This window comes from Clostridium sp. CM042 (assembly GCF_055080995.1).
The window spans coordinates 2613186-2670856 of sequence record NZ_CM143646.1; the positions used below are offsets into that span (position 1 = coordinate 2613186).

General features: G+C 30.4%; 63 protein-coding genes (2 of these 63 cut by a window edge). 44 read left to right on the top strand and 19 right to left on the bottom strand.

The genetic code is table 11. The features are described from left to right. From ACWJJ7_RS12385 to ACWJJ7_RS12410, 6 genes are all read right to left on the bottom strand, one after another. Nucleotides 1-137, bottom strand: partial view of a ferritin gene (locus ACWJJ7_RS12385; protein ID WP_462962375.1) — the 5' portion only. 373 nt of this gene lie to the left of the window's left edge; the window shows 137 of its 510 coding nt (coding positions 1-137); the start codon lies at nucleotides 135-137; its stop codon lies beyond the left edge, outside the window. 228 nt (nucleotides 138-365) lie between these two features. Further along, nucleotides 366-1559 carry a S8 family serine peptidase gene (locus tag ACWJJ7_RS12390; RefSeq protein ID WP_462962376.1) on the bottom strand — a complete coding sequence of 398 codons (1194 nt, stop codon included), beginning with the start codon at nucleotides 1557-1559 and terminating at the stop codon, nucleotides 366-368. Between the two features lie 76 nt (nucleotides 1560-1635). Then, on the bottom strand, nucleotides 1636-2028 hold the full coding sequence (locus ACWJJ7_RS12395) for a DMT family transporter (RefSeq protein WP_462964988.1): 393 nt from the start codon (nucleotides 2026-2028) through the stop codon (nucleotides 1636-1638). A 142-nt stretch (nucleotides 2029-2170) separates the two neighbouring features. Beyond that, nucleotides 2171-2656 carry a dUTP diphosphatase gene (locus ACWJJ7_RS12400; protein WP_462962377.1) on the bottom strand — a complete coding sequence of 162 codons (486 nt, stop codon included), beginning with the start codon at nucleotides 2654-2656 and terminating at the stop codon, nucleotides 2171-2173. Between the two features lie 79 nt (nucleotides 2657-2735). Further along, the gene (locus ACWJJ7_RS12405; protein ID WP_462962378.1) at nucleotides 2736-3284 is read right to left on the bottom strand and encodes a 2'-5' RNA ligase family protein; all 549 of its coding nucleotides are present in this window, start codon (nucleotides 3282-3284) and stop codon (nucleotides 2736-2738) included. 39 nt (nucleotides 3285-3323) lie between these two features. Then, a complete protein-coding gene (locus ACWJJ7_RS12410; protein ID WP_462962379.1) occupies nucleotides 3324-3872 on the bottom strand; it encodes a hypothetical protein in 549 nt (182 codons plus the stop codon). A 248-nt stretch (nucleotides 3873-4120) separates the two neighbouring features. Here ACWJJ7_RS12410 and ACWJJ7_RS12415 point away from each other — a divergent pair, with 248 nt between their 5' ends. The 14 genes from ACWJJ7_RS12415 to ACWJJ7_RS12480 all read left to right on the top strand — a co-directional run bounded on the left by ACWJJ7_RS12415 (nucleotide 4121) and on the right by ACWJJ7_RS12480 (nucleotide 15777). Then, nucleotides 4121-4279 (top strand): DUF1540 domain-containing protein, encoded by a 159-nt coding sequence (locus tag ACWJJ7_RS12415; RefSeq protein WP_462962380.1) that lies wholly within the window; start codon nucleotides 4121-4123, stop codon nucleotides 4277-4279. Nucleotides 4280-4500: 221 nt separating this feature from the next. Next, nucleotides 4501-5757, top strand: coding sequence for a UDP-N-acetylglucosamine 1-carboxyvinyltransferase (locus ACWJJ7_RS12420; protein ID WP_462962381.1), 1257 nt, complete (start codon nucleotides 4501-4503; stop codon nucleotides 5755-5757). 25 nt (nucleotides 5758-5782) lie between these two features. Then, entirely contained in the window at nucleotides 5783-6568 is a 786-nt protein-coding gene (locus tag ACWJJ7_RS12425; protein ID WP_462964989.1) for an MBL fold metallo-hydrolase, read from the top strand. A 142-nt stretch (nucleotides 6569-6710) separates the two neighbouring features. Further along, nucleotides 6711-7274 (top strand): GerMN domain-containing protein, encoded by a 564-nt coding sequence (locus tag ACWJJ7_RS12430; RefSeq protein ID WP_462962382.1) that lies wholly within the window; start codon nucleotides 6711-6713, stop codon nucleotides 7272-7274. Nucleotides 7275-7399: 125 nt separating this feature from the next. Continuing rightward, the gene (locus ACWJJ7_RS12435; protein ID WP_462962383.1) at nucleotides 7400-7897 is read left to right on the top strand and encodes an SEC-C metal-binding domain-containing protein; all 498 of its coding nucleotides are present in this window, start codon (nucleotides 7400-7402) and stop codon (nucleotides 7895-7897) included. A gap of 232 nt (nucleotides 7898-8129) precedes the next feature. Beyond that, nucleotides 8130-8744 carry a TetR/AcrR family transcriptional regulator gene (locus tag ACWJJ7_RS12440; RefSeq protein ID WP_462962384.1) on the top strand — a complete coding sequence of 205 codons (615 nt, stop codon included), beginning with the start codon at nucleotides 8130-8132 and terminating at the stop codon, nucleotides 8742-8744. A gap of 40 nt (nucleotides 8745-8784) precedes the next feature. Next, a complete protein-coding gene (locus ACWJJ7_RS12445) occupies nucleotides 8785-9669 on the top strand; it encodes an ABC transporter ATP-binding protein (RefSeq protein ID WP_462962385.1) in 885 nt (294 codons plus the stop codon). Between the two features lie 5 nt (nucleotides 9670-9674). Continuing rightward, nucleotides 9675-10472 carry an ABC transporter permease subunit gene (locus ACWJJ7_RS12450; RefSeq protein ID WP_462962386.1) on the top strand — a complete coding sequence of 266 codons (798 nt, stop codon included), beginning with the start codon at nucleotides 9675-9677 and terminating at the stop codon, nucleotides 10470-10472. A gap of 32 nt (nucleotides 10473-10504) precedes the next feature. Further along, on the top strand, nucleotides 10505-11302 hold the full coding sequence (locus ACWJJ7_RS12455; RefSeq protein WP_462962387.1) for an ABC transporter permease subunit: 798 nt from the start codon (nucleotides 10505-10507) through the stop codon (nucleotides 11300-11302). 313 nt (nucleotides 11303-11615) lie between these two features. Beyond that, entirely contained in the window at nucleotides 11616-12095 is a 480-nt protein-coding gene (gene rlmH, locus ACWJJ7_RS12460; protein WP_462962388.1) for a 23S rRNA (pseudouridine(1915)-N(3))-methyltransferase RlmH, read from the top strand. 286 nt (nucleotides 12096-12381) lie between these two features. Next, nucleotides 12382-13047 carry a response regulator transcription factor gene (locus tag ACWJJ7_RS12465; RefSeq protein WP_462962389.1) on the top strand — a complete coding sequence of 222 codons (666 nt, stop codon included), beginning with the start codon at nucleotides 12382-12384 and terminating at the stop codon, nucleotides 13045-13047. 92 nt (nucleotides 13048-13139) lie between these two features. Beyond that, on the top strand, nucleotides 13140-14054 hold the full coding sequence (locus ACWJJ7_RS12470) for an ABC transporter ATP-binding protein (protein WP_462962390.1): 915 nt from the start codon (nucleotides 13140-13142) through the stop codon (nucleotides 14052-14054). Then, nucleotides 14047-14874 carry an ABC transporter permease subunit gene (locus tag ACWJJ7_RS12475; protein ID WP_462962391.1) on the top strand — a complete coding sequence of 276 codons (828 nt, stop codon included), beginning with the start codon at nucleotides 14047-14049 and terminating at the stop codon, nucleotides 14872-14874. The genes ACWJJ7_RS12470 and ACWJJ7_RS12475 overlap by 8 nt, the downstream gene beginning before the upstream one ends. Nucleotides 14875-14883: 9 nt before the next feature. Next, entirely contained in the window at nucleotides 14884-15777 is an 894-nt protein-coding gene (locus ACWJJ7_RS12480) for a sensor histidine kinase (RefSeq protein WP_462962392.1), read from the top strand. Between the two features lie 852 nt (nucleotides 15778-16629). Here the strand turns inward: ACWJJ7_RS12480 and ACWJJ7_RS12485 are convergent. From ACWJJ7_RS12485 to ACWJJ7_RS12495, 3 genes are read right to left on the bottom strand one after another with little or no spacing between them, the layout of a single operon-like run. Continuing rightward, nucleotides 16630-17337 carry a YjjG family noncanonical pyrimidine nucleotidase gene (locus ACWJJ7_RS12485; RefSeq protein WP_462962393.1) on the bottom strand — a complete coding sequence of 236 codons (708 nt, stop codon included), beginning with the start codon at nucleotides 17335-17337 and terminating at the stop codon, nucleotides 16630-16632. A gap of 30 nt (nucleotides 17338-17367) precedes the next feature. Continuing rightward, a complete protein-coding gene (locus tag ACWJJ7_RS12490; RefSeq protein ID WP_462962394.1) occupies nucleotides 17368-17826 on the bottom strand; it encodes a DMT family transporter in 459 nt (152 codons plus the stop codon). Between the two features lie 13 nt (nucleotides 17827-17839). After that, nucleotides 17840-18274: a DMT family transporter gene (locus ACWJJ7_RS12495; protein WP_462962395.1), complete on the bottom strand. Its 435-nt coding sequence runs from the start codon at nucleotides 18272-18274 to the stop codon at nucleotides 17840-17842. 81 nt (nucleotides 18275-18355) lie between these two features. Here ACWJJ7_RS12495 and ACWJJ7_RS12500 point away from each other — a divergent pair, with 81 nt between their 5' ends. The 10 genes from ACWJJ7_RS12500 (at nucleotide 18356) to ACWJJ7_RS12545 (ending at nucleotide 26567) form a co-directional block, all read left to right on the top strand. After that, nucleotides 18356-19045 (top strand): Crp/Fnr family transcriptional regulator, encoded by a 690-nt coding sequence (locus tag ACWJJ7_RS12500; RefSeq protein ID WP_462962396.1) that lies wholly within the window; start codon nucleotides 18356-18358, stop codon nucleotides 19043-19045. A gap of 378 nt (nucleotides 19046-19423) precedes the next feature. Continuing rightward, nucleotides 19424-19687 (top strand): CD3324 family protein, encoded by a 264-nt coding sequence (locus ACWJJ7_RS12505; RefSeq protein ID WP_462962397.1) that lies wholly within the window; start codon nucleotides 19424-19426, stop codon nucleotides 19685-19687. A 10-nt stretch (nucleotides 19688-19697) separates the two neighbouring features. Beyond that, complete coding sequence (locus ACWJJ7_RS12510) at nucleotides 19698-20135, top strand: N-acetyltransferase (RefSeq protein WP_462962398.1); 438 nt, start codon at nucleotides 19698-19700, stop codon at nucleotides 20133-20135. 445 nt (nucleotides 20136-20580) lie between these two features. Then, entirely contained in the window at nucleotides 20581-21480 is a 900-nt protein-coding gene (locus ACWJJ7_RS12515) for a GH25 family lysozyme (protein WP_462962399.1), read from the top strand. A 283-nt stretch (nucleotides 21481-21763) separates the two neighbouring features. Next, complete coding sequence (locus ACWJJ7_RS12520) at nucleotides 21764-22030, top strand: PadR family transcriptional regulator (RefSeq protein ID WP_462964990.1); 267 nt, start codon at nucleotides 21764-21766, stop codon at nucleotides 22028-22030. Nucleotides 22031-22064: 34 nt separating this feature from the next. Then, a complete protein-coding gene (locus ACWJJ7_RS12525; protein WP_462962400.1) occupies nucleotides 22065-23267 on the top strand; it encodes a BaiN/RdsA family NAD(P)/FAD-dependent oxidoreductase in 1203 nt (400 codons plus the stop codon). Nucleotides 23268-23378: 111 nt separating this feature from the next. Beyond that, nucleotides 23379-23867 (top strand): MarR family transcriptional regulator, encoded by a 489-nt coding sequence (locus tag ACWJJ7_RS12530; protein WP_462962401.1) that lies wholly within the window; start codon nucleotides 23379-23381, stop codon nucleotides 23865-23867. An 83-nt stretch (nucleotides 23868-23950) separates the two neighbouring features. Next, entirely contained in the window at nucleotides 23951-25129 is a 1179-nt protein-coding gene (locus ACWJJ7_RS12535) for an ArsA family ATPase (RefSeq protein WP_462962402.1), read from the top strand. Further along, the gene (locus ACWJJ7_RS12540) at nucleotides 25130-25354 is read left to right on the top strand and encodes a hypothetical protein (protein WP_462962403.1); all 225 of its coding nucleotides are present in this window, start codon (nucleotides 25130-25132) and stop codon (nucleotides 25352-25354) included. Between the two features lie 19 nt (nucleotides 25355-25373). After that, nucleotides 25374-26567, top strand: coding sequence for an ArsA family ATPase (locus ACWJJ7_RS12545; protein ID WP_462962404.1), 1194 nt, complete (start codon nucleotides 25374-25376; stop codon nucleotides 26565-26567). A gap of 208 nt (nucleotides 26568-26775) precedes the next feature. On the opposite strand, the gene ACWJJ7_RS12550 is transcribed toward ACWJJ7_RS12545, so the two are convergent. From ACWJJ7_RS12550 to ACWJJ7_RS12570, 5 genes are all read right to left on the bottom strand, one after another. Then, nucleotides 26776-27252, bottom strand: a complete 477-nt coding sequence (locus tag ACWJJ7_RS12550) for a GyrI-like domain-containing protein (RefSeq protein ID WP_462962405.1) — start codon at nucleotides 27250-27252, stop codon at nucleotides 26776-26778. A gap of 72 nt (nucleotides 27253-27324) precedes the next feature. Next, nucleotides 27325-28296 carry a helix-turn-helix transcriptional regulator gene (locus ACWJJ7_RS12555; protein WP_462962406.1) on the bottom strand — a complete coding sequence of 324 codons (972 nt, stop codon included), beginning with the start codon at nucleotides 28294-28296 and terminating at the stop codon, nucleotides 27325-27327. Nucleotides 28297-28329: 33 nt separating this feature from the next. Further along, nucleotides 28330-28746, bottom strand: a complete 417-nt coding sequence (locus ACWJJ7_RS12560; protein ID WP_165411745.1) for a YjdF family protein — start codon at nucleotides 28744-28746, stop codon at nucleotides 28330-28332. A gap of 334 nt (nucleotides 28747-29080) precedes the next feature. Next, nucleotides 29081-29236 carry a hypothetical protein gene (locus tag ACWJJ7_RS12565; RefSeq protein ID WP_318038341.1) on the bottom strand — a complete coding sequence of 52 codons (156 nt, stop codon included), beginning with the start codon at nucleotides 29234-29236 and terminating at the stop codon, nucleotides 29081-29083. Between the two features lie 119 nt (nucleotides 29237-29355). Beyond that, nucleotides 29356-29880: a PadR family transcriptional regulator gene (locus tag ACWJJ7_RS12570; RefSeq protein WP_462962407.1), complete on the bottom strand. Its 525-nt coding sequence runs from the start codon at nucleotides 29878-29880 to the stop codon at nucleotides 29356-29358. A gap of 167 nt (nucleotides 29881-30047) precedes the next feature. Between ACWJJ7_RS12570 and ACWJJ7_RS12575 the strand changes: the two genes are divergently transcribed. Beyond that, on the top strand, nucleotides 30048-30953 hold the full coding sequence (locus tag ACWJJ7_RS12575) for a pentapeptide repeat-containing protein (RefSeq protein ID WP_462962408.1): 906 nt from the start codon (nucleotides 30048-30050) through the stop codon (nucleotides 30951-30953). Between the two features lie 467 nt (nucleotides 30954-31420). Here ACWJJ7_RS12575 and ACWJJ7_RS12580 read toward each other — a convergent pair whose 3' ends face one another. Continuing rightward, the gene (locus ACWJJ7_RS12580) at nucleotides 31421-32230 is read right to left on the bottom strand and encodes a MerR family transcriptional regulator (protein WP_462962409.1); all 810 of its coding nucleotides are present in this window, start codon (nucleotides 32228-32230) and stop codon (nucleotides 31421-31423) included. A gap of 321 nt (nucleotides 32231-32551) precedes the next feature. Here ACWJJ7_RS12580 and ACWJJ7_RS12585 point away from each other — a divergent pair, with 321 nt between their 5' ends. From ACWJJ7_RS12585 to ACWJJ7_RS12620, 8 genes are all read left to right on the top strand, one after another. Next, the gene (locus tag ACWJJ7_RS12585; protein ID WP_462962410.1) at nucleotides 32552-33313 is read left to right on the top strand and encodes an ATP-binding cassette domain-containing protein; all 762 of its coding nucleotides are present in this window, start codon (nucleotides 32552-32554) and stop codon (nucleotides 33311-33313) included. 159 nt (nucleotides 33314-33472) lie between these two features. Continuing rightward, on the top strand, nucleotides 33473-34141 hold the full coding sequence (locus ACWJJ7_RS12590; RefSeq protein WP_462962411.1) for a response regulator transcription factor: 669 nt from the start codon (nucleotides 33473-33475) through the stop codon (nucleotides 34139-34141). Then, a complete protein-coding gene (locus ACWJJ7_RS12595; RefSeq protein WP_462962412.1) occupies nucleotides 34138-35172 on the top strand; it encodes an ATP-binding protein in 1035 nt (344 codons plus the stop codon). Before ACWJJ7_RS12590 ends, ACWJJ7_RS12595 begins: the two co-directional genes overlap by 4 nt. 94 nt (nucleotides 35173-35266) lie before the next feature. Next, entirely contained in the window at nucleotides 35267-36034 is a 768-nt protein-coding gene (locus ACWJJ7_RS12600; RefSeq protein ID WP_165412399.1) for an ABC transporter ATP-binding protein, read from the top strand. After that, nucleotides 36024-38102, top strand: coding sequence for an FtsX-like permease family protein (locus ACWJJ7_RS12605; protein WP_462962413.1), 2079 nt, complete (start codon nucleotides 36024-36026; stop codon nucleotides 38100-38102). The genes ACWJJ7_RS12600 and ACWJJ7_RS12605 overlap by 11 nt, the downstream gene beginning before the upstream one ends. A 369-nt stretch (nucleotides 38103-38471) precedes the next feature. Next, on the top strand, nucleotides 38472-40490 hold the full coding sequence (locus tag ACWJJ7_RS12610) for a hypothetical protein (RefSeq protein WP_462962414.1): 2019 nt from the start codon (nucleotides 38472-38474) through the stop codon (nucleotides 40488-40490). 45 nt (nucleotides 40491-40535) lie between these two features. Beyond that, a complete protein-coding gene (locus ACWJJ7_RS12615; protein ID WP_462962415.1) occupies nucleotides 40536-42638 on the top strand; it encodes a glycosyl hydrolase family 18 protein in 2103 nt (700 codons plus the stop codon). Between the two features lie 204 nt (nucleotides 42639-42842). Further along, nucleotides 42843-44702 carry a glycosyl hydrolase family 18 protein gene (locus ACWJJ7_RS12620; RefSeq protein WP_462962416.1) on the top strand — a complete coding sequence of 620 codons (1860 nt, stop codon included), beginning with the start codon at nucleotides 42843-42845 and terminating at the stop codon, nucleotides 44700-44702. A gap of 171 nt (nucleotides 44703-44873) precedes the next feature. On the opposite strand, the gene ACWJJ7_RS12625 is transcribed toward ACWJJ7_RS12620, so the two are convergent. Next, nucleotides 44874-45116 (bottom strand): response regulator, encoded by a 243-nt coding sequence (locus tag ACWJJ7_RS12625; RefSeq protein WP_462962417.1) that lies wholly within the window; start codon nucleotides 45114-45116, stop codon nucleotides 44874-44876. Nucleotides 45117-45432: 316 nt separating this feature from the next. Between ACWJJ7_RS12625 and ACWJJ7_RS12630 the strand changes: the two genes are divergently transcribed. Further along, nucleotides 45433-46002, top strand: a complete 570-nt coding sequence (locus ACWJJ7_RS12630; RefSeq protein ID WP_462962418.1) for a hypothetical protein — start codon at nucleotides 45433-45435, stop codon at nucleotides 46000-46002. 108 nt (nucleotides 46003-46110) lie between these two features. Next, entirely contained in the window at nucleotides 46111-47067 is a 957-nt protein-coding gene (locus ACWJJ7_RS12635) for a MerR family transcriptional regulator (RefSeq protein ID WP_462962419.1), read from the top strand. A gap of 935 nt (nucleotides 47068-48002) precedes the next feature. Here ACWJJ7_RS12635 and ACWJJ7_RS12640 read toward each other — a convergent pair. Next, the gene (locus ACWJJ7_RS12640) at nucleotides 48003-48131 is read right to left on the bottom strand and encodes a hypothetical protein (protein WP_462962420.1); all 129 of its coding nucleotides are present in this window, start codon (nucleotides 48129-48131) and stop codon (nucleotides 48003-48005) included. Nucleotides 48132-48668: 537 nt separating this feature from the next. Between ACWJJ7_RS12640 and ACWJJ7_RS12645 the strand changes: the two genes are divergently transcribed. From ACWJJ7_RS12645 to ACWJJ7_RS12675, 7 genes are all read left to right on the top strand, one after another. Then, nucleotides 48669-49367, top strand: coding sequence for a response regulator transcription factor (locus ACWJJ7_RS12645; protein ID WP_462962421.1), 699 nt, complete (start codon nucleotides 48669-48671; stop codon nucleotides 49365-49367). Nucleotides 49368-49543: 176 nt separating this feature from the next. Further along, on the top strand, nucleotides 49544-50479 hold the full coding sequence (locus ACWJJ7_RS12650) for a sensor histidine kinase (RefSeq protein WP_462962422.1): 936 nt from the start codon (nucleotides 49544-49546) through the stop codon (nucleotides 50477-50479). Between the two features lie 160 nt (nucleotides 50480-50639). Continuing rightward, nucleotides 50640-51563, top strand: coding sequence for an ABC transporter ATP-binding protein (locus ACWJJ7_RS12655; protein WP_462962423.1), 924 nt, complete (start codon nucleotides 50640-50642; stop codon nucleotides 51561-51563). A gap of 4 nt (nucleotides 51564-51567) precedes the next feature. After that, nucleotides 51568-52251, top strand: coding sequence for an ABC transporter permease (locus ACWJJ7_RS12660; RefSeq protein ID WP_462961671.1), 684 nt, complete (start codon nucleotides 51568-51570; stop codon nucleotides 52249-52251). A gap of 194 nt (nucleotides 52252-52445) precedes the next feature. After that, nucleotides 52446-53147, top strand: coding sequence for an ABC transporter permease (locus ACWJJ7_RS12665; RefSeq protein WP_462962424.1), 702 nt, complete (start codon nucleotides 52446-52448; stop codon nucleotides 53145-53147). A 44-nt stretch (nucleotides 53148-53191) separates the two neighbouring features. Continuing rightward, nucleotides 53192-54457 (top strand): MFS transporter, encoded by a 1266-nt coding sequence (locus ACWJJ7_RS12670; protein ID WP_462962425.1) that lies wholly within the window; start codon nucleotides 53192-53194, stop codon nucleotides 54455-54457. A gap of 47 nt (nucleotides 54458-54504) precedes the next feature. Continuing rightward, nucleotides 54505-55200, top strand: coding sequence for an ABC transporter permease (locus ACWJJ7_RS12675; protein ID WP_165412387.1), 696 nt, complete (start codon nucleotides 54505-54507; stop codon nucleotides 55198-55200). Nucleotides 55201-55369: 169 nt separating this feature from the next. Here ACWJJ7_RS12675 and ACWJJ7_RS12680 read toward each other — a convergent pair whose 3' ends face one another. Then, nucleotides 55370-55825 (bottom strand): YsnF/AvaK domain-containing protein, encoded by a 456-nt coding sequence (locus ACWJJ7_RS12680; RefSeq protein ID WP_224579096.1) that lies wholly within the window; start codon nucleotides 55823-55825, stop codon nucleotides 55370-55372. A gap of 65 nt (nucleotides 55826-55890) precedes the next feature. Then, nucleotides 55891-56340 carry a YsnF/AvaK domain-containing protein gene (locus ACWJJ7_RS12685; RefSeq protein WP_165412386.1) on the bottom strand — a complete coding sequence of 150 codons (450 nt, stop codon included), beginning with the start codon at nucleotides 56338-56340 and terminating at the stop codon, nucleotides 55891-55893. Nucleotides 56341-56704: 364 nt separating this feature from the next. Between ACWJJ7_RS12685 and ACWJJ7_RS12690 the strand changes: the two genes are divergently transcribed. Both ACWJJ7_RS12690 and ACWJJ7_RS12695 read left to right on the top strand, forming a co-directional pair. Then, nucleotides 56705-57412 carry a M15 family metallopeptidase gene (locus ACWJJ7_RS12690; protein WP_462962426.1) on the top strand — a complete coding sequence of 236 codons (708 nt, stop codon included), beginning with the start codon at nucleotides 56705-56707 and terminating at the stop codon, nucleotides 57410-57412. A 224-nt stretch (nucleotides 57413-57636) separates the two neighbouring features. Further along, nucleotides 57637-57671: the 5' portion of a response regulator transcription factor gene (locus ACWJJ7_RS12695; protein ID WP_462962427.1), read on the top strand. It continues 676 nt past the right edge of the window; only the first 35 of its 711 coding nucleotides appear in the window; it begins with the start codon at nucleotides 57637-57639; the stop codon falls past the right edge of the window.

A 57671-nucleotide genomic window follows, 5' to 3' on the forward strand; every position in this document is an offset into this window, starting at 1 on the left:
TGTACTTTAAAGAAATTAGAAAAACCATCAAAATCTTCTGCTGCGCAATAAGCTGCCATAGCTAAATAAAGGTGTGCAGAATAAAATTCAAAGTTCATTTGTTTGTTTAGTTCATAGAATAATCTTTCGCTTATCATAATAATCCTCCTCATATTCCTCTGGTCTAAAACAATGATTATGACCTTGGAGATGTAAATTTACAATAGTATATATTATTGTTTAATGTAATAATTGTTTTTACTTAATTATAAATATTAAACAATGTCTATATTATACACCAAATGTGCTTTTAGTAAACAATAATTATACAGCTAATCAGTAATACTGCAGCACCGCAGGTGATGAACAGCTTCGCAGGGAATGTTTTAAGGTAATAATTTTTCTAAATTTACAATTCCAGAACCTTGCATATATTTTGGAGAATTTATTAGGCTTGAAGATGCCTTTAGTAAAGCCAATATATCTTTAAAACATAAATTTATATTGTTCTCATAGAGAAGTGCACATAACCCACTTATAAAAGCAGCAGAGCAGGAAGTTCCAGTGCAGGTTGTATATAGATTAGTGATACGAGTAGGATATAGCTTCACACCATTTTTTTCAGAGATAAATTGTGCATCCGAAATCAAAGAACAAATATTAACACAGGCAGCTATCAAATTTGGCTTATCAATTTTTTGGAAAGGACCACAAGAAGAATATTCATATATTTTTGGACTTTCTACGCTATCATAGCCACCTACCGTTATACAATTATTAAGAGTAGCGATGCCTCGCACAGAACTTTTAATATTTTTATTGCTACCACTAGGAACAATTATCACTATGCCCTTTGAGATTGCAAGGTCGAAAAGCTTCGAGAATAAAGAAAGGACAAATTCATTAGTTTCAAAAGTTTCAAAAGGAAGGCAAATAATTTTAAGATTGAAGTCATTACTTTCGCTCAGTAGAGTTTCTAATGAAAACAAAACATCAGATATAAAACCCTTTCCTAGTTTATTAAAGGCTTTAATCATATAAATATGGCTATTTATGGCAACGCCTTTATACATACCCTTAGATCCATAGCCACTACCACAAATTAATCCGCTCATAAAGGTGCCGTGACCATTATCATCATAAGGATAGCTTAAATTATTAACAACATCTACAAACTTTTTAATTTTATTGCTAGGATTTAATAAGTCAGGATGGGGATACACACCGCTATCAATTATTCCAACGCCAATGTCCTTTCCAGTAAGGCTATAGTCATTTTGAAAGGATACACCATTAGATGCGAGTATACTATTACCACATAAATGTGCATAAGAATCAAAAGTTATATATGCTACTTGGGGATATTCTAGCAATCTATATATAGCACTGGAAGTTAAAATAGCACAAATACAATTTATTGAGGGAATATGGCGTAGAATATCACATTTTAAAGATTTAATTTTATTAACGGTCTTAGTCTCAAGGGATTTGCAATGTATTATTACCCTATAGTTTTCATATAGGTTACTAAGTAAAGCGCACCTTAAATCAGGGTCTAACTTATTTTTGAAGGAAAACATGTATGCCTCCTAAATGTATTGTTACATTATTATAGTATATGCAAATTTTAAAAAAATGTTAATAAAAAAGATCTTATTAACATTTCCATTTAAAGATTATTATACCTACAATCATTATGCCAATGCCTATAAACTTAGATAAGGCAAATTTAATTTGCTGAGCTCCGAACATCCCAAATCTATCAATTACACCGGCGGCTAGTAGTTGAGCAACTAATATAATTGCAATGGAGCAGGTTGGTCCCATTTTTGTTATTCCCTGCATAACAGAAAATATAATTAGAGCGCCTAAGAATCCTCCTAGTAAATATAATTTATTTACTTCTTTTATAGCTTTGAAATTACCATTGCCAACTATAAGGAGTATTATTAAGGTCACAATGAACCCAGTTCCTTGAACGAAAACGTTAGTTTCCCAAAGTCCAATTTTTTCACTTACCCTTGTATTAAAAACACCTTGAAGACTCATACAGATGCCTGCAACTATAGAAAATATTAATCCCAATTACAATCACACTCCTCTAAGGTAGTTTACCCAGAATGTGTTGTAATATTAAAAAAATATAGTTAGCACCTTTCAGAAGAAAAGTTTTTAAGTATTTGAATATGAATTAGTATCCATTATCCTGTCTTTCATGATTAATTTTATTTTTATAGAAATATGCATTTTCAATATCTTCTTCGGAAAAACCTAGATTTTGACCTAAACTCAAAAAATTTTGAAAAATGTTTAAATAGTTATCTAGAGAAGAACAAATTATAAAATCTGCAATATTTGTATATACGGTTAAAAACTGCTGAGATAATTCAGAGGTAATACATTTAGTATTCAAAGTAATATCTTGAAAGTTTTTTTCTATTCCGAGGCTTAAAATAAAGTGTATACAATCAACATATTCTTCAAGAATTATATTGTTACTTGAAGGTTTTTTTGTACTCCAAAATTTAAAACAACGAGTTTCATTTGCGAGTTCGCCTAGTTCCACTTGAAGGGAAAGTATTTTTTTTTGTAATAAGGGTACTCCTTCAAGGTTATGTTGTACTTGAATTCTATGGTCTAAAGTATTTTGCATCTGGAATAATTTTTGTAAATTCATATATGAAACCACCTTTTTTATAAATTATGTATATTCATTTTAATCAATAATTAGTTGTAAGAAAAGAAAAGTGTATATTTTATAGAATATAGCTTTTAACAACCATTTCATCATTATTATTTATAGGTTTCCAAAGCTCGACAGTATCTATTGTGATAGTTCTTGAGAAATTTTCATCCTTGGCTAAAGTACAAGCTGCCAAATATTCACTATTAGACCATTCTCTATCAGCAAAATTTGTGTTAGCTAGTGAAATATGCAAGTTCCAAGTTTTAATATCATCTCTAACTTTAAAGCCATGTAAATTTAAAATTGAATTTATATTTTTGGATAATTGATATATAGTGCCTTTATTACTAATATTTAAATTTACAGACTTATAGGGAGGGTCAAAACATATTACACCATTCAATTCAACTTCAAATTTACTATAATTCTTAAGAATGTTTTTTAAAGCAGTATCCAAATCGTAAAGATTGGGATTAGTTATTATTTCTAGAGTTATATGAAGCATAGGTAAATTAGCATCAGACTTGTACAGGTTATACTTTTCACAGATTGCCTTTTGCATAGATTCGATATATTTATAAGAAACTTTATCAAATAAGCCAACCAAGTAGTAAATCATTGTCATCCCCCTTAAACCTAAAATATAACTTTATGTTTTTTAGTATTCCCTTAGATCATAAGTTTTAACTAGCATTTCCTTTTTAGTACTAACTTGTTTCCACAATTCAAGTTTAGAAACCTTTACAAACTTTAAGAAAGCATCCTTATTTAAAGTGTCATCAATAGAAATTGTACTTCCGTTATATGATTTTTTAATGATGTGATTGGCATTAGCTAATAGAATATTTAAATCAATATTATAATCATCACTTTTAACGTTAAAACTATGTAAATCCAAAGTGTCTGTAATATTTCTTGCTAAACGAAAAATATATCCTTTGTCTTCAACATCAAGATTAACTTGACTTAAATTTTCGTTTAAACTAATACTATTATTTATGCCAACTTTGAACTTTTTATAAGGAGATAGAATTTTAGAAACAACAACATCCAATTTTTCCAAATCAGGATTTATTATTGAAACTATAGGTATAAAAAGATTAGGTGAACTCTTATATAATTTATATTTTCTACAAATATCTCTTTGAATATTTTGAACTATAGAATTAGATAGATCATCAAATAACGCAACTAAAAAATATTTCATATGTTTCCTCCAAGCAAAATTAATAACCAATATTGGTTAACATTATTTTGAGTAAATTATAAGTGTATTATAACATAATTTTTAGGTTTTGTATTTTCTATGTAAATTTATGTATACAGATTTAGTTGTAATTTATTAAGGTGAAAAAATGAAGGTATTATAATTCAAATATTTCTGTATTGTTAGCATAATTATTTTTAATTATGCTAACAATAGTTTTATAATTAATAAAGGGAGGCGCTTTTCTTATGAAGCATAATAACAGTATAGGTTGTACTGTAAATGAATGTGAATATCATTGTAAAGATGATAATTACTGCACTTTAAACAAAATCGAAGTTGTAAAACATGAAAATGTTGCTAAAACACCAGAGTGTACAGACTGCGGAAGTTTTAAAACAATATAATAAAAGTAAACAATGTAAAAATCACCCGTGGAAGCATGGGTGATTTTTACGTTGTTTTTTTAAAAAAGTATAAATATTGTAAGAAATTCTGTGTTTAGTAAAATAATATTGTCTAACCTTTAAAAAAAATGTTAAAATATAATGTAGTTATGGTATAATTCAATTGTATGTATAAAAATGAAAGTAATTAATATATAATGCATAGTGAGGATGATACAAATATGGATAAATTGGTAATTAACGGAGGCCGACGTATTTTTGGTCAGGTAGAAATAAGTGGTGCAAAAAATGCAGCAGTAGCAATTTTACCAGTAGCTATAATAGCAAGTAAGGGTAAATGTATCATTGAAAATATTCCTAATATAGAAGATGTAAATTGTATAGAAAGAATATTGGAAAATTTAGGCTGTGAAATTAAAAGAGAAAAAAATTCAGTTTCTATAGATAGTACAAATATAACTAGCATTGATGCTAATACAGAAGATGTAAGAAGAATGAGAGCTTCCTATTATTTGATTGGTGCGCTTTTAGCTAGGTTTAAAAAGGCTAGGGTAGAGCTTCCAGGGGGATGTCCCATAGGTGTAAGACCTATAGACCAACATATAAAAGGGTTTGAAGCACTTGGAGCAACAGTAGTTATTGAGAATGGTGCTGTAAACATTCAGGCAGATAGACTAATTGGAACTAGTATTTATTTTGATGTTGTTAGTGTAGGTGCAACAATAAATGTAATGGCCGCTGCAACGCTTGCAGAAGGTACAACTATTTTAGAAAATTCTGCAAAAGAACCACATGTTGTTGACGTAGCTAACTTTTTAAACTCTATGGGAGCTAATATTAAAGGGGCAGGTACGGATGTTATAAGAATTATAGGTGTAAAAGAGTTAACCGGATGCAACTATAGTGTAATTCCAGATCAAATTGAGGCAGGTACTTTTATGATAGCAGCTGCTGCCTGTGGTGGGGAAGTAACTATAAATAATGTTATCCCAAAACATCTTGAATCAATTTCTGCAAAGCTTATGGAAATGGGAGCAGAGGTACATGAAGGTGGAGATAGTGTTACTGTTAAATCTGAAGGAAGACTCAAGGCTGTAAATATTAAGACTTTGCCTTATCCAGGATTTCCAACGGATGTCCAACAACCAATGAACACATTATTATCTGTTTCGGAGGGTAGAAGCATAATAAATGAAAGCATTTGGGAAGCTAGATTTAAGCATGTGGATGAACTTAAAAAAATGGGCGCTAATATAAAAGTTGAAGGAAGTGTCGCTACGGTAGATGGCGTAGATAAACTTATAGGGAAAGTAGTTAATGCATCAGATTTAAGAGCGGGAGCAGCTTTGGTTATAGCGGGGCTCATAGCAGAAGGTACTACTGAAATTTTAGGCATAGAACACATCGATAGAGGATATCCAAATATTGAAGAAAAATTTAGAAACATAGGGGCGGATATAAGAAGAGTTACTATGTAACAATTTGAAATTAAAGGAGACAATTATGATATTCTGTCCATTATATAGTGGAAGTAGTGGAAATAGCATATTTGTAGCGTCACAAAATACAAAAATTTTAGTTGACGCTGGTATGCCAGGTAAAAGCATTGAAAGCGCACTTAAACAAATAAATCAAAATCCTAATGATATTGACGGCATTTTTATTACTCATGAACATTCTGACCACATAAAGGGTGCAGGAATTATTTCTAGAAGATATAATATACCAATCTATGCCAATGAAAATACTTGGGAAGCTATGAAAATCAAGATAGGTAAGATAAAGGAAAACAATATAAAAATTATCAATAATAATTCTGTGGATATAAAGGACATGCATATAATAAATTATAATATATCACATGATGCGGCAGCACCTATAGGATATGCTTTATATAGTGGAAGTAAGAAGGCATGCATAGCTACAGATTTAGGATATTTTTCTGATGAAGTAAAGAATATCATAAAAGATGCAGATGTAATTCTACTCGAGAGTAATCATGATGTGGAAATGGTGAAATTTGGTCCCTATCCGTATCCGTTGAAAAGAAGAATATTAAGTAATGTGGGGCATTTATCCAATGATGCATGTGGGAAAGCTATAGTAGAAATAATGAATGATAAGCAAAAACATATTATTTTAGGACATTTGAGTAAAACTAATAATTATCCTGATTTAGCCTATCAAACAGTGGTCAATATACTCAAAGAAAATAATATTGAAATAGGTAGGGATATTTTTTTGAATTTAGCTAGAAGAGATATGCCAAGTGATGTAATCAACTTTTAACAACAGTTCAGAAGGAAAGTCACTTACGTCTATAAGCAGGTGTTACATAATATAACGAATATAAACTTTAGTGAGTGCCATAAAGCTCCTTTTGAAGTCGTTAATTAGGCCACTTTAGTGGATTATTAAAGGGAGGTCAAATATGAAAAAAGCAATCAAAATATTATTATGTTCATTGCTAGTTGGCTCAACAATGTCATTTTATGGGTGCGAAAAAAAAGATGAGAAAAGTGTTACAAATAAAGAAAAGCTTCAAAATCTAAACCTGCCCCTAGAAAAAGATGGATTTATCCAATTGGGTATTTATTTTGATGGCACTAAAGAGGGTTCTGATGTAGAAGTAGTTAAAGATGAGAGACTTATTAATAAAGAAGAGCTTATCGGGGAAACTATTATGCAAGAACTTGTAAAAGGGCCTACTGTAAAAAGTGAGCTAAAACCAATACTTCCTAAAGAAACTAGGATATTAAGTTTTTCTATTAAAGATAATATTGCTTATGTTAATTTAAGTAAAGAAGCTAAAATAGATATGACAGAAACAAAAGAAAAAAGCTGTCTAAAAGGGATATCGGCGTCATTAACTCAATTGTCATCTGTAAAGAAAGTAAAGATAACAGTGGAAAATAGGAATATTGATACTATAGGTGGAAATTTTGATATATCAAAGCCTTTTAGTAAAGAGGACCTAATTCCAATTAAAAAATAATAGGTTAGTTGTAAGAAATTCTGAAAATATATTCAATTTAACAATTTTATGTTGAATGCTAGCGAAATATTTATTATAATAATGCAATATAACAAAATATAGTATGATTCGGAGGAGAATAGAGAATGAGTTTATATAAAGAGTGGACAGATATGGTGGTTGATTATGTTAAACGTAAAGGAGAACCTGCATTTTGGCATGATTATGGGGAAATTGAAAAACATGTCTATACAAAATTATTATCAAACCATAAAGATGAAGTAAAGGGTACAATGGACGAGCTTGCAAAATACTTTGATGTATCTAACATATATTTTATGGGATTTGCTGATGGGATAAACGATAGTCTTTTAGAACCTATACAATTAGAAGAAACTGAAAGTGATACAAAAGTAGATTTTAAAATAGATTTTGAAAAACTTTATTTCAATATGCTAGACGCAAAAGCAGACTATTTATATGAGCTTCCACAATGGGAAGGAATTTTTTCGAAAGAAAAAAGAAAAGAAATTCAAATAGCTTATAGAGATTCCAAAATGGTGGTCAATAATGATAAAATTGGAAGAAATGATACGTGTCCATGCGGAAGTGGAAAAAAATATAAGAAATGCTGTGGTAAATAATATCAGTGTAATTATGTAAAAAACGAATAAATAAAGAAATTATAGTAATAAACTTTGCTTTTGTGGTAAGGTTTATTACTTTTTGAACGTTGAACTTTGATGACAGGGTTTATTTTTTTTGAAATTTTTATAATTAAGTCAATTTGACCTTATTTGGATATCTTTTTAGGGGGTTGTTTTTTTGAGTCATCGGAGTAATATTATGACTATAGTAGTCAGAAAGGAGTTTTTTATGTATAGTATTTTTTATAAATTGGATGAAGAAAAACAAAATCGAATTATTAATGCAGGGACGAATATATTTTCTATAAATGATTATAAACATGCATCAACAGACGATATCGCATTAGAAGCAAAAATTTCCAAAGGATCACTATTTCAATATTTTAAGAACAAAAAGTCGTTATTTATTTTTTTATATGAATATACTATGAAAATTTTCGAAAAAAAAGTGTACGAAAAGTTTAATTTTGATGAGACAGATTATTTTAAAATGCTACGCCAAAGTCTGAATTTTACAATTGATCTTTTAGATAAACATCCTTATATGTACAAATTTGTTATTAAAGCGAGTTACGAGAAAATGCCAGAGATAGTTCAATCAATGAAAGAAATCAATGATAAAATCGAAGAAAAAATGTATACCCAAATGTTTGAGAAAATCGATTTAAGTAAGTTCAAAGACGGTACGGATATTGAAAAGCTAAATAAAATGATTGCATGGTGTTCGGAAGGAATCTGGAACGAAGGTGTTAAAAAGCATTCAAGTGTGAGCGAAATGTATGAACAGGCACTTGATATTTATGGGTTTTATAAAAATGCAGTATACAAGGATGAATTTCTATAATAAGCAATATAATTGTATGAAAATTACAGGGGGGTTAAAAATGAATGTTATTGAAATCAAAAATTTGACTAAAAGTTATGGTAAAGCAAGAGGTATTACAAATGTAAGTTTTAATGTTGAACAAGGGGAAATCTTTGGATTTATTGGACCTAATGGTGCAGGGAAATCAACAACTATAAGAACATTATTATCTCTGATCTATCCTACTAGTGGTAGTGCTACGATTTTCGGGAAGGACTGTGTAAAATTTGGCCCAGAAATAAAGAAGGAAATAGGATATCTACCATCAGAGGTTTTTTATTACGATAATATGAAGGTTATCGATTTACTAAAGTATTCAGCTAGCTTTTACAAGAAAGATTGTAGCAAAAGAATTAGAGAACTAGCTGAGATAATGGATCTTGATCTTAATAAGAAGATTGATGATTTATCCTTTGGGAATAAAAAGAAAGTTGGCATTGTTCAAGGACTGCTACATTCACCTAAACTTATCATACTTGATGAACCCACTAGTGGACTTGACCCACTTATGCAACAAAAATTCTTTGAACTCCTTGAGGAAGAGAACAAAAATGGTGCAACAATTTTACTATCTTCTCATATTTTAAGTGAGGTCCAGAGGTTATGCAATCGTGTTGCAATTATTAAAGAAGGGAAAATAATAAAGGTTGATAAGATTAGTACATTACAAGAAAATAACCATAAAAAATTCAAAATTGAGGTAAAAACAAAAATAGATGATAATTACTTTAAAATAAGCGGGGTCACCAATTTAGATATAAAGGGTAACATAATAAGCTTTTTGTTTAGTGGAAACATTAATTTTATTATGAAAAAGATTTCGGAAATAGAAATAAATAATCTTTGGATTGAAGAGCCAGACCTTGAAGAGATCTTTATGCATTACTACGAAAAGGAGGACTAAAAGCTATGAATATGTATTTGCACGAACTTACGGCTTACAGAAAATCCACTATTATATGGACTTGTTCTTTAATAACAATTGTTATTCTTTTCTTGTCAATGTTTCCTGCTTTTTCAAAGGAAGCTGAGGCGTTTAAAGAAATAATGAAAGGATTCCCAGAGCCAGTAAGAAAAGCAATGGGGCTCTCTGTAGATAGCATGTCTTCTATCTTAGGGTTTTACTCCTATATGTTTTTATATACAACACTCTGTGGAGCAATTCAAGCTATGAATCTAGGGACATCAATTGTATCAAAGGAATCACGGGAAAAAACAGCAGATTTCCTTTTAACAAAACCTGTTACTCGCATGAAGATTATGACATCAAAGCTAATGGCTGCATTAACATGTCTTGTAATTACGAATGCAGCCTACTTAGTAGTGACCAGCATTATGGTGTCCTTTGTTGCAACAAAAGACTATAGTTACAAGATATTTTTTATGATTTCTATTACATTGTTTTTCGTTCAGATTATGTTTCTTGCTTTGGGGATTATAATTTCTGTTGTGATGCCAAGAATTAAATCGGTGCTACCTATTTCCCTTGGCACTGTATTTACATTTTTCATCATTGGCATGTTTGCAGCTACGTCGGGAGATGATGCTATGAGATATATTACTCCCTTTAAGTATTTTGACACAAGTTACATCATGAAAAATTCAAGTTATGAGGTTTCATTTATTATAATAGGGATAGGGTTTATTGTAGCAGCAATTACTGCCAGTTATTTTGTGTATTCTAAAAAGGATGTTCATGCTGTTTAATGGATAATTAGGAATTACTAGGAGGTTAGTTTATGAATGTATTTATTGTAGAGATGAGGGCCCATAGAAAAGGGCTTATTATATGGGCTTTGGGTATTTTATTTATGGTTGTTGCTGGTATGGGAAAATATGTTGCATTATCATCTTCAGGTCAATCAATGAATGATTTATTTGCTCAAATGCCAAAATCTATGCAAACAGTCTTTGGCACCGGTAGTTTCGATTTGTCAAAGGCCAGTGGTTATTATGGAATGCTCTTTTTATATTTAGCGCTTATGGCAACTATTCATGCTGCTATGATTGGAGCTGATATAATTTCAAAGGAAGAACGAGATAAAACCGCAGAGTTTTTACTTTCAAAACCTATTTCAAGAAATAAAATTATAACATCAAAACTATTGGCAGCCTTTGTGAATATTTTAATATTTAATATTATCACTTTGGTTTCTTCAATTATTGTAGTAGGAAAATATAGCAAAGGGGAAGCAGTAACTGCAGAGATACTAATCTTAATGAGTGGAATGTTTATTTTGCAGCTTATATTTATGTTTATTGGCACAGCTATAGCTGCAATAAGCAAAAATCCAAAGACTGCAACATCCATATCTACAGCAGTTCTTTTAATAACGTATATATTATCTATGGCAATAGACTTAAGCGGTAAGTTTGAAAATCTTAAATACTTTACACCATTCAAATATTATGAAGCTAAGAATTTGATGTTTGGCGGTGGTTTTCAATTGAGTTTTGTAGTATTATCAATTATAATTATTTCAGCAACCATAAGCATCACATATGGGTTTTATAAGAAAAGAGACTTGAGCATATAGAATGCCATTCGAATTTTAGTTATAACATGGGGGTTTCTCCATGTTATTTATTTTTAACGACATTTCAGAAGGGAAGTCTCCCACTTCTATAAGTGGGAGTTCCATACTATAACAAAGAAAAAACTTCAGTGGGAGTATAAATCTCCTTCTGAAGTCGTTAATATTTCAGCTCCGCAGGAGATGATTTAACGACATTTCAGAAGATGGATAGCTGCACAGGTAATGATTTAGTTTGTAAGTTTGAAATATGGCATGCAATCGTATATTATATTTATGATAAATGTAATATAAGTAGAATAAAGGAGAGCTAAAAATGAACATAACTATAATTTGTGTAGGGAAAATAAAAGAGAAGTATTTAAAAGGTGCAATTGATGAATATACAAAGAGACTATCTAGATATTGTAAACTTAATTTAATTGAATTAAGTGATGAAAAAACTCCTGATAATGCTTCTGAAAAAGAAGAGATTATAATAAAAGACAAAGAAGGAGAGGCAATAGTTAGAAGCATAAAGGATAATATGTTTGTAATTGCTCTAGAGCTAAATGGAAAGATGTTATCCTCAGTGGAGTTGTCCAATTACATAAGGGATTTAGGCATAAGAGGTGACAGTACCATAGCTTTTGTCATTGGAGGTTCATTGGGACTATCTAAGGCTGTTTTAGAAAGAGCTAATTATAAATTATGCTTTTCAAAGATGACTTTTCCACATCAATTATTTAGAGTAATGCTACTGGAACAGGTGTATAGAGGGTTTAGAATAATAAGTGGGGAACCTTATCACAAGTAAGTGAGGTTTTTACTAATATTGGATTAGGAGTATTTAGAGAATGAGTGTTGTCACTTTTCTCTTATCAGACAAAATTAACACAGATTTCGCAGCATGACCTTGTGCTACATAAGGATAGTGATAACTGGAAGATTGTCGGATAACATCAATGGGCTTACTATATGTAAGGGTAAGCCCATTATTTTAGTTATTGCAGTTTAAATATATTTACCTGTGATTTAATAGTTGTTATAATATTTTTTTGATATTTTTGAAGAGGAATATAAAATTTGCGTGAGGTGGTTTTATGAAACATATTTTAGTTGTAGATGATGATGTGCATATCAATAGTATGCTTAATGATGTTTTGTCAAAAGAAGGATACAAAGTTTCTCATGCTTATTCAGGAACAGAAGCTCTATTATTTCTTTCTTCACATAGACCAGATTTGATTCTGCTCGATTTAATGCTTCCTGGATTGTCGGGAGAAGAGATAATTTCACAAATGGTAGACATTCCAGTTATTGTGATTAGTGCAAAATTTGATGTAAAAGGCAAAGTAGAACTTTTGCTTAATGGAGCGGTTGATTATATAACAAAGCCATTTGAAATCGACGAACTATTAGCAAGAATAACAGTTCAGTTTAGAAAGGCAAATAATTCAAATAAAACAGTCGAATTAAAATATGGAGATATTTTATTAAATCTTAACACACATGAAATTTATGCCAACGAACGGTCTGTCAAGCTAACCAGAACTGAGTTTGCAATATTACGGCTTTTAATGGAAAATGCGGAACAAGTTATTACGAAAACGGTTCTGCTTGACCGGGTTAGTGAAGATACTCCTGATTGTATGGAAAGTTCCCTACGGGTGCATATAAGTAATTTACGGAAAAAAATTCGGGATATTTCAGAAAAAGATTATATTGAAGCTGTTTGGGGAATCGGTTTTAAAATGGCAGACGTATAAAATCTTAACAATTTCTTTACACTTTTCTTAACAGCTTTCTTTACAACTTTATTCTAGGATAATGGTATCAAATAAATAAGGAGGCTAGAATGATGAAATATGTTTTAAGCACAAATAAAATTAGTAAAGAATACAGAGATTTTAAAGCATTAGATAATCTTTCTCTTCATATTCCTAAAAGTGCTATTTATGGTTTTGTTGGCGAAAATGGATCTGGAAAAACAACGTTGATTCGTTTGATATGCGGTTTGCAATCCCCCTCTTCTGGAACCTATACTTTGTATGGAGTAAAGAATACGGAAAGTGCGATTCTAAAAGTGCAAAAAAGAATTGGAGCTGTTGTAGAAACACCCTCTATCTATCTTGATATGACAGCGGAGGATAACTTGAAACAGCAATATCGTGTTCTTGGACTTCCATCTTTTAAGGGGATTCAAGAATTGCTCAAACTTGTAGGGCTTGAAAATACAGGAAAGAAAAAGGTAAAACATTTTTCATTAGGTATGAGACAAAGATTAGGTATTGCCATTGCGCTGGTTGGAAATCCAGATTTTCTTATACTTGATGAACCGACAAATGGTCTTGACCCTCAAGGAATTATAGAAATGAGAGAATTGATATTAAATCTTAATCGGAAGCGTCAGATTACAATACTAATCTCCAGCCATAATCTTGACGAACTTTCTCGGCTTGCTACCCACTATGGATTTATAGCAAATGGTGCAATCGTAAAAGAGATTACTGCAAAAGAATTGGAAAAGATTTGCCGGAAATGTACACGATTAACAGTAACAGATACAGAGATTCTCGTTCGAGCATTGGAGTTGATCGGACTTGAATATGAAGTGATTTCAGATACCCTTGCAAATGTATATGGAGAAATACCTGTATCACAATTGGCTTTAATATTGGAAAAAGATAATTGCCATATACTCTCAATGCATGAACAGGACGAAACACTTGAGAGTTACTATATCAATTTAATTGGAGGTGGAAGATATGAGTAATTTACTGTATGCAAATTTCGCTCGCCTTTGGAAAAATAAAGTATTCTGGGGAAGCATAATTTTTATGATATTGATGGGGACACTCATACCTGCTATTCGCTATAATGAAATGATAAAATATAGAGCAGTATATAAAATAGATGATACATTTTTTACTTGTGCAATCTTTATATCTATTGTATCTGCTGTGATGTGCAGTCTGTTTGTAGGAACTGAATATAGCGATGGAACGATACGTAATAAAATCATAGCTGGTCATTCAAGGAGTGTCATTTATCTTTCTAATTTAATTACAGTAACAACAGCAAGTATTATCCTTTGCACAGTATTTTTTGTGATGCATTTTTGTATAGGCTTTCCGATCTTAGGAGCTTTTGATAATAACATAAAAGTGATTCTAATACTTGTTGTAACTGTTTATTTATTGACAATTGCTTTTTGCTCTATATTTGTTTTACTTGCTATGTTAATATCCAATAAAGCAGTAGCTGCAATAACCAGTATTGTTTTCTCTATTGCATTACTAATTATAGGTTCTTTTTTATTTTCAAGATTAAATGAGCCTGAGATGATTCCTGCATATACTTCCATAAATGGTTCGCCAGTATATGAAGAAGATACACTAAATCCTAGATATTTATTGGGTGCAGAACGAAAAATTTATGAGTTCCTTTATGATTTTCTTCCGGGAGGACAGATGGTTCAGTTCGCATGTATGCAGATATCAAATCCTTATATGCTATCTTTATACTCAAGCGTTATTGTTGTTATCACTACTGGAATTGGAGTACATTTATTTAGAAAAAAAGATATAAAATAGAGGTGGATTATGGATATTAGGATATGCTTATTGATTCTTTCTTTAATCGTTGTAATTGTAGTTTTGATTATTAAGATTTATCTTTTAAAGAAGTCTGTTCAAGAAATCGGAACTGCATTTGTTGAAAAAACAGAACATGAGACGAACACGTTGATAAGCATATCCAGTCACGATAGTGATATGCGTAATCTTGCTACTGCAATTAACAATCAGCTTCAAATTTTTAATCAGAGCAGGCAAAAATTTGAGCATGGCGATTTAGAATTAAAAGATGCTATTACGAATATATCACATGATTTAAGGACACCATTAACGGCGATTTATGGATATATAAAATTATTAAAAAATGAGGATTGTTCTGATATTAGTAAACAGTATTTGTCAGCGATCGAGAATCGGACAAAAGCCTTGAAACAGCTTACAGATGAATTATTCCGATATACGATTGTGACGTCTGATACAGAAGATATGCTTTTAGAGAATGTTGTTATAAATGAGATTTTAGAAGAAAGTATATCGTCATATTATGCTGTTTTAAAGCAAAAAAATATTGTACCTCATATAAATATGCCAGACGAAAAAATAATACGCCAGCTCAATAAGGATGCCTTATCTCGAATTTTCAGCAATATTATCAGTAATGCCGTAAAATATAGTGATGGCGATTTAAATATCATATTGACTGAAAAAGGCGAAATTATATTTTCTAATCATGCGTCTGGTCTTACGGAAATTGAAGTGGGTAGATTATTTGATCGTTTCTATACTGTTAATTCAGCCAGAAAATCTACTGGATTAGGTTTAGCTATTGCTAAAATGCTTACGGAACAAATGAGCGGAACCATAACTGCAACCTATAAAGAGAATTTAATAAGTATCTGTATTTTATTTGAGAAAAAATAAGATAATTGCTTTATAAAAAAGGTGGTAATATGGGAAAATATTAGTTGTAGAATTTAAAGGTAATGAAGAACAAGTATTTCATATAAGCATGAAAAATCAAGGGTTTAACCATTATTTAAGTTCTATAAAAGAGCTTGTATTATAAAACACTTTGAGTACCACACAAAAAACAAGCACAGATTAACAGTACATTTACATCTGAATATGCTAATGATATTTTTTCATTAACTGATATTATAATAGATGAGCTCTATCCAGGAAAATCGGTTAATTAATATAAGGCTGAAAAATCAAAAAATTTATTAGCAGGAATAAAAGTGCTAGAAAATTCTTGCCTGCTTGAAACTTATTTAGTAAAGATAGAAGGTAAATATAAAGATAATTTCAATAAAATTAGAAGAGCTTTTTAGGGTCATTTAAAAGACCCTAACTTTGTAAGACAAGCATTAGCTAAAGGAGAAATACCAAAGGAGCAATTTAAAAGTAGAGCGTATTTATATAAAGATTTTGGTGAATGTTCTTGTATTGCAGTTGCAATAGAAAATCCTAAGGAGATATCTATAGTATCAAATGATAAAGGTAGAATATTTTTAAAACTCAATATAAATCTATTTAATAAGTACATAGAATCAGATAATATTCAGGTTTTAAATTATGACGAATGGGAAAAGAATATTAATAAGATTACTGAGGGTGTTAGTGAGGCGTGAGTTGTACAATAATTGTACGGCTTTTATTTTTAGTAAAACCTCACTTGCTACTGATACGGAGAACCGTATCACAAATAAATGAGATTTTTATAAATATTTAAAAAGGTATGGAACTAAATTTAATTCTATACCTTTTATGCCATTATTTATGATTTTTTTCTGGATCGAGTAGTAAAACTTTAAGCTCACTAAAATTAGAAATCTCATAAGTAGGTTTTATTGATGTTTCATTTATAATTTTATTAGGGTTATACCAACATGTATCTATACCAAAGTTTATTCCACCTTGTATATCAGAAGTCAAGCTATCCCCTACTATCAACACTTTACTTTTATCAGTATGTTTTATATTTTTTAAAACATATTCAAAGATTTTAGGATTTGGTTTTGATATTAATATTTCTTCAGATATTACTATAGTCTCAAAATATTTTGCTATAATAGATTTTCTGATTCTTCTATCTTGAATAAAGGTAAGACCATTAGTTACTATGGCAAGTTTGTAAGACTTATTTAAATTCTCTATAAGCTCTATACTATAATCATATAGAAATGATGCATCTGCTAAATGTTCTATATATGACTTTGCAAAGTTAGCTGCATCAAAATTTGCATTTAATCGATCTGATAATCTTTTAAATCTTTCTACCTTTAATTTCTCTTGTGTAATAAGTCCTTGTTCAAATTCTTTCCATAGAACTGTATTTATTTCTTGATAAATTTTTAAATGATAACTTTCATCATATTTTATGTTAAACTTAAGCAATGTGTTTTTAAATGCTTTTCTTTCAGATTTTTTAAAATCATATAATGTTTCATCTGCATCAAATAATATCACTTCATATTTCATAATATCTCCTCCAAATTTTATATAAATAATTTAATTATTAAGTAATTTAAGTTGCTTTTGTTTATAGTTTTCATCAGATTTTGCATTAAGTATAATACCTATTAAAAATAGGATACATCCTACTATTGTCCCTATAGAAAAAATATTTAAGTATACATAGTCTATAATTGCACTTGTAAGCATTTGACCTATAAAACGAAGTATAACTGTATATACTGTGGATACTTTATGAACTATAACATTAAATAAATATGTTGTTAAAACTCCTATAGCGCCACCTAAAAAATAAATTAAGGGAATATTTGATATGGAAGAATAGCTAGATATAGGATTTATCATAATAAAGCATAAAACAAGAGAAGAGATTGTAGCTGTTAAATAATTTATAACTACACTATTTACAATCCCTATTTTTTTAGACAATTCTCCATTTAACATCATGCTTATAACAATTAATACTCCTGTCAAAAATGAAAAAAATATATACATTATGTGCACCCCCCTATAAGATAATCATAAAAATTAAGCCTATTATAATTAGTGAAAAGCTTAATATTTTTTCTTTTCTTAGTTTAGTAACTTTCATACTAAATAAGCCGAAATGGTCTATTAAAGTAGATAGTACAAGTTGTCCAAATAACCCCATACCTGCGGTAAGTGTTATCCCTATTTTGGATGAAGATAGATTATTCAAGAATATAACTAAAACACTTAGTACACCTGGTATAAGAAAAATAATAGGTGTTTTATTGAATTTAGGAAGTTTATTTTTTCCTACTATTGATACTAGTAAAATTAATAGTAGTCCTAAGACGTGGTAAATTAATGTACTAATATATAAACCTATCTTTTCTGATAGAACGCCATTTAAAAATATCATTATAGCAAGAAGAATACCATTTAAAACGGCTAAATTTCTATACTTATTCAGATTCATTCACCCCTTTACAAGTCCTTATAAATAAAATAACATATTTATAACAATTAGAACATGACATATGTCATGTTAGGAGGTTTTATGAAAAAAAATTTAGATAGTAAGCTTTTAAACAATTATATTAAAAAGCATAATATAGAAAGGATATTTGATGATGAAATATTAAAATATGCACAACTTCATTTCTATGAAAAAGAAGAGTATATATTAGAATCAGGGGAAACTCTTGAATATTATTATTTACTTGTGGATGGTAAAATTAAAATTTATTATCCTTTTGAAAATGGGAAATCAATGCTTTTAAAATTCTATAAAGATTTTAATACTCTAGGAGATTTAGAACTTTTAAAAGGTATTCCTATACTTTGCAATATTGATGCAGTAGAAGATACTTATTTGATAGCAATACCTTCAGCTATACTTAGAGAAAAGTATTTTAATAATATAAAGCTTTTGCATCATTTGGTAGATTCTTTGAGTGAAAAGCTTTATGGAACTATTAATAATAGCTCATATAATTTTGTATATCCACTTATTAATAGATTATCTAGTTATTTAGTTGAACATTTGACAGATGAGAATTATATAATTTTGAATTCATCATATTTAGAAATTGCACAATTTTTAGGTACAACATATAGACATTTAAATAGAACTCTTAAAGAAATGGAATCAAAATCAATTATAAAATGTGATGATAAAAAAATATATATATTAGATATAGATCAACTTAGAGAATTGTCTAAAAATATTTATATAAAACCACTTTAGAATATAATTTAAAATAATATCATATAAACTAGTGTTTTAATTAAGTTTATTAGGTAAACCGCACTTGCAACTGATACGGAGAACCGTATCATAAGTAAATGAGGTTTATGGCCTTAACCATTGAAATTACTAGGTTAGGGCTATTTTTATACATAAAAACACTATATAATAAGTTAAGAATAATTATAATTGTTTTATATCAATTAAGATTAGCGTAAGTAATATATAATTATTAATATATTTATAAGTTGGGAGGTGACTTGATGTTTGTAATGTTTAGCTTCGTTAAATAACATAGTGCTCTTTAAAAGAATAGCTATAATAAGAAGCGACCTCATAAAGAGTTACTATAGATTTAGTTATGAGGAGAATTAAAGTATGAAATATATAAATGCAGAAGAAGTATTACCTAGAGAGTTAGTACATGAGATTCAACAATATGTACAAAGTAATTTGATATATATACCAAAGTCTGGTAATAGAGTAAAGTGGGGAGAGAGAAGTGGTGCAAAAAGAATTATATTTGAAAGAAATAATGAAATAATTTCTATGTACCAGAATGGTTACAATATAAAAGATATCTCGAAAAAATATTACTTATCAGAACATACTATAAGAAAAATAATAAATAGTAGAAAATAAGGAGTTTATAATGGGTACAATTAGAAAGTTAAAGAATGAAGAACTCGATAAAGTTATGGGAATATGGAAGTTAAGTACAATTAAAGCACACAATTTTATTGAGAAGGAATACTGGGAAAATAATTATGATATTGTAAAAAATGTTTATATACCTATGGCTGATACTTTTGTATATGATAATGGAGAAGAAATAAGAGGATTTATAAGTGTAATAAATAATGAATTTATAGGTGCTTTATTTATAGAGATTGATTGCCAAGGTTTAGGAATAGGCAGTAGATTAATTGAGTATGTAAGTAATAAATATAAAAAATTAGGATTAGCAGTTTATAAAGAAAATGAAGGGGCTGTTAAGTTTTATCAAAAGAAAGGTTTTAAAGTAATTAGTAAACAACAAAATGAGGATTCTGGATTCGATGAATACATAATGGAAAAACCTCACATGTAGTAGTTAAAGAGAACCGTACCACAAATAACGTGGACTTTTTAGTATCTGAATTGTAAGACTTGAAATTTAGATTAGTGCAATACAACCCCATTTTGTTGATATTGCATTAATAAAATGGGACTTACTGCACTGAAACAAGTCCCATTTATACTATTTAATAACAAGCGACAGTGTCCATTGTAAGGAAGCCTAATATTCCAGATATCTCGTATATTTTTAACAAGCTATCGCTATTGTCCATTTTCTCATCTCCATTAAAACTAGATATCTATATAATATATGCGGTATTTAAGAGAAGCGATATTTTTCTTTACATACAGATGTTCTTATTTATGTATTCCTCATGTAAAGTTTATACAACATAACTAAATTTATAGTAATGGCAGAGGTATCGGTTGCAACATATTTTATTATGAGAAAATAATTTAAAGTGGAGATAAAGTTTATGGAAGGAATTGACGTAGCTAGTTACCAAGAGAATGTAGATTTCCAAAAAGTAAAAAAAAGTGGAGTAGAAGTAGTTTACATTAAAGCCACGGAAGGGGTCAATTATAACAGTCCTCAGATGAACCTACAATATGGGGGAGCAAAAGCAGCGGGACTAAAAATTGGATTTTATCATTATTTAAGAGGAAATAATCCAATATTAGAGGCAAAACATTTTCTAAGTGTTATAGAGGGGTTTTCAGCCGATTGTAAATATGCTATAGATGTGGAGGAGGTATTAGGGCAAACCATAGCACAAATAAGCTCTAATGTAAGGCGATTCGCAGATTATTTGATATCAAATGGTAAGGAAGTTTGCATTTATACAGGGGATAATTTTTACTCGGATAATTTAGATAATTCAGTTAGAAATATACCTTTGTGGGTGGCACATTACGGAGTAGCAAAGCCGAATGCAATTAATTATATAGGGTTTCAATATTCAAGCTCAGGGACCGTAGACGGAGTAAATGGACTTGTTGATTTAAATAAATTTAGTTCTGATATATTAATTAATTCACACGCATCTGTAAATATTGTTGTAAAGGCTTTTCAACATGCTGCCAATTTAGTGGGATTAACAGATAGAAAAGGGAACAAGCTTATTGAGGATGGCATAAAAGGAACTCATACTAGCGAGGTTGTAGCTAAAACATTGGTTTCTCGAGAAGCTCATAACGAATTTGCAAGGTGGATACAGCAGCGACTTATTGCATTAGGATTTAGCTGTGGTAAAACTGGAGCTGATTCATACTTTGGATTGAATACGTTAGTTGCAGTTCAGCATTTTCAGGCTTCAAGAGGGTTAAAAGCAGATGGAATTGTCGGGCCATTAACCATAGTACAACTTCTAAGATAATAGAAAATTAAAAAAAAATTGAAATTCATTTATATAGCTCTGGTTGCTTGGGCAACTGTTATTACAGCACCACAGGTGACGATTTAATTGAAAAAGATAGTAGTAACCAAGTGTAGCTTGGTGCTACTGTTTCTTTGTTAATAAGAGACTATCTATTTGACATTGCTAAGTAGATGATTTATTATTAGTATAATTACTACTATAGATAGCATAGTAGGGAGGGATTATTATAGATGAATCACAATTATTAAAGGGTATTTTAGAGGGTACTGTATTAAGCATTATTTCTCGTGGTGAAACTTATGGGTATGAAGTATTAATTGTATTAAATAAATATGGATTTAAAGACATTTATGAAGGTACGTTATATCCAATATTAACAAGAATGGAGAAAAAGGGTATTGTAAATTGCCGAATGGGGAAGTCGCCATTGGGACCTAAACGTAAATATTATACTATTACAAAATCAGGAGAAAAATATTATGATGATTTTAAAAAAGTATTTAAAGAAATTACATCAAAGGCGAATGAAATTATAAATACAGATTAAATATAATTCAAATGAAAATTAGTGAGGTGTATTTATGTTAAAAGTTATTGTTGTTGGCGGAGGACCGGCTGGTATTATGGCAGCTATTACTGCAGCAAAAAATAGTGAAGTTATATTAATAGAAAGAAATAAAGAAATTGGTGCCAAGCTAAAACTTACAGGTGGAGGCAGATGCAATATTACAAACAATAGGGATATAGAGGAGTTTTTTGATAAGATAGTAAACAATAAGAAATTTCTATATAGCGCTCTTTATACATTTTCAAACCAGCAACTTTTAGAATACTTTAAAGGAATTGGATTAGAATATAAGGAAGAACTTGACCAAAAGATATATGCCAAAAGTAATAAGGCTGATGAGGTTATAGAATTACTAAGGAATGATTTAGAAAGAAATAATGTTAAGATTATGTATAACACTAAAGTTCAACAGTTAATAGTTGAAGATGGAGAAATTAAAGGTGTAGTAACTGATGATGGCAAGCGGATTTTAGGGGAAAAGGTAATTGTTACAACAGGAGGAAAGAGCTATCCAGGTTCTGGTTCAGATGGATCTATGTTTGAGGTTTTAAGCAAATACGGACACACTATAACGCCTTTATACGCAGCATTAATTCCACTAGTTATAAAGGAAGAGTTTGTTAAGAGTTTACAAGGCGTTGCAATGAAGGATGTTGTAGTTTCAGCTAAGATTAAAAAGAAGAGTATAGAAAAGTTTGGTGATATGATATTTACTCATTTTGGGATATCAGGACCAGCAGTATTAAAGCTTTCATCTTATATAAGCAAAGCTTTAGCAGAGGGAGAAGTAGAGGTTACTTTAGACTTTTTAAGAGATAAATCAAAGGATGAAATATTAGAGATTATGAGGGCTAATCCAAATAAGACTGTACTTAATAATTTAAAAGGCATCCTTCCACAAAATTACTTAAAGGAAATCTTTGACTTGTTAGGATTAACAGAGGTTAAGATTAGTGACTTAAAGAAGACAGATGAGAACAAGATAATTGCTTATATGAAAGAAATGAAGCTAACAGCTAGAGAAACTTTATCGATTAAAGCAGCTCAAGTAACTTCAGGTGGAGTTAAAGTCAAAGAAATAAATGCTTCAACTATGGAATCAAGGCTTATAAAAAATCTTTATTTTGCAGGAGAAGTTATAGATATTGATGCTGAGACAGGTGGATACAATCTTCAAATGGCGTTTTCTACAGGATACTTAGCAGGAAGCAATTAAGTACCAGAAGGGGTCAGCGTAATATTTTTTATACAATTTTATTGACAAGAAAATACTTCGGTGATAGAATTAAAATATAATTCGTAACAAGAACTAATTTGGAGGAAGTTTATGGATATAAACAAAATAGAGCAAATTATTTTTAATCATATTGATGAGTTTAAGGTTTTGTTTTTTCCAGAACAGTGGAGTGATATATTCTTAGATTTTTCTAAAAATGAAATATTAGCATTATTATTCTTGCATCGAAAAATGAATGCTAATATGACGGAAATAGCAGAATACATAAATGCACCATTAAATACCGCCACAGGGGTTATTGCTAGATTAGAAAAAAAGCAGATGGTAGAAAGAATAAGAAGTGCAGAGGATAGAAGAATAGTTTTAATAACCCTTACAGAGGTTGCAAGTACTGTGATTGAGAAGGAAAAGGCTGTGATTACGAAATATCTTATTGAGATTTACGGAAGACTTACCGAGGATGAAATTTCTTCAGCTTTAAGTATTTATAACAAAGTATTGGGAGTTCTTAAGGAAATTAAAAATCCGGTTAAAGAAGATATTCCTGTTAAAAAATTAAGAAAAATAATTATTGAATAGCTCAGTGTACCTGAGTTATTTTAAGAAGAAATACTTCGTCAAAAGAACTATTCAATTAAAGAATTAAAATTAGGAGGGATGATATGAAAAGAATAATTATTTTTACTGGAAAAGGTGGAGTTGGTAAAACAAGCACCGCAGCAGCTCATGCACTTAAGGCTTCAATGGAGGGAATAAAAACTTTAATTGTTAGCACTGATATGGCACATAATTTGAGTGATATTTTTATGCAACAAATAAAAAATGAGCATTCAGAAATAGGTCAAAATTTGTGGGGACTTGAAATTGATCCTAATTATGAAATGGAGAACTATTACGGAAGTATTCAAGCTGCTTTTAAAAAAATGATGGTTTTTAAAGATGAAAAGCAAGCAGAAAGTTTTGAGGATATTGTTGTGTTTCCAGGAATGGAAGAGCTATTTTGCCTTTTGAAAATTAAGGATTTATATGATAAAGGTACTTATGACCTAATAATTGTGGATAGTGCACCCACAGGAGAAACCATATCCCTTTTAAAATTTCCAGAGCTTATGAGTTGGTACATGGAGAAATTATTTCCCGTTGGAAAGGTTGCAATGAAAGTGCTCAGACCTATCTCTAAAATAGCATTTAAGATGGAAATGCCTGATAAACAAGCTATGAATGATATTGAAAAACTTTATATAATGCTAACAGATCTTCAAAACTTATTTAAGGATAGAGAGAGTTGTAGTATAAGATTGGTGACAATTCCTGAAAAAATGGTTATTGAAGAGACCAAGAGAAATTACATGTATTTAAATCTTTATAATTTTAATGTAGATGCGATATATATTAATAGGATAATACCCCAGGATATAGGCAATAACTTTTTTGATGAGTGGAAATGTATTCAAAAAAAACACATGGAAGAAATAGATTCAGTATTTTTGAATTTACCAAGGTTTAAAATCAAATGGTACGAGGTAGATATTAATGGAATTCGCGGCTTAGAAAGAATAGTTGTGGATTCTCTAAATGTTAAGGATATATTTAAGGTTCAAAAAATAACCTTTAACGAAAAATTTGAAAAGGTTGAGGGTGGATATAAGCTACAAGTATATGTGCCCTTTGGAGATAAGAAAGACTTAGAACTGTATGAAACTGGTTCTGATATATCCATAAAAATAGGTAATTTTAAGAGGAATATTCCCTGCCCAAATTCACTGAGAAAGTACTCAATAAGTAAAGCCGATTTTAATGAGGATTACCTATCTATTTATTTTGATGAGAAGGTGGATTAGATGAATGGTAAAATAATTAAAAAATTGATAAGAATAGAAAAACTTAAATATGAGGTTATAAAAGATGTTTTGCCAGAAAAAATCTTGCACAAGCTTAATAACTTTGAGAAGGAAGCAATTATTGTTATTAAGGATATTGGATTGGATCTTATGAACGAGAGTTGTGAAAAAGCGGAAGAAGGAACAAAACAAGAGATTAAAAAGGTTAAAGTAGATTTTTTATAATTGAATTGGAGGGATTAAAATGAGAATTATTTTATATACAGGAAAAGGTGGAGTGGGGAAAACTAGTGTTGCATCAGCCACAGCCTGCCAGATTGCAAAGCAGGGAAAAAAGGTGCTTATAATGAGCACTGATCAGGCTCATAGTCTTTCCGATGCCTTCGGTGTAAAGTTATCGAATACACCTACCCAAATTTCAGAAAATTTAGAAGCTATAGAGGTAGATGCTCTTATTGAAAATGGAGCTAATTGGGGCAATATCAAAGGCTATTTAGAAAAATTGATGCTCTTAAAAAATGCAAAAACCATTGAGGTTGAAGAATTACTGGTTTTTCCAGGATTCGAGGATCTGATTTCCTTACTTAAAATTAAACAGATTAATGATGAAAATAATTATGAGGTGTTAATAGTTGATTGTGCTCCTACTGGCGAAACTATGTCGCTTTTGAAGTTTCCAGAGCTTTTCAAGTGGTGGATGGACAAAGTTTTTCCTATGAAAAGGAAGATGGCAAAAATTGCAAAGCCAATAATTGAGCATACAGTAAAGATTCCGCTTCCTGATGAGAGAACTTTTGATGAAATAGAAATTATTTATAAGAAAATTGATGAACTCCATAAGTTAATGCTCCAAAAGGATAAGGTAAGCCTTAGAATAGTTACGACTCCAGAAAAGATTGTTATCAAGGAAGCTAAAAGAAATTTTTCTTATTTGCATCTCTATGATTTTAATGTAGACGCAATTATTGTTAATAAAATAATTTCAGAAGAGGGAGGGAAGGGATATTTCGAAAACTGGATGAAGCTTCAAAGTGAAAACCTTAAAGAGATAAATGAAAGTTTTAGCCCAGTACCAATTTTTAAAACTGAGTTAATGCATAGCGAGGTTAGGAATTATGAGGTCCTATTAAACATGGGAGAGAGTATATTTAGAGAAGTTTCTGCAGAGAAAGTGCTCTTTAAAGACAGAATTTTTGAAATTGAAAAATCAAGTACAGATGAAAGCTATTATTTAAATATAAATATGCCTTTTGTAGATAAAAAAGAATTAAATTTATTCCAAAATGGAGATGAAATTAGTATTTCCATTAAGAATGAAAAACGAAACTTTATACTTCCACAAAAATTACAATCAAAGGAAATCATTAAAGCCAGTTATGAGGATGGGAAATTAAGAATACAATTTGATTTTAGGGAGAAAAGTGATAGCAAAAAGTGAAATATGTTTAGTAGATGTGAGAAGTTCTGATAATCTTAAAATCAATATTTTAGCTAGGGTAGCAGGTATAATTCGTTATATGAGTTATAAAAAATATTACTTAACGACATTTCAGAAGGGAAGTCTCCCATTTCTATAAGTGGGGTTTACAGACTATAACAAAAAAAACTTCAGTGGGAGTATAAATCTCCTTCTGAAGTCGTTGATATTACAGCACCGCAGGTGATGATTTAATAGGGACACATATGTCAAATTCTCCATTATTCATAAATCTCTCGTCGTACAATTCTAGTAGGGGTCTACAATCAAATTCATACCCTGAGGCTGGAATTAATTTGGTAAATATATCATTGTAAAATGCACCTAAATTTTTTATAGCTCCACTATAAGTGTAAATCATGTACTTACCTTCTGGGACAACCTTTGTTACCATGCCTTCAGGTACATCAGAAAAGCTGTCTACTTCGGCGCAAGCAGTATAGTGAAATCTACCTTCTGGATCCATTCCACAATCTCCATAATCACATATACCATAAGACAGAATGGACTTGCTTTTTTGCTTTATGTCTCCGCAGTTTTTGTTAAATGATTCCCAAAGGGTAGCAATTTCACCATTACTATTGTTTCCAAAATAAGGTATACCTACAGCCTTAAATCCTTCAAAGTTTACTATTTTTTCTTCCATAATTATTACCTCCATCCATTTATTTGATATCACAATTATATCAAGGAATCCTTGCCAACAGCATGTCAGGAATTATGTAGCCCTATATAAATTTGAAATTATATTTGTTTTTCTAATTATGTACGATCTAAGTTCTATAGGCTCTAAAACCTCAATTCTATCACTTAAAGGAAAAATTACATTGGAGGCAGTTTGAAAACTTATCATGTCGATATCATAAAACCAATTATTATTAACTTTCATGGAAGAGAGTACACAAAAGCCTTCAAGAGTATGTTCCTTTTCCTCATAGAATTTAATTTTAACAGGATATGAAGCGTGGTTTACTTTGAGGTAGGATTGTCTCACAAATTGATGCTTACTATTTTCCCAAAACTTTCCCAGGTTAAAGTTCTCATCCGTGCTGAAGTTTTCATCTAGCACTTCAATACTTTCAATTCTGCTGCATTTAAAAATTCTAATCTCGTTTTTTAATTCACAAAACGCTACCACATACCAATCAGAATTTTTTACCACCGCACCATAAGGTCTTATAATCCTTTCGGATACTTCTCCGTCAAATTTTTTATAGTGAACTTTTAACTTCTTTAAATTAAGCACTGATTTTTTAATTATATCTACATTCTGATTTTGTATTCGCGTGCCCCACCAAGGTTGCGAATCAATAAAAAACCTTTCCTTAGCTTTAATAATTTCTTCTCTATGTTTCTTTGATACACTATTTTCAAGCTTAATGACGGCAAGTTTTAGTTGCTGCGACATTTCAGTGTTCTTTTCTGAGTGTATACCCATACCTGAAAGCAATAGATTAACTACATCTCCGCTCGCTAGGTTATTTGAATTGATTTTATAACCCTCAATAAAAGAAAAACCTCCACTGGGACCTGGAATTGATAAAATAGGAATACCTGATTCGCATAATATATCCATATCTCTGTATATAGTTCTTTCTGAGGTTTCAAGTATTTTTGATAAATTTCCGGCTTTCATTATTCCGCGTGTATTAAGCAACATAATAATTCCGAGTAGCCTGTGAAGTCTCATGAAATCACACCCTTATTCTTAATTTTCAACTAATTAGTGGCCACGATGTTTATCTTTCTTATTTTGTTGTCTTAATTTATATTTTAGTTGCCTTTCTTCTTCTTTTTCTTCTTTTGAAACTATTTTTCTTTCTGTTTTAATTAGCTCATGCTGTAGTTGCATAGCAAGTTGAGCTTTCGTACCTGTACCTTTGTTTTCCATTGCTTTCTTTATTTCTCGTTGGTATCTTTTAGGGTTTATCTTTCTTTTTTCAACGGATTCAGTACGTAAGGGATTACTGAACTTTAAATTATAAAAGGTTGTCAATATAAAATCAAACACCTCATAATCTTTTGGTTCAGCCCCAAATACAATCTTAGATACTTCATATTTCCCATCATAAGCCTTCTCAAATACCCCTACCCAAAATACTCCCTCAAAAAATACATTTAAATTAATGCTAATTTCCATTACATAATTCCTCCTGTTCAGTAGAATTTGCTAAAGAGAATGGACGACTCCAGGAGGGAAGGATACTGCTATCTATAAAACAATAGATAGGTTCGGACTACCAACCGAAACTGTGATTTTATCTCTATTTGAGCGATATTACTTTAGTTTATAGATTGAAAAAAATATTTTAAATCCCTCTTAACGCTCTCACATAAATCATCTCCTAATTTAGTTGTATTTTAAAAAGTTCATTATATATAATGCTATTCATTATCATATGCATTTACCGCTATTGGCAATGCTTGAATTACTATATTACCTACTGCGGGTAATCCAACTAAAACAGCACTTATTATTTCATCTCTTGTAACTCCAAGTGATTTTGCATGTTTAACATGGAAGGTAGTCCGCCGTCAAGTCTTGCCGAAGCTAATACTGCAATATATGCCAACTCCTCTGTTTTTGAATCTAGTTTACTTGTAGCATCTAAATTTTGTACTGTTTCCATCCATATCTTTTGATATTCTGAGCTTCCTTAATAAAAATTTGGAATGAGTTGCTTACTAATGACATATAATTCATTTTCTTCATCCTCCTAAAATAATATATTAAAATACTTGGCGATTTTTAAAAATTATCAATTATAAACTCTTCAAGCCATAAAATCTCAGTATCTACAAATGCTAATGGCCTTTCGAATAATGCTTTTATATGCGGTCTTTGTCGTGCGGTAGGATGCTGGGCATATCTTTTGAGTAAAAATTCTTTTCTCTTAATCAAATTTTCTTTATGAGCAGTTAAAGCTTTCATTAATTCTTCTTTTATTATTAAATAAGAGAACAGCATGCCTATATCAAATTCACTTGGGTCACTGTTATATTCACTTATCATCTTGATAATCTGCTCTTTAATAACTAATTTTGTTTCATCATTGATTGAATATACTTTCCTTTTAGGTGAACCATATTCTTTTTCGTATCTTGAAGCTATATACCCATTTTTTTCAAGTTTATTTAAAGAATTATAGATTGAGGAAAATCCGATATTGGTCCAGCCTCTCATATTTCTTTGTTCTATTACAGTTTCAAATTCATACCCATAATAATCTTTGTCACATAAAAGAGATAGAAGTATGACTTCAATCTGTGTCATTTTTTTCCTCCTTTGCTATTCTGACAATAGAATAGCATTATATAAAATCTTTGTCAATATTAGGGCGAACTGGAGCTACCTTACTATTATCTGTAAATAATACAATGTATATGATATACTTTAAAAGTAAAAAATATTTATATTTTGATAATATGAGGTGAATTAATATGATATATCCACATGGAAATAAGGATGATAAAGCATTGTCTGAAAATTATAGAGATTCAGTGTCTTTTCTTGACATGAGTCTCCACAATCTGAGAGGTGACTGTGAAAAATGTTTTGGGTTATGCTGTGTTGCACTGTATTTTTCGGCTTCGGAAGGTTTCCCAATAGATAAAGATGCTGGGAAACCTTGCCCAAATCTACAATTGAACTTTAGTTGCTCCGTTCACAAAAGTTTAAGAAAACAGGGACTTAAAGGTTGTACTGCTTATGACTGCTTTGGTGCAGGTCAAAAGGTCGCTCAAGTTACCTATGGTGGTCACGACTGGAGACAAGTCTCAGAATCCTCGAAGCAAATGTTTGAGGTGTTCTTGATTATGAGGCAACTTCATGAAATGCTATGGTATCTTACAGAATCACTTTCACTACAACCTGCCCGTCCTATCCAAAATGAACTTAGTTCCATGCTTAACGAGACAGAACGCCTTACTCATCTCAGCCCCGATTCTCTTATAGAACTAGATGTGGAATCGCACCGAGATGATGTTAATGCACTACTTCTACATACCAGCGAACTGGTGCGAAATAAAGCCCGTGGCAGGCAGAGGACTCCTTCGAAGCGTAATAAAACCAGTACTCGTGGATTAGATTTCTTTGGAGAAGATATTAGAAGGACTAATCTCAGAGGTGCAAATTTGAGAGGAGCATGCCTTATTGCAGCAGATATTAGAGGAGCCGATTTAAGTGGGGCTGACCTTATTGGTGCTGATTTGCGAGATGCTAACATCAGGGGAACTAATCTCAGGGATAGTATCTTTCTTACCCAAGCTCAGATAAACACTGCGAATGGCGATTCCGATACAAAGTTACCGATGTCACTAGTTAGACCAAAATATTGGTCTAAATGATTAAGTACCTAACAAAAAACATATAATTAATTAGAATTAGAAAAAACTTGAAATACCGTATTATTTAAAAATAATATTGGTATTTTTGTGTCATAATATTCTATAAAGTAGTTAGAGAGTAAGTTTACCCCCCCCATCTAACTGGATCTATGAGAGGAGCTAAAAATATGCCTCTAAATAGTCGTATGAAAAAACCAGTATATAATTCTTTCTTAGCTCTAAAAAAGATATTGAAAATAAATCCAATGACCAGGTAGATAATATACTTACCAATGCAAAGATGCCTAAGTTTATATTTAAATTTTGCTGCAAATACAGGATGGAGATCCATGGCTAAGAAAATAAATCTAAAAGCCAAGGATCTTTATAAAAGAATTTATTAAATTTTATGAGTTATCTGGAAAATAAAATAATATATAATGTTGCGACATAAATTCAAATTGAGATTATGCTCATAATCCCCCAGCCTATATCCTTACCACAGGTATTTGTAACTCGGTAAGCCATTCATCTTCGCTTTCTTTGTTCCAAATACCATCGATATAGTTTTCCCGTGGACTGTCACCAATTATATATCCATTCTCTTCAATCCACTTAAAAGCAAATGCATACGCCTTTGCAAGTCCAGCATATGCTCCCTTGTGCATAACGGAAACCGCAGATACACCTTCAATTTTCTTAAATTTAATATTACTAGTTTCTTTACCCATTTTATCTACCGCTTCGCAGAATTCAATGTTAATATCTTTATCTTTGTATTCATTGTCAAGATACTTTATGAAGCAGTACTCAGGCACAGTACATTTTAATTCAGGATTTGCTGCAGCAACCTCTTCTCCGATTGCCGGTATGATCTCAAAATATGAGTCATAACTTGGTACTGTCATCCTCTTTGAATAGACGATACACTCTGGTAATTCTTTTAAAATCGCTTGATAATTCATAATTAACTCATCCTCTTTCCCTTGTAATATAAATTTAATTCGAGAGAGTTGTGCATTACTTTCAGCGATAGTATCTTCAATTTCACTTTTTCGTTTTTCCAAAATTAATTCTATACCGTGTCCAGATATAATCAGCTTGATTTCATCAATTGATAAACCAATTTGGCGAAAGGACTGAATTTTGTGAAGTTTTATCAACTGTTTCGTTGTATAAAAACGATAGTTTGTTTCCTCATCCACAAATTCAGGTTTTAATAAATCGATTTCATCATAATACCTTAATGCTTTTACTGTAGTTTTTGTAAGTTTGGAAAATTCGCCTATTCGAAACATATACACATCTCCTTTCCTTGTGAATTAAGATTACAGTATCCTTTAAAGGGAGTGTCAATAGGTCTTTTAACATTTTAGAGCAATATTATATAAATAAATTTAATTCGCTTTTTTATAATGTCGGATGTATAGTGTTTTTAAAATATACATAACTAATAATAAAATTATAACATGTTTTCCATATTTTAAAATGATGTATCTTACTAATACATATGTTATTTTTCTATAGCAGCACCAAGGGGCCTATCAGTAATCTGAAAATTAACGTATTATGTATTTATGTGATAATATTAGGATATAAAATTAGGAAGGATGTTTTATATGCTTAGAATTAAAGGTTTATATAAAGAACAAAAGAATAATGTGATAAGAGATATAGATATTAATATAAACAAAGGTAGTTCCATAAGTATAGAGTGTAGCAATGAAGTAAGTGATTTGCTGGTGAATTTGATTTTAGGAAACGAAACACCAGCCAAAGGTGAAATATATATAGAAGACGTAAGAAACGACCAGTATATTAAAACTAATATTGGTAGTATCGGAGTTGTATTAAGAGAAGAGGATTTTTACGAGAGGATGACTATAGAGGATTATATGAAGTTTTTCTCTAGTCTTCTAGGATTAAAAGTAGATTATAAAGAGATAATGTTAAAAGTGGGGCTTTTAGACAGTGGGGATATAAAAATAAAAAATTTGAATTATTCTCAAAGAAGAAGATTAAGATTTGCAAGAGAAAGGTTAAAACAGCCAAAGCTTTTAATTTTTCAGGAGCCAATTCTTAATATGGATAGCAATGGAGCTAAAATAATAGTAGAAAACATTGAAGAATTACGATCTGAAGGAACAGCGGTGCTTATAATTTTTTTGATGATACCAATATTTGCAAAATTAAATAAAACATTAACAAGAATAGCGGAATTTTTACCTAATTATAATATGAACCTTATGCTGGAAAAGGTATTTAAAGGTCAAATTATAGGAGTTGAATCTGCCTATGGCATATTTGTAATTTTGGCTTGGATAGTAATTGCTGCTGGTGCTTTTGCTTACATTTATAACGAAAGAGGATTAGATAAGTAAAGTGAAAGTTTTGTGTTTTGGGATTGGGCTTGAAGTTGTATTTAATGCATTTGCAAATTTATAAGAAGGAAAAGCATATTTTGAAGAAGAATATGACAATAGTTTGCAATTAGTATTATAATAAAGCATAGAAGTTAATCTAAGAATAGAGGGTAATAGATGTTTAACATAATGATAATTGAGGATAATGAACAATTGAAAAATGAAATAGCAAGTCTTTTGATATGCAATGGATATTCTGTTATAAAAGCTAATGAATTTAATAATATTCCTAAATTGGTTAAGGAGAGCGACCCTCATCTAATTTTGTTAGATATTTATTTGCCTTATGATGATGGGTTTAAGATATGTACAGAAATACGTAGTTTTTCAACAGTACCAATTATATTTGTTACAAGTAGAAATACTAATATTGACGAGCTTATGAGTATAACATTAGGTGGAGATGATTTTATTACAAAACCATATAATACTCAAATTTTATTAGCTAGGATAAATTCACTTTTAAAAAGAGCCTACCCTAATGAAAAAACAATGGATGTGGTTGAGTATAATGGCATAAGGTTAAATATATTATCTAGCACCATAGATCACAATGGTAATAAAGTTGATCTTACTAAAAATGAGCTGAAAATACTTCATTACTTATTAAATAACAGAGGCACGATAGTATCTAGAGTAGATATTATGGAGTATTTATGGGATAGTTCATTATTTGTAAATGATAATACTCTTACTGTAAACATTACTAGAATAAGAAATAAATTTGAAGATATTGGAGTTAAGGATTTTATAAAAACTAAAAGAGGACAAGGTTATATAATATGAGTTTAAGTGATTATTTTAAAGGAATAATTAATGTGATACTACTAAATATTATATCACTTGGTACCTTAGTCATATTTCTCTTTAGTGTAGGAAATACTTTTGATACCATAAAAGTTATAGTAGTAATTTGGATTACAGTGACTATAACATTTTTTACATATGAGTATAGGAAAAGAAAATTATATTTTAATAATATCTTAAATACTGTTAATAGATTGGATAAGAGGTATCTTATTAGTGAAGTGATAGAGGTACCACCATATAGTGATTCAGTTCCATACTATATTCTGATGAAAAAGGCTAGTAAATCTATGCGTGAAGAAATATATAAGAGTAAAGTCCAACGTAAAGATTATAAAGAGTATATCGAGCAGTGGATTCATGAAGTAAAGACACCAATATCATCGATCAAGTTAATAGAAGAAAATAATAAGACTAATACTTCTAGAGTAGTTTTAGAAGAATTAGAGAATATAGATAGATTTGTTGAACAGGCTTTATTTTACGCTAGAAGTGAAGAAGTTGAAAAGGATTATCTTATAAAAGAGATTTCTCTAGAGCAATGTGTAAGCCATGTTTTAATAAGAAATAAACATATATTCATTTCTAGCGGTATAGATATTGAGCTAATAAGCCTAGATAAAAGCATTTATTGTGATAATAAATGGTTAGAGTTTATATTAAATCAAATAATAGTTAATTCAGTAAAGTATAGGACAAAGGATTTTCCAAAGGTTAAAATATATGCAGAAGATATTAAAAATGGTGTTCAGTTAAGCATTGAAGACAACGGTATAGGGATACCATCTAATGAAATTAATCGTGTGTTTGAAAAAGGATTCACAGGAATCAAAGGTAGGCTGAATAACAAATCTACAGGTATAGGATTATATATTTGTAAAAAGTTATGTGACAAGTTAGGTTTAGTAATAACACTAGAATCAAATGAAAATTTATATACCAGGGTAATAATTGCTTTCCCAAAGGGAAGTTTTAGTAACTCAAATTTACTCCTACGCCATAAGGTGTAGGAATTTTTTTGGTGACAAAGTTGTAACATAAAAGTAAGGTTAAATCGAATTAGATGTAGTGGAAATAATGTACAATAATATTGAGGTGATAGTAATGGATAAGATATTAAGTTTGAAAAATGTTGAAAAGTATTATGGTAACAAGGGTAATGTAGTAAAGGCTATTGATGATGTAAGTTTTGATGTTTTTAGAGAAGAGTTTGTTGGGGTTATGGGACCTTCTGGGTCTGGAAAAACCACACTATTAAACATTATAGCAACTATTGATGAAGTTAGTTCAGGATTCATATATATAGATAATAAGGATTTAACAGAGATAAGTAAGAAGGATATTGCAAAGTTTAGGAGAGAGAATCTAGGGTTTATATTTCAGGATTTCAACTTATTAGATACTTTGACTATTCATGAGAACATAGCTTTAGCATTAACAATTAATAGATGTAAAAAGAATGAAATAGATGGAAAAGTAAGTAAAGTTGCTAGAGAATTAGGTATAGAAGATATACTTTTAAAGTACCCATATGAAGTATCGGGAGGCCAAAAGCAACGATCTGCATGTGCAAGAGCTTTGATAACAAATCCTAAACTTATTTTAGCAGACGAACCAACAGGAGCATTAGATTCAAGAGCTGCTCAGATGCTAATAGAAATGATTTCTCATTTAAATAAGGAATTAGGAGCAACTATTTTAATGGTAACGCATGATTCATTTACAGCGAGCTATTGCGAGAGGATTCTATTTATTAAAGACGGTAAAATTTTTACGGAACTCGTTAAGGGAGAAAATACACGTAAGCAATTTTTAAATCAAATCTTAGATGTGGTTGCACTACTAGGAGGTGACATAAGAGATGTACGTTAGGCTAGCAATTAATAATGCAAAACGGTCTATTAAGGATTATTTAATTTACTTTATTACAATAACATTATGTGTAAGCTTATTCTATGCATTTACATCAATGTCAAGCTCAAGCTATGAATTAATAACAGAGGATTCTCTTAATTTTGAACTGTTAAAGCAAATATTGAAATATTCCACATATATAGTTACAGCTTTATTAGTACTACTTATAGGATATGTAAACAGATATATGATAAAAAGACGGCAGAAGGAATTTGCTACATATATATTGCTTGGAACTGAGCAGAAAAGCGTCGCATTAATGTTTTTTATAGAAATTCTAATAATTGGAATTACTGCGATTGTATTAGGGGTTTTTATAGGTACATTATTTTCACAAATAGTTACTGCAGTAGTTCTCATGACTGCGAAGCAAGATATAATTTTCTCTTTTAAATTATATATGGATACCGTAATTATAACATTCATATTTTTTATAGCTATGTTTTGTATTATTGGATTTTTTAATATGAAAGCTTTGGGGAAAGTTAAGATTATTGATATGATAAATGCACAAAAGAAAACAGAGTTTCAGTTTAAAAGAAGTAAGATAGTATATGTAAGTATATTTATTGTAGCAATAGTTCTATATAGTGTTTGTGGATATTGTTCTTATGAGATTTTAAAAACTACAGTTACAAAAGGTGATAAAGCAATTTATATATCAATAGCATTAATAGGGTATATTATAGGAACGTATGCATTGTTTTATTCATTAGCTTATATAATTATTGCTGTTAAGGATAAGTGGATAAATTTTAAATATGAATATACAAACTTATTTTTAATAGGGGCTATAGTTTCAAAAATAAAAACAGCACCTATTTTAATGGCCACAATTTCAATAACATTTTTAGGAGCTGCATTAAGCTTTACACTAACTTTACTGATGTCACAATGGACTTTAGGATTTCTAGATTATAGAGTCCCTTATGATATTATCATAAACAATGATTATTCTATGATTACAGATACAAGTGATATAGCTAAAATAAGTGATTTACCTAAAATGGATTATAAGAAAATAATAGAGCATCTAAATAATTATGGCTATAATATAGATGATTACTGTCAGGCAGAGAAATATTTCTTGAATATTGATGATTTCAAGGTGAGAGATAAAGGAAAAACGCCTATGTTAGCGATTAGCTTAAGTGATTATAATAAGCTAAGGAAAATGATGGGATATGAGAAAGTAACATTAAATAATAATGAGTTTACCATGCAATGGGCGAAACTGATAGAAGATACTGATATTGGAAATTATATAAAAGAAAATTCTACTATTAATATAGATGGTAATAACTTAAAGATTAGCTCAAATTCATACTATAAAGAGTCTATTGGGGAAAGTATATATAACGGAAATACAAATGCTTTGGTAGTAGTTCCTGATGAACATTGTAAAGAATTAAATTTAGCGGGCACTGATTTTTTCGCAAATACAAAAGAGAAGATTAGTTATGATAAGGCATTAAGCTTAGAAAAACAGTATGTACCACAATGGTTTAAGGAAAACTATAGTAAGGTACTAAGTGAATATAACACAGATAATAGTCGAGCTTTTTATCCGATTTTTACTAGAGTAAAAGTAGCTGAAGTTAGTGAGATATTAAATGCTACACTAGCAATGAGAATACTAGGAATGTATTTAGGAACAGTTTTATTAATGATTAGTTTAACAGTTCTCGCACTGCAGCAGTTATCAGACTCTATTGAGCATAAAGAAAGATTTAAAACACTAAAGAAATTAGGAATAGACAATAATGAAATCAATAAGATAATATTAAAACAAATAGCATTGTACTTTATTATGCCAATATCAGTAGCCGTAATAGGGTTTGTAATATTTATGTATAATGTTGCAAACATAGGCAGTAAAGTAATAAGCCTTTATGTAGGGGATAGTGTATTTGTGTTTAATATAGGTATATCATTGGCGATAATTTTAATTATCTATATATGCTATTTTGTTGCAACCTATTATACATTTAAGAGGAACGTTAAGGGTAGAAGTAAGTCTTGTTAAAGGGTTATTAAAATAACTAATAAATAACTAAAGTTAGAAGTAGGTGTCAGGAATCTGTAAGGTGTTTACAGGAGAATGATACTCTACTTTTAATTTTTTTAAAATAAAAGTTAAAACCTAGTGGGAAAACTGCTCCTGGCAGGATAATAGAGCTAATGTAAATTTTTCAAAAGATTTGCTCCACTATACTCCATGTTTAAACCATTATTGACCATTAATTCAAAAAAAACATCGTTTTAAGTATTAAATCCTAAAAGAAAATGGGAAATAATGAAAAATGTCTAAAAACAGGGAGCGATTTTGGTTGAAACCTGACATGATACCATGACATAATAATAGTAATAAATACATATATAAGGGAGAAAAGAAATGAAAAGAGGAATTAATAAAAATTCATGCCTATCAGTAATTATAGTAATGTTATTTTTTATAACTATGATTCCAGCAAAAATTACTTTTGCGGCAGCAGCAGGTGCGCCAGGGGTACCGTCATTAGCACATGATCAATGGTCAGGTGATTTAGATGGTAATTACAATATTACATTAAGTATGTGGCATGGAAACAATGGGACAAGCTATAAGCTTTATGAAAAGATAGGAGAATTAAGTGAGTTTAAGGTAGTTGACGATGGTGTTTTAACTGATAACACACCAGCAGCACAATCTAAAGCGATTAGTATTAAAGGAAGGACAATTCCTGCAACATATTTTTATTATGTTGAATTAATTAATAGTTTTGGAAAATCAAAAAGTAATGTAATTGAAGTTTCTGTTGGAACAGCGAATGAAAGTAAAATACTAATTGAGGGCATTGATGTAGATGCTCAAGCGCTTCAAGCAGTAATTCCACAGGGTACAAATAAATATAAAGTAGTTAATTATAACACAAAGGGGCCACAATATAGCGTGAAAATAAGTAATTCATCAGTACTTAAAGCGACTATAGACAATGATGGTAATTTAACATTAGAAGGACTTGCGGCTGGAAGAAGTGGACTTCAAATCCATGAAGCAAGCACAAATGAAACTAGATACATAGGAGTAAAAATTAAAGAGGCTAATGGTGATTTACCAGGTATGCCTAAATATTTATCTTTAGGACAAGTCTCAGAAGATAAAAAAGGAGATTTAGACTTTTGGAAAGATATAGATACAGATAATACAAATAAGAGAATGGATGTTAGATATATATATATAAATGGGGGACCCCTAGCTAATGGGTGGAGAGAGTGGACAACTGTTGATGGAGATAGGGCTAAGAATTATATTAAAGAAAGTTTAAAGCTTGGGATAATTCCATTCTTTGTTTACTATAATATTCCCGATAGCGGAGAAAACTATGAATTAGATTTAGCCCATATTAATAGTAAGGAATATATGGAAGCTTATTTTAAAAATTTAAAATCTCTTTTAGACATATGTGTTGAATATGGACAAGGTGAAACTATTGGAATGGTATTTGAACCAGATTTCTTAGGATATATGATGCAACAATCTAAGAAAAAACCAAATGAAATATCAGCGTTAGTTGAAGCCGCTTATTCATCGGGTGTGCTACAAAAGGGTGTAGACCCAGAGTTTAATAATACGGTGGAAGGCCTTGTTACTTCTATAAACTATACTGTTAATAAATATTATCCTAAAGCATATAATGGATGGCAATTTAATACATGGGCTTATGAAAATGGAGAAATACCAGGACAGGGCTTAATGCATTTAACTGAAAGAGATGGATTGGCAGCGGGAAGACAACAAATTGAAGCAGTGGCGAAAGAAACTGCTGAATATTATTTAGCAGCTGGAATTACAAGCTATGATGCAGAATTTATTTCTATAGATAAGTATGGATTAGATGGAGGTGTTTGCGAAACAGGAGCAGCTGTAGATCCAAAATCTTCTAAATGGTTTTGGAATGCAGACCTTTGGAATAATTACTTGTTATATACAAAAACTCTTCATGAAACTACAAAAAAGCCGGTTGTATTATGGCAGATTCCTGTAGGACATGTTAATGGAACTGTTGAAAACAGTCCATATACTGGCAAACCTTTCGAAACTTTAACTAATAAGGATACAACAGGTGAAGATTCAGCACCAACATTCTTCTTTGGAGATACATTTAAAGCTGGAAATTCTAATAGAGTAGATTATTTTGCTTCAAATGAGGCTAATGATCCTGATATAAAGAGACAAGGTGACACTATTACTTGGGGAAGTCATATGGAGGAAGCTAGAGATGCGGGAATAGTATCAATGTTGTTTGGTGCTGGTGTTAACTCTAGTACTGATGCAGTTGGATCACCACCTACTGAAGATTATTGGTGGATTACAAAAGCGCAACAATATTATAAAAACCCAGTTTATTTAAATAAAACTGTAAATCCATAAATTTACTGTAGTGTAAATTTTATAAAAAATAAGGAGGCGTAATAAGTGAAAGTAATCAAATCTAAAAAGGCAATGGCAGCAATTATGGTATCTGTTTTTGCAGCTGTTACATTTGCAACACCGGCGAAGGCAGTTACAAGCGATGAAAATCCGAAAGACTTAGAAAGAAAGGTTGTTGGATATTTTCCAGAATGGGCTTACAAAAGTGAAGTTCAAGGTAATTTTGATGTAGCTGATTTACAATGGGATTCTTTGACACATCTCCAATATTCATTTGCAATGGTTGGAGAAGACAATAAAATTGGATTTGGAGACAAAAAAGCAGCTATTGAAGAGGATTTCGCAGATCACAAATTAGAGAATAATGGGAAGGAGGTAAAGTTGGATCCAAATCTACCATATAAAGGTCACTTTAATGTATTACAACAAATGAAAAAACAATATCCAGATGTAGATTTATTAATATCTGTAGGTGGATGGACAGGAACTAGAGGTTTTTATAAAATGATAGATACAGATTCTGGGATTAACACATTTGCTGATTCTTGTGTTGAATTTATTAGAAAATATGGGTTTGATGGCGTCGATATTGATTTTGAATATCCATCATCAGTAGCTACGTGTGGTAATCCCGCAGATGCAGATTTATCAGAACCAAGAAGAGCTGTATTAAATGAAAGATACAACGTTTTAATGAAAACGTTAAGAGAAAAATTAGATGCAGCTTCAAAAGCAGATAATGAAAAATATTTATTAACTGCAGCAGTTACTGCTTCATCTTGGGTGCTTGGTGGAGTTCAAGATAATAGCTATGCAAGTTATTTAGATTTTCTAAGTATAATGTCATATGATTTTCATGGTGGATGGAATGAAAATGTTGAAAACTTAGCAAATATCTACCCAGATGCAGCTGATAATGAAACTACTGGAATGGCGATGCCGACTCTGAATATGGATTGGGCATACAAGTTCTATAGAGGGGTGCTTCCTCCAGAAAAGATTTTAATGGGAATTCCATACTATACAAGAGGTTGGGAAAATGTACAAGGTGGGAATGGTTCAGGTTTACATGGCACAAGTAAAACACCTGCCGTAGGAAAGTACAATCTTTGGCGCGATGATGATAATAAAGATGGGACACCAGACCCCGCTGGCACTAATCCATTATGGCATGTATTAAACCTTATGGAAAAAGATCCTAAATTTAAAATTCACTGGGACGATGTTGGTAAGGTGCCATATGTGTGGCAAGGAGATAAAAAAGTATTCTTATCTTTCGAAAATGAACAATCTATGGATGAAAGAGTTAAGTACATTGAAAATAAAAACTTAGGTGGAGCTTTAATCTGGGTTATGAATGGTGACTATGGCGCTAATCCTAATTATGTTAAAGGTTCAGATAAAACAAACGAAGGTAAATACACTTTCGGGGATACATTAACTAAAAAGCTGAAAAGCGGATTAGATAAAATGGGGAATTGTAAAGAAACAAAAGAAGATATTGGAGATGCTCAAGCAATCGATGTTAAAGTTGATACTACTACTAAATATGATCATCCAAATGGAGAAACCGTATTCACAGTAACTAACAATACTGGAGCAACGATTCCTAAGGGATGGGAGATTCAATTTGATATACCTAAATCTGCTTTATACGTTGGAGCGGAAGGAGGAGCTGGAACTGTTACAGAAGTTGGAGATTTCTATAGAGTAAACTTAAAAACATCTGGTTGGACTGATATTCCAAAGGGTGGGACCGCATCAGTTAAGGCTAAGATGAAGTTATGTTTCGCGGGAGTTAGAAATATAAAGATTAATGGGAAGATCCCTGCTAGTCAACCTGTTAATGGTAATCATCTTCCTACACTTAAAGGTGTTAAAGATCAAGTTATAGTAGAAGGGTCACCTTTTAATATTATGAATGGTATTTCTGCAAATGATGTAGAAGATGGAGATATAACTAGTAGTATAGCTGTATCAGGTGAAGTTGATACAAAAAAGGTTGGAACTTATACAGTAAAATATAGTATTACAGATAAGGCTGGAATGGTAGATAAAAAAGATGCAAAAATATATGTTATTCCTAAAGCTCATTCAAATGCAGCTATTTGGGAGCCGGAACTTTATATACAAATGGACAAAAAGTAGTATATGAAGGTAAGATTTATGAAAATATTTCGTGGTGGACACCTGCTGGAACATTACCAACGAGTGTGCACATTACAAAGTTATTGTTGATTTATCACTGTAAAGTAATGCAAATGGTGATAATATCATTGATATATATGACTTAGTTATAGTAGGAAAAGATATGTAATTAAATTAAAAAAATTATTAAGGGGGAGAAAAATCATGTCAAAAGAGAAATTATTTAAAAATATCAAATCAGTAATAGCATTAGCTGCAATTGCCACGTTAACAATGACAAGTGTTGTACCAGCAGCTACAGTTAATAATTTAGCAGCACCACCACAGGAGGTCGAGCAAAAAGCATCTACTTCTAAACTTCGTAATGTTATGTATTATGGAGATTGGTCAATTTGGGGAGGAGAAGGAAACTTTTTTCCTAAAGATATACCGGTAGATAAACTAACACATTTGAATCTTGCATTCATGGACTTTACTAAAGATGGTGAGTTGGTATTTTGTGATAAGGACGCTAATATTGGACATCCACTAGGAAATGCAGGTGTTACGTATGGAGATATTAATGGTGGTATCATAAATGAATACCAATCTTTAAGGGAGAAAAATCCGAATTTAAAAATTGGTACATCTTTAGGTGGATGGTCTAAATCAAATAATTTTACATGGGTAGCTAGGAATCCACAAACTAGAGCTAAGTTTATTAAAAATGTATTAGATTTTATGGAGTATGCTAATTTAGATTTCGTAGATTTTGATTGGGAATATCCAGGCGAAGTTAGGGCGGCAGACAAGGTTGATAACAAAAATGATATGGGTAATCCCGATTCAATTCCGGCAGATAAAGAAAATTATATAACGATGCTTAAAGAATTCAGAGTAGCATTAGATGCAAAGGAAAAAATATTAGATAAGAAATATGAGATGTCTGCAGCGTTACCAATGGCGCATGAAAAAACTAATGTTGGTATTAATGTTAACGAAATGTTTAAAATATTAGATTTTGGTAACATTATGACTTATGATGCAGCAGGTGCATGGTCAGATACAAGTGGTCATCAAACTGCTCTTTATGATAATCCTAATGATCCATTTGCAGGAAAAGGATTCACAGTTGATTCAAGTATTAAGAAATATATTGAACTTGGAGCACCATCAGAAAAATTAGTTATAGGTGCTGCATATTACACTAGAGGCTGGGAAAAAGTTTCAAATGATGTACCAGATAAAAATCTTCCAGGTTTATTTGGAAAAGCAACTCAAATAAACAAAGATTCAGATGGAACGCTTTCTTACGGAGCTACCAATTATGCTCCGGTAAAATCAGGAGATGGTGGTCGTAACAGTGGAGTTTGGGGATGGAGAAATCAAGATGAGTTAAAAGCTAAATATCCAGGAATAAAAGAATATTGGGATGATACTGCAAAAGCACCATACATGTACAATGAAAAGACAGGAGCGTTCTTCACTTATGATAACCCAAGATCAATTGCAGAAAAAACTAAGTATGTTAAGGATAATAACTTAGGTGGGATGATTGCATGGATGGCATCTCAAGATAAGCAAACAGATTCAACTAAGAGAGATGAGTTAACAAAAGCAACTAAAGAAGGTTTATTTGGGAAAGATGAATTACCTACTTATAAAATAGTTCAACCGAAAGTATATGCAAAAGCTTCAGTTACTTCAAGCAAACCAGCATGGGGGAATGGAGGCGCTTTATCTATTGATTTAAAAAATGATTGTAAAATAGAAACAAGCGGCCAAACTATACAACTTACAGAAACAGCTGCAAAAACTTTAAAGCATACTAAATTATATATAAAAACTAATGGAGTTAAAATTACTGGAGGAGAATATCCAGCACCAGCAGTTAAAGAAGAAAATGGATACTATGTCCTTTCATTTGATGGGTCAGAGCAAAAACTTATAAATCCAGGGGCTTCAATAAAGTTTAATTTGAAAACTGATAAAGTATTAAATGGATTAGACGGAATAGTAAGTATTGAAATGACACAAAGAATGTATGCAAATGGTCCAGAATTCAGTAGAGTTACTTTATACTAAGGTGCTGGAGTTGGTGGAACAACAGAACTAGAAACACCCATGGACAGCTTGAAAAAAAGCAAACTAACTAAATAGAAGTAGGGGGTCAAGAAGCTGTAAAGTGCTTACAGGATGAATGACTCCCTACTTTTATTTGTTTTAAAAATGGGAGTATAATTAAATGAAAAAGAGTTATTGTAGAAAATTAATTGCAGGTACATTTGATATTTCGCGAAGTTGATTACAAAAGTAAAATCTATCAAAGCAAGGTAGGTTTACATCCATAATAACCAAATCAGGATTTTTTCTAGCAAACTCTGAAGTTATGTTATCAAAGTTATCCACAGGCATTGCATCAAAACCCCACTTTATCAACATTTCATTCATATTAGTGCACAGTGCTTTATCATCTTCAACTATCATTATCTTATACATTTTTAACACCCCTAAAATAAGGTGAAACATCAATGGTTAGTTTCGCCTAATATTATGTTATATAAATTTGGAATTATTAAGTCAGAACTTGTTCTGTTTAGGATAATTGTAACATTTACCTATATAATAAAGCTATATGTATTAGATTCATTGTAATCCTCATTAATAACATTGAAATTTTAATGAAGTAATAAAATTATTTTTTGCTCATGAGGAAGGTTTCTAATAAAAGTAATAGTATTTAAGCTTGCCGTTTACAAATAATAAAAGTTATGATAAGTTATAATAACCATATAAGTAATGAGGTGAGAATAAATTGTCTATAACAGTCTCAAAGCTAACACATAAAATGTTGGTTAGTATATATACTAAAAAACCCAAAATCAATGAAAATGGTGATAAGGTATTCAAAAAAACCGGATTGATTCTATTTTCTGGAATAGTTATTGTTTTAATATTTTCTCTGTGTACTATTTTTATGGATTATTACGTTACTGAAATTATGAAGGAAAACAATATTAATAGTGATATGACAGATACCTTATATATTGGGGGGTATTCTTTAATGGCGCTGTTTATATTAATTGGAATGAAACTAATCATAATGTTTTTTCGGTATAAAATAATCGTTTCTAAAGATACGATAACTTCAAAAAAGATGTTTTCAACAAAAACTATAGAATTGTATGATTTGGAAATAATTACTTTTTCTAATGTAAAAGGGCTTATTTTTAAAGGTTATAACTCTAAAATTACATATGGAAATTTTACAACAGGATTAATTGAAATTTTTAAATTTATAGATGAAAACATACCGAAACATAAATATGAAATAGCATTAATTAATGCTAAAAAGATGTTACAGCGTAGCAGAATAAATTTATAAGGCTATAGGAAATTAAATTTCTTATAGCTTTTTTTATTAAAGAAAAAGCATTGACATGTACCTTACTGTCAGGTTTAAAATTGAATTATTACAAAGGGGGGGAGACGCATGAATATAAAAGATGCTGCTGAAAAAACTGGATTAAGCAAAAGGGCAATAAAGTATTACGAAGGTGAAGGTTTAATTATGCCTTTAAAAAATATTCAAAATAACTATAGAGAGTACACTTGTCAAGATATCATAAAGCTTAACTTAATAGGGGCGCTTAGGGTAGTGGGTATTCCTATTGCACAAATCAAAACTGTGATTGACGGTAACAAAAGTATTCCTGAAGTTATGAGGCAAGCTCTTTCTAGAATAGATAAGGATATTGATAATTTAGAAAAAAGCAGATTAATTATTTCAAACATTATCGAGAAAAATTTAACTGATTATGATACTGCGGGAGAACATATAAAGTTACTTAGGGAAACCTTAGAATTGTCCATAGGTGAAAAGAAAGAATATATTTCGAGTGCTCTTAGTAGAATATTTCCGGGGATATTTGGAGAAAGTCTTATCATGAATTTTGAACCATTTTTAAATATTGTTATTGATAATGAGGAAAAAAGAAGAGTGTGGTTAAAACTTGTGGAGGTATTGGATGAAGTAAATGGAACCGAAGAGTTTTTTTTAGGTAATAACTATTTAAATGAATTTGAAAATGAAGTTATTTCAGAAGAAGATAAGAGAAAATATTTGTCTGGAATTGAAAGTATAATAAATTATGATAAATCATACATTAAAGAGTATATAAAGAGGATTAAGGATAGTTACTTATTGTTAAAAGAAGATGAAAAAGAAAAGAAACAAGTGAATGAATTCGGTTTATTTTGCAATGATTATTCTAAAAAAATTGGACATTTTCACACAAAATTTAGTGAATATTTGACTATTCTTAATGAAGATTATAAAAAATATATGGAAAACATGACAAATATGACTGCTGAATTAAATAAAAAGATGGAAGAAGAAACCGGGATGAATGTAAATAAGTTTTTTGAAAGATATATTATAGAAAAATAAATTTTTTATATAATCAAATTAGCGGTACGGTAGCTATATAATAGTATAAATATAGTTTTTTGTCCTAATTTGTACATATCATGAATGGCTTATCAAAACCTATTAACTAAATCCGATTTTCATAATACCTATGTACAATTGGATTTACAATTAACCTTATCATAATTAAGGAAACTATAATAGTAATTTCTAAAGATGAAACATTTAATGTAGATTGCAATATAAAATGTCCGAAATTTTCAAGAAAAATATAATGTTAAGTTGTAATGGTTTTCTGTTCCATCATATTAGCAGATAGACGATTAAAAATCATCTTGGATAATTGTTGATCCGGTACTGTATTTGCATAATTTGTTTTTTAGAGAATGCTGAAATATCCACACCTTTTGGGGATAAATCGTCGTATCATTTTATTGATATTTTCATTTTGTGCCTCATTCCCATGAACTATATGGATGGGCATAATATACTTTAGTTCTCTTTCGTTTATTCCTTACTGAGGTCTCAATACCCTCGAAATCAAGTTCTCACATGGGTATCACAGGTGATTGTTTTAAATGTTTTTGAGAATATCATTCCCATTTTAACTCCAATTTGTCCAATTCCTTCCTAGCAGCAACTGTGATTTAGAAGGTATTTTAAAAATTGCTCTTGCAAGGATTCTCTTTCTTTCTTACCATTAATACAGTCTTTGTACCCTGCTTTCCTACTACGTTGTCCATTTCCCAGGTACTATCTCATCACATGCAGCTACCGCTGAAGATCTTTCTGATATACTTGTCCCTTTAGTATTGTTATACGCCATTATTTTTTCTGGATTTCTCTTTTGGCATTCTTTTTAACAGGCAGATCTTTGTTACTTATGTTTAAGAATAAGTATTATCCAAATAGTTATACACAGTTTGAAGCAAATAGTTGTTTCAATTGTAGATCTTTTATTTATATTTTGAATAGCTGCATACGGAGATTCCGCCATATTTACCAATGGCTTTTTCTAGTACTTCACCAATTTGTGATCTTTCTATTTTAATACGAGCCCTTTTATATGCCTTGTCTAATGTCATATTCTAACTGCCCAATTTCTGCATATTCCATTCAGTAGTTGAAATCACTATTCAATAATTCTACTATTCCTTTAGCAATATCACGCCTTATTATGTCTCTGAACGTCCACCTATTTGCTCCGCAATACAGCTTAATTTAGCCCATTTGTATAATGTCTCTATCTTTATACGATCCTCATATGTTAAGTGTTACCTTTTTTGTTCTCTGTAGTAATTTAATTGACTCATTTAATCCTCCTGTACTTGTATTTAGTTTAATCCACTTAACATTGTACAAGATTTTTTCTCTTGGGTCTTTATTTTTTGTTCTATGATCATTTCATTTTACAACTTACCTCTGAACAATTTAACGACTTTCTTTCTGAAATGTCATTAAATTCACTGGTTTTTTATTTAATATATAATTATTATTAATATTTGAAATTAATATTTATACTCTGTATAATGAAATAAATACGCAGAGAAGATTCGTTATATCTGATTAGGGCAATTCAGGTAGCTTAGATTATACGAAATATGAAAAGAGGTGACATTTTTATGGAAAATAGAATTTTACTTATTGAAGATGATATAGCTATTAGTGAAATGGTTGAAAATTACTTAAGAAAAGAAGGGTTTAATATAACTACTGCTTTCAATGGCGAAGAAGGGGTAGGTAAGTTTTTAAATAATTCCTTTGATTTAATTATTCTTGATATAATGATGCCAAAGCTTGATGGAATGGAAGTTATGAAAATTGTCAGAGAAACAAGTTTAATACCTATTTTAATTATGTCAGCAAAGGACAGTGATGTGGATAAGGCTGTAGGGCTAGGACTGGGTGCTGATGACTATATTGCCAAGCCTTTTTCAATGATAGAGCTATCTGCGAGGATTAAAGCAGGGATAAGACGTGCAAATAAATACGCTAAAAATGATAAGAAAGAAGAAGTGAATATTATTAATGTTAACCACCTTACTGTTGATTTGAAAAATTATTCAGTTACTAAAAAGGGTGTAAATATGCAGCTGACTTCAAAAGAATTTGATATTTTAAAACTATTCATTTCGAATCCAAATAGAGTTTTTACTAAAGCACAAATATACAGCTTTGTTTGGAATGAAGACTATTTTGGAGATGAGAATTTGATAAATGTGCATATGAGAAGATTAAGAGAAAAAATAGAGGACAATCCTTCAGAGCCTAAATATCTTAAAACCTTATGGGGAATAGGCTACAAATTAGGAGAGTTTTAACGACATTTCAGAAGGAAAGTCTCCTACTTCTATAAGTGGGAGTTACATACCCCAATAAATAGAAAACTTCAGTGGGGGGATAACAATTGATAATTATTATCTGCCCCAGAGGTCTGCAAAGGGGTAAATATCCTTCCGAAGTCGTTAATATTGCAGCTCCGAAGGAGATGATTTAAATGATTATTTTTTTATTAATAGTAATAGCTATTTTAGCCTGTATAATATATTTTCAACATAAATCACAAAAACATAGAAGTGATAATTTAAAGTACATTCATGAAAAGTTAAACAATATTATAGGCAGTAACACCAGTGAGAAGCTTTTAGTTTTTACTGATGATAAAGAAATTATCCCTATTTTAATAGAGATTAACAGGGTTTTAGAACATAATCAAAAAATACTAGCAGATTATTCAAAGGCTGAAATAACAATGAGGAAAATGCTTTCAAACATTTCTCATGATTTAAAAACACCACTTACAGTGGTGCTTGGATATATTGAAACAATAAAACTGGACAGCAATATAAGCAGCGAAGAAAGGAATTTATTATTATCAAAGGTAGAAAATAAAACAAAAGAAGTGCTGGAGCTTATTAATAAGTTCTTTGATTTAGCAAAGCTAGAGTCAGGGGATACGGATATACCACTAACAAGAATTAATATGAATGAGGTTTGCAGAAAAAACATATTAGCTTTTTATGATATTTTAACGAGCAAAGGTTTTGAGGTTATTATTGATATTCCAAAAAATAACATTCATTCTCTAGGAAATGAAGAGGCGCTAGACAGGATTATTAATAATTTCATTTCAAATGCCATTAAATATGGAAATGATGGAATGGTTTTAGGATTATCCTTGAGAAGTGATGAGGAATATGTATATGTAGAGGTTTGGGATAAGGGTAAAGGCATTAGTGAAATGCATAAAGATAGGGTTTTTGAAAGGATGTACACCCTTGAGGATTCAAGAAATAAACTGTATCAAGGCAGTGGCCTTGGTCTTACAATAACTAAAAGACTTGTAGAAAAATTAGAGGGAGAGATAATCCTCGAGAGCAAACCTTATGAGAAAACGTCGTTTATTTTTAAATTAAAAAGAATAACCTATTAATGATCATGAAAAGCGAGGTGTCCTGTCTATAGTGCCATTATAAAGATAGGGCACCTTTTTTTTAGAAAAGACTTAAGAATTTTGTAAGATTTAAGTAATAAAAAAGAGAAGTTCAATTGCTACAATAGAAATATAGAAAGTGGTTGAAGGGGGAGACAAAATGGAATATATACTAAAAACTAGTAATTTGACTAAAACATATAATGGCAAAGAAGTGGTAGCAAATGTGAATATGAATATTAAAAAGGGTGAAATTTATGGATTTCTAGGACCAAATGGTGCAGGTAAAACAACAATTATGAAGATAATGACAAATCTAGTTAAGCCTACAAGTGGTGAAGTTGAAATTTTCGGCGAAAAGCTTACAGATACTTCTTATGAGGTTTTAAAAAGGCTTGGTTCTATCATTGAATATCCCGTGTTTTATGAAAGGCTTACAGCCAGAGAAAATTTGGAGCTTCACTGTGGGTACATGGGTTACCACGATAAGGGAGCAATTGATAAAGCGATAGATCTTGTAAATCTAAAAAATATTGATAATAAACTAGTTAAAGATTTTTCTCTTGGTATGAAGCAAAGGCTTGGAATTGCAAGAGCAATCACAACCAAGCCAGAATTATTAATACTAGACGAACCTATCAATGGACTTGACCCAATAGGCATTAAGGATTTAAGAAATTTATTTAAAATGTTGAGTAAGGAGTACGGAATAACTATATTGTTATCTAGTCATAGTTTAGGAGAAATTGAGCAAATAGCGGATACCATAGGAGTTATAAATAGTGGTAGATTAATAGAAGAAGTTTCTATGCAAAGCATCAGAGAAAGTAATACAGAATATATAGAACTGGTTACTAAAGATTACAAAAAAGCGTCGTATATTTTATCAAACAATCTTAATATATCCAATTTTAAAGTTCTGGATATTGGTGTAATAAGGATATATGAAGCTACAGTACCACAAAGCATTATATCTAAAACCTTAGTTTTAAATGATGTTATCATTGAAGAAATAACTAAGAAAAACAGTTCATTAGAAGAACACTTCTTAAACTTGTTAAATGGAGGTGACATAAATTCTTAAATTAATAAAATTAGAAATGAAAAAGAGTAAGGTATGGCGAAATATAAAAGGGGTTATAATCGCAAATATAGTTATAATAGCGCTGCTCGCAGTAATGATTTTTTCAACAAAAAATGAAGGCGGTGTAGAGTTTACTAGCATCCCCTTTACTTTTTCATTTGTTGATGGCATGGTAAAAGGTACTTTTATAATATTTGCTTCAGTGCTTATTGCTAGGTTCATAATTGAAGAATATAAAAGCAATACAATTACGGTATTGTTTATGTATCCTATAAGTAGAAAAAAGTTGATTATAGCTAAACTACTTATTGTGGTAGTATTCACTTTTATTTCTACAGTTTTATCTAATATTTTTATAGATTTTGTTTTATGTATTGTTAATAAGTTTTATAACTTTACGCCTGACAAATTAACCAGCTCATTAATAATGAGTAACTTTATGACTATTGGTATTAATGCTTTAGCATCTAGCGGTATGGGACTGATTCCTCTATATTTTGGAATGAGAAAAAAATCAGTACCTGTTACAATAGTATCTTCAATATTAATAGTATCTATTGTATGTGGCGATAGGGGCGGTCATTCATTAAGTAATAGTATTGCAATATCAATAGCGCTTTCTATTATAGGGGTATTTATTGCGTATCTATCTATAAGGAATATAGAACATGTAGATGTTATTAAATAATATTTAGCAAATTTGTATATTGGGGGAGGAATAACTGAAGTTGAAACTTCTTGCATTTATCAATGATGGGAAGGGTAAGTACAGTAATGAGTACAGGTTGTTAGAAGGAACTTGATTAAGGAACCGCAAGTAGATTTAGAGGTATGAAAAATGGTAAATACACTTTTAAAATTTATTAAATGGAGGTGACATAAATGCTTAAATTAATGAAATTAGAAATGAAAAAGGTTAAGATGGCGGGATATATAAAAGGAGCAATAATCGCAAATATAATTATAATAGCGATTTTAGTAGCAATGATTTTTGTATCAAAAAATGTAGGGGAAATAGAAATAGAGTTTACTAGCCTTCATTTTACTTTTACAATGGTTGATAGCGTGGTAAAAGCTATTTTTACAATATTTGCTTCAGTGCTCATTGCTAGGTTCATCATTGAAGAATATAAAAGTAATACAATTACGGTATTATTTATGTATCCTATAAACAGAAAAAAGTTGATTATGGCTAAACTACTTATTGTGGTACTATTCACTTTTATAGCTACAGTTTTATCTAATATTTTTATAGATTTTGTTTTATGCATTATTAATAACTTTCATAACTTTACGCCTGATAAATTAACTAGCTCCACAATAATAAGTAATTTTATTATTATTGGTATTAATGCTTTAGCTTCTACCGGTATGGGATTAATCCCTTTATATTTTGGAATGAGAAAAAAATCAGTACCTGCTACAATATTATCCGGAATATTAATAGTATCTGTTGTATGCTCTGATATGGGAGGCCACTCACTAAGTAACATTGTTGCAATACCAATAGCACTTTCTATTATAGGAGTATTTATTGCATATCTATCTATAAGGAATATAGAACATGTAGATGTTATTAAATAATATTTAACGAATTTGTATATTGGGTAAAATTGGGGGAGAAATAAATGAACTTGAAACCTCTTAGAGAAAAAAACTTTATAGTATTAATGTTTGGTAAATTTATATCATTAATAGGAAGTACAATGCAGACATTTGCATTGTCATTATATGTTCTAAATGTAACAGGATCGGCAACAAAATTTGCTGCAGTAACAGCAGTTGGAATAATACCTAGAGTAATTCTTGGACCAATAGCAGGAGTATTTGCAGATTGGTTCGACAGAAAAAAATTAATAGTATATGCGGATATTATATCTGGGATTATAATAGGAATTTACTGGGTTGTATATAAACATAATGGTTATATATCATTAACAAGTATATATGTCTTAGCAATTATTATGGCTGTAATTAATTCAGTATTTTTACCAGCGATAAGTACAATTATACCAAGTATTGTAGAAAATGACGATTTAGTAGAGGCTAATGGAGTAGATTCTTTTATACTTACGGTTGGGAATGTAGTTGCACCTATTTTAGCAGGGGTACTATTTTCAATATACGGGTTAATAGGAATATTATTGGTTAATTCAGTAAGCTTTATTCTGTCTGGAGTAAGCGAAATGTTTATAATTATTCCTAAGTTGAGTGTAAAATCCAATAAATTAAGTGTAAAATCTTTTTTAACTGATTTTGGTGAGGGGATTGCATTTATAAAGCAGAAAAAATTGATTTTAACTATTATTACGTTAGCATTATTTATAAACTTTATTTTATATCCTATATTTGGTTTAGGTATAACATATATATCAAAAGAAATATTTAAAATAACTGATTTTCAGTATGGAATACTGCAATCAACTTTATTTGCAGCTTTGCTCATTTCCACGGTTGTGGTTGGGAAAATAAGTAAAGTGATTAAGCCTGGTAAAATTATTTTTTTAAGCATTTTTAGTTCAGCATTAGTAACTGGAGTAATTGCAGTAATATCTACTTCCGCTTATGTTAATTTGTTTAGTAGTAACATTATACCCTATATAAGTATTATTATAGCAGGTTGCATCATTGGCATGATAATGAACATTGCAAGTATAACAGTAATTACAATAATTCAGAAAGAAGTGCCTTTATCAATGATGGGAAGGGTAAGTGCAGTAATGAGTGCAGGTTGTATGGCAGCCATCCCAATTGGACAGATGATATTTGGAATTTTTTTTGATACATTAGAAGCATGGGCATGTGTCACCATAGGTTCACTAATGTTACTTATAATTATTTTAGCATTTAGAAGTAAATTGATTAAGGAGCCGCCAGTGGATTTAGAGGTATGAAAAATGAGAAATACACTTTTTAAATTTATTAAATGGAGATGATATGAGTGTTTAAATTAATGAAATTAGAAATGAAAAAGGTTAAAATAGGGGGATATATAAAAGGAGCCATAATCGCAAACATAGTTATAATAGCTATATTCGCAATGACAATTGTTGTATCAAAAAATGTAGGGGACATAGACTTCACTAGCCTTCCTTTTACTTTTTCAATGGTTGATACCACGGTAAAAGCTACTTTTATAATATTTGCTTCAGTGCTTATTGCCAGGTTCATAATTGAAGAATATAAGAGCAATACAATTACGGTATTGTTTATGTATCCTATAAGTAGAAAAAAATTGATTATGGCTAAATTACTTATTGTTGTATTATTCACCTTTATATCTATAGTTTTATCTAATATCTTTATAGATTTTGTTTTATGCATTATTAATAACTTTTACAATTTTACGCCTGATAAATTAACCAGTTCCACAATAATAAGGAGTTTTATGACTATTGGCATTAATGCTTTAGCTTCTACCGGTATGGGATTAATCCCTTTATATTTTGGAATGAGAAAAAAATCAGTACCTGCTACAATAGTATCCGCAATATTAATAGTATCTATTGTATGCTCCGGTAACGGGAAGTACACATTAAGTAATATTATTGCAATACCAATAGCACTCTCTATTGTAGGAGGATTTATTGCGTATCTATCTATAAGGAATATAGAACATGTAGATGTTATTAAATAAGTATTGGATTAAAAAATATGGAAACAACCATCACAGTGAGTTTTCAATAACACGGTGATGGTTTAATTTGTAGATTCTAGAGATATTCATCCTAATATACTTATGTGGATATTTTCAATCTTTGAAAAAGTAACATAAAATTTAGAAATTAAAAGCGCTTTAAACTTAATTAGTCTTTAATTCTTAGGGAGCCAGATATCTTAACCTTAGCTTCTTCTCTTTTTAATGTTGCTTCAATGATTTTTATATCTTGTATCTTCTGTTTATATATGGATACATCTTCTAAAGTAACTTTGTGCTTTGTAAATTCGATACTTTCTTCACTAAGAGGGATGCGTATTACTTCTGTATGCATATCTTTGTGTTTTGTAGTAATATCTGCAGGAATTGTATGTTCTATTACAAGCTCTACGAGTTTAACGGGCACAGTAAAACTTTTTTGTAGCGTAGAAGACTCTCTATAAATCTTAACATCTCCTGTTTGCATCCACTCTTTAGAGATATCAAGTTGTTCTTCTTTAATTTTAAGGGTAACATTTTTATTAGGGTCACATATGCTTTGTTTCAAAGCAGCTACTTTTGGCATATATTTACCGTTTTTGTTTTCTGTGGAATCCTTTGCCATGCTTTTTCCCTCCACTTATCTTGAAAAACACCTCACGAGTCATTAGTGAGGTGTTTTCTAATTTATTATTTTTGATCGGTTCCATTGTCAATTATATTGACATCACCAATTTTATTTATTCGAGCTTCTTCTCGTTTAAGGGTCTCATCTATATGCACTGTATTTTCAATTTCGTGTTTATGAGCTGAAATTTCACCTGTTATTACTGTATGTTTACCTACATTAACTTTCTCCTCACTTACAGGAATGTTAATGGTTTCTTCACTAGTAATAGGAGAATCACTTGCTTCATTGTTTAAGGTTCTTCTTTCAATTACTACTTCTTCACGTGTTACGGGTACTTCAACTTTTTTATGTTCTTCTAAAATTTCCTTACTAATTTCTACATCACCTTTTTGTACTCTGCTTTTCGAAATATCAAGCTCTTCTTTGCGCAGACTAAGGTTTGCGGTATCATCAGTAGTTTTTTTGACAGCGGAATCACCTTTTTCAAAAAATCCATCAAGTATGCTCATATATAATACCTCCATTAATTAATAATTTTAATTCATTAATATATTGTCCTTTAAAGAAATATATTATCCTAAAGATTTGTATGTAATGATTGATTCAATAAATACTAAAATGTTTAAATTAACCATTTTTTATTGTTTACTTATACATTATAATGAAGCTTGAAGGTGTAGCTGTATTCTACATAAAGATAATCATACCGTAATCTTAAGAAATCTTAAGGTTTAATTACAATTTTCTTAAACTCCTTTTTGTAATATAATAAAGTAAGGAATATGCATTTTACTTTGTTGAAAAATTTCAAATAAAATAAATGTGTTATTTACTTGAAATTAAGTTTTAAAAGTAAATAAGGAGGAGTTTAAGATGAAGAAGAAAATTGGAGTGATTTTGATTTTAGGAATTGTATGCTTAATATATATAAACAGCAAATATGGTAGTATAAAAGTTATAGGGGATGTAATTGAAAGGAACGATTATATTGAAGCTATTAAAGATATATCTAATGACAATAGCAATGTAGATGATGGTGATTTAATGTTAGTGAACAGAGGAAATACCTTGGATAAGGATTATGTTCCACATAATTTAAAAGTTGTAAATGTTAAAATTTATCCTAACGTGTCAAATGAAGAAATGCTGATGAAAGGGAATGCAGGGGATGCACTTAAAAGGCTATTTCAAAAAGGTGAAGAGGAGGGGATTATACTTTATGCGTTATCTGGTTATAGGTCTTATGCAACTCAAAAAGAGTTATATGAAAATAGTATTAAAATAAGCGGGAAAGGGTATACATATAAGTATGTGGCAACGGCAGGTGAAAGTGAGCATCAATCAGGGTTAGCAATGGATATAACTAATGCTGAAAAGAGTACAGGTTTTGAAAACACTAAAGAAGGTAAATGGCTTCAAGAGAATGCTTATAAATTTGGATTTATAATAAGATATGGAAAAGGAAAAGAAGATATTACAGGTTATAATTATGAACCTTGGCATGTAAGGTATGTAGGTGTTGAGAATTCAGAGAAAATTTACTCAAAGGATATTACTTTGGAGGAGTTTTTAGAATCTTAAACAATCAAAGCATATAATTAAAGCATGTTTATTATGATATTATCTGTGTTTTTAGTAAATGAATTTGGGATAAGTCCTCCATATTTTGTATTTCTATATTTATGTTCGACAAATATATTTTTAAGCTATATACTTATTAAAAATGTATAAGTTTCAACCTTCAGTACGATTATAAGTTATATATTGCACAAAATGCTTTCTGAACAAATAAATGGAGTGATTATATGGGTAAAAATATATTAGTTGTAGATGATGATAA

Excerpts from the sequence above, each read along its gene's own strand:
- ACWJJ7_RS12390 (WP_462962376.1), bottom strand. The coding sequence starts at position 1,559 with ATGTTTTCCTTCAAAAATAAGTTAGACCCTGATTTAAGGTGCGCTTTA.
- ACWJJ7_RS12395 (WP_462964988.1), bottom strand. The coding sequence starts at position 2,028 with ATGAGTCTTCAAGGTGTTTTTAATACAAGGGTAAGTGAAAAAATTGGA.
- ACWJJ7_RS12400 (WP_462962377.1), bottom strand. The coding sequence starts at position 2,656 with ATGAATTTACAAAAATTATTCCAGATGCAAAATACTTTAGACCATAGA.
- ACWJJ7_RS12405 (WP_462962378.1), bottom strand. The coding sequence starts at position 3,284 with ATGATTTACTACTTGGTTGGCTTATTTGATAAAGTTTCTTATAAATAT.
- ACWJJ7_RS12410 (WP_462962379.1), bottom strand. The coding sequence starts at position 3,872 with ATGAAATATTTTTTAGTTGCGTTATTTGATGATCTATCTAATTCTATA.
- ACWJJ7_RS12415 (WP_462962380.1), top strand. The coding sequence starts at position 4,121 with ATGAAGCATAATAACAGTATAGGTTGTACTGTAAATGAATGTGAATAT.
- ACWJJ7_RS12420 (WP_462962381.1), top strand. The coding sequence starts at position 4,501 with ATGGATAAATTGGTAATTAACGGAGGCCGACGTATTTTTGGTCAGGTA.
- ACWJJ7_RS12425 (WP_462964989.1), top strand. The coding sequence starts at position 5,783 with ATGATATTCTGTCCATTATATAGTGGAAGTAGTGGAAATAGCATATTT.
- ACWJJ7_RS12430 (WP_462962382.1), top strand. The coding sequence starts at position 6,711 with ATGAAAAAAGCAATCAAAATATTATTATGTTCATTGCTAGTTGGCTCA.
- ACWJJ7_RS12435 (WP_462962383.1), top strand. The coding sequence starts at position 7,400 with ATGAGTTTATATAAAGAGTGGACAGATATGGTGGTTGATTATGTTAAA.
- ACWJJ7_RS12440 (WP_462962384.1), top strand. The coding sequence starts at position 8,130 with ATGTATAGTATTTTTTATAAATTGGATGAAGAAAAACAAAATCGAATT.
- ACWJJ7_RS12445 (WP_462962385.1), top strand. The coding sequence starts at position 8,785 with ATGAATGTTATTGAAATCAAAAATTTGACTAAAAGTTATGGTAAAGCA.
- ACWJJ7_RS12450 (WP_462962386.1), top strand. The coding sequence starts at position 9,675 with ATGAATATGTATTTGCACGAACTTACGGCTTACAGAAAATCCACTATT.
- ACWJJ7_RS12455 (WP_462962387.1), top strand. The coding sequence starts at position 10,505 with ATGAATGTATTTATTGTAGAGATGAGGGCCCATAGAAAAGGGCTTATT.
- rlmH (WP_462962388.1), top strand. The coding sequence starts at position 11,616 with ATGAACATAACTATAATTTGTGTAGGGAAAATAAAAGAGAAGTATTTA.
- ACWJJ7_RS12465 (WP_462962389.1), top strand. The coding sequence starts at position 12,382 with ATGAAACATATTTTAGTTGTAGATGATGATGTGCATATCAATAGTATG.
- ACWJJ7_RS12470 (WP_462962390.1), top strand. The coding sequence starts at position 13,140 with ATGAAATATGTTTTAAGCACAAATAAAATTAGTAAAGAATACAGAGAT.
- ACWJJ7_RS12475 (WP_462962391.1), top strand. The coding sequence starts at position 14,047 with ATGAGTAATTTACTGTATGCAAATTTCGCTCGCCTTTGGAAAAATAAA.
- ACWJJ7_RS12480 (WP_462962392.1), top strand. The coding sequence starts at position 14,884 with ATGGATATTAGGATATGCTTATTGATTCTTTCTTTAATCGTTGTAATT.
- ACWJJ7_RS12485 (WP_462962393.1), bottom strand. The coding sequence starts at position 17,337 with ATGAAATATGAAGTGATATTATTTGATGCAGATGAAACATTATATGAT.
- ACWJJ7_RS12490 (WP_462962394.1), bottom strand. The coding sequence starts at position 17,826 with ATGTATATATTTTTTTCATTTTTGACAGGAGTATTAATTGTTATAAGC.
- ACWJJ7_RS12495 (WP_462962395.1), bottom strand. The coding sequence starts at position 18,274 with ATGAATCTGAATAAGTATAGAAATTTAGCCGTTTTAAATGGTATTCTT.
- ACWJJ7_RS12500 (WP_462962396.1), top strand. The coding sequence starts at position 18,356 with ATGAAAAAAAATTTAGATAGTAAGCTTTTAAACAATTATATTAAAAAG.
- ACWJJ7_RS12505 (WP_462962397.1), top strand. The coding sequence starts at position 19,424 with ATGAAATATATAAATGCAGAAGAAGTATTACCTAGAGAGTTAGTACAT.
- ACWJJ7_RS12510 (WP_462962398.1), top strand. The coding sequence starts at position 19,698 with ATGGGTACAATTAGAAAGTTAAAGAATGAAGAACTCGATAAAGTTATG.
- ACWJJ7_RS12515 (WP_462962399.1), top strand. The coding sequence starts at position 20,581 with ATGGAAGGAATTGACGTAGCTAGTTACCAAGAGAATGTAGATTTCCAA.
- ACWJJ7_RS12525 (WP_462962400.1), top strand. The coding sequence starts at position 22,065 with ATGTTAAAAGTTATTGTTGTTGGCGGAGGACCGGCTGGTATTATGGCA.
- ACWJJ7_RS12530 (WP_462962401.1), top strand. The coding sequence starts at position 23,379 with ATGGATATAAACAAAATAGAGCAAATTATTTTTAATCATATTGATGAG.
- ACWJJ7_RS12535 (WP_462962402.1), top strand. The coding sequence starts at position 23,951 with ATGAAAAGAATAATTATTTTTACTGGAAAAGGTGGAGTTGGTAAAACA.
- ACWJJ7_RS12540 (WP_462962403.1), top strand. The coding sequence starts at position 25,130 with ATGAATGGTAAAATAATTAAAAAATTGATAAGAATAGAAAAACTTAAA.
- ACWJJ7_RS12545 (WP_462962404.1), top strand. The coding sequence starts at position 25,374 with ATGAGAATTATTTTATATACAGGAAAAGGTGGAGTGGGGAAAACTAGT.
- ACWJJ7_RS12550 (WP_462962405.1), bottom strand. The coding sequence starts at position 27,252 with ATGGAAGAAAAAATAGTAAACTTTGAAGGATTTAAGGCTGTAGGTATA.
- ACWJJ7_RS12555 (WP_462962406.1), bottom strand. The coding sequence starts at position 28,296 with ATGAGACTTCACAGGCTACTCGGAATTATTATGTTGCTTAATACACGC.
- ACWJJ7_RS12560 (WP_165411745.1), bottom strand. The coding sequence starts at position 28,746 with ATGGAAATTAGCATTAATTTAAATGTATTTTTTGAGGGAGTATTTTGG.
- ACWJJ7_RS12565 (WP_318038341.1), bottom strand. The coding sequence starts at position 29,236 with ATGGAAACAGTACAAAATTTAGATGCTACAAGTAAACTAGATTCAAAA.
- ACWJJ7_RS12570 (WP_462962407.1), bottom strand. The coding sequence starts at position 29,880 with ATGACACAGATTGAAGTCATACTTCTATCTCTTTTATGTGACAAAGAT.
- ACWJJ7_RS12575 (WP_462962408.1), top strand. The coding sequence starts at position 30,048 with ATGATATATCCACATGGAAATAAGGATGATAAAGCATTGTCTGAAAAT.
- ACWJJ7_RS12580 (WP_462962409.1), bottom strand. The coding sequence starts at position 32,230 with ATGTTTCGAATAGGCGAATTTTCCAAACTTACAAAAACTACAGTAAAA.
- ACWJJ7_RS12585 (WP_462962410.1), top strand. The coding sequence starts at position 32,552 with ATGCTTAGAATTAAAGGTTTATATAAAGAACAAAAGAATAATGTGATA.
- ACWJJ7_RS12590 (WP_462962411.1), top strand. The coding sequence starts at position 33,473 with ATGTTTAACATAATGATAATTGAGGATAATGAACAATTGAAAAATGAA.
- ACWJJ7_RS12595 (WP_462962412.1), top strand. The coding sequence starts at position 34,138 with ATGAGTTTAAGTGATTATTTTAAAGGAATAATTAATGTGATACTACTA.
- ACWJJ7_RS12600 (WP_165412399.1), top strand. The coding sequence starts at position 35,267 with ATGGATAAGATATTAAGTTTGAAAAATGTTGAAAAGTATTATGGTAAC.
- ACWJJ7_RS12605 (WP_462962413.1), top strand. The coding sequence starts at position 36,024 with ATGTACGTTAGGCTAGCAATTAATAATGCAAAACGGTCTATTAAGGAT.
- ACWJJ7_RS12610 (WP_462962414.1), top strand. The coding sequence starts at position 38,472 with ATGAAAAGAGGAATTAATAAAAATTCATGCCTATCAGTAATTATAGTA.
- ACWJJ7_RS12620 (WP_462962416.1), top strand. The coding sequence starts at position 42,843 with ATGTCAAAAGAGAAATTATTTAAAAATATCAAATCAGTAATAGCATTA.
- ACWJJ7_RS12625 (WP_462962417.1), bottom strand. The coding sequence starts at position 45,116 with ATGTATAAGATAATGATAGTTGAAGATGATAAAGCACTGTGCACTAAT.
- ACWJJ7_RS12635 (WP_462962419.1), top strand. The coding sequence starts at position 46,111 with ATGAATATAAAAGATGCTGCTGAAAAAACTGGATTAAGCAAAAGGGCA.
- ACWJJ7_RS12640 (WP_462962420.1), bottom strand. The coding sequence starts at position 48,131 with ATGACATTAGACAAGGCATATAAAAGGGCTCGTATTAAAATAGAAAGA.
- ACWJJ7_RS12645 (WP_462962421.1), top strand. The coding sequence starts at position 48,669 with ATGGAAAATAGAATTTTACTTATTGAAGATGATATAGCTATTAGTGAA.
- ACWJJ7_RS12650 (WP_462962422.1), top strand. The coding sequence starts at position 49,544 with ATGATTATTTTTTTATTAATAGTAATAGCTATTTTAGCCTGTATAATA.
- ACWJJ7_RS12655 (WP_462962423.1), top strand. The coding sequence starts at position 50,640 with ATGGAATATATACTAAAAACTAGTAATTTGACTAAAACATATAATGGC.
- ACWJJ7_RS12665 (WP_462962424.1), top strand. The coding sequence starts at position 52,446 with ATGCTTAAATTAATGAAATTAGAAATGAAAAAGGTTAAGATGGCGGGA.
- ACWJJ7_RS12670 (WP_462962425.1), top strand. The coding sequence starts at position 53,192 with ATGAACTTGAAACCTCTTAGAGAAAAAAACTTTATAGTATTAATGTTT.
- ACWJJ7_RS12680 (WP_224579096.1), bottom strand. The coding sequence starts at position 55,825 with ATGGCAAAGGATTCCACAGAAAACAAAAACGGTAAATATATGCCAAAA.
- ACWJJ7_RS12685 (WP_165412386.1), bottom strand. The coding sequence starts at position 56,340 with ATGAGCATACTTGATGGATTTTTTGAAAAAGGTGATTCCGCTGTCAAA.
- ACWJJ7_RS12690 (WP_462962426.1), top strand. The coding sequence starts at position 56,705 with ATGAAGAAGAAAATTGGAGTGATTTTGATTTTAGGAATTGTATGCTTA.